Origin of the sequence: Jiella mangrovi, from assembly GCF_017815135.1 — a bacterium.
Lineage (GTDB): Bacteria > Pseudomonadota > Alphaproteobacteria > Rhizobiales > Rhizobiaceae > Jiella > Jiella mangrovi.
The window spans coordinates 57,672-114,740 of record NZ_JAGJCF010000009.1; the positions used below are offsets into that span (position 1 = coordinate 57,672).

General features: G+C 64.1%; 52 protein-coding genes (2 of these 52 running past the window's edge). 33 read left to right on the top strand and 19 right to left on the bottom strand.

What is annotated here, in order from left to right; translation table 11 throughout:
- Window positions 1–103, top strand: the 3' end of a protein-coding gene (locus J6595_RS13245) for a DUF3429 domain-containing protein (protein ID WP_209595045.1). It extends 404 nt beyond the left edge of the window; the window shows 103 of its 507 coding nt (coding positions 405–507); the start codon falls outside the window, past its left edge; it ends in the stop codon at window positions 101–103.
- A 39-nt stretch (window positions 104–142) separates the two neighbouring features.
- On the opposite strand, the gene J6595_RS13250 is transcribed toward J6595_RS13245, so the two are convergent.
- Window positions 143–643, bottom strand: coding sequence for a lysozyme inhibitor LprI family protein (locus J6595_RS13250; RefSeq protein WP_209595046.1), 501 nt, complete (start codon window positions 641–643; stop codon window positions 143–145).
- Between the two features lie 82 nt (window positions 644–725).
- On the opposite strand from J6595_RS13250, the gene J6595_RS13255 reads away from it, so the two are divergent.
- Both J6595_RS13255 and J6595_RS13260 read left to right on the top strand, forming a co-directional pair.
- A complete protein-coding gene (locus J6595_RS13255; protein ID WP_245198281.1) occupies window positions 726–1,211 on the top strand; it encodes a TspO/MBR family protein in 486 nt (161 codons plus the stop codon).
- 69 nt (window positions 1,212–1,280) lie between these two features.
- On the top strand, window positions 1,281–2,045 hold the full coding sequence (locus J6595_RS13260) for an SDR family NAD(P)-dependent oxidoreductase (protein WP_209595047.1): 765 nt from the start codon (window positions 1,281–1,283) through the stop codon (window positions 2,043–2,045).
- A gap of 209 nt (window positions 2,046–2,254) precedes the next feature.
- Here J6595_RS13260 and J6595_RS13265 read toward each other — a convergent pair whose 3' ends face one another.
- A complete protein-coding gene (locus J6595_RS13265; RefSeq protein WP_209595048.1) occupies window positions 2,255–2,719 on the bottom strand; it encodes a MarR family winged helix-turn-helix transcriptional regulator in 465 nt (154 codons plus the stop codon).
- 85 nt (window positions 2,720–2,804) lie between these two features.
- Here J6595_RS13265 and J6595_RS13270 point away from each other — a divergent pair, with 85 nt between their 5' ends.
- The 10 genes from J6595_RS13270 to J6595_RS13315 all read left to right on the top strand — a co-directional run bounded on the left by J6595_RS13270 (window position 2,805) and on the right by J6595_RS13315 (window position 15,704).
- Window positions 2,805–3,896 (top strand): efflux RND transporter periplasmic adaptor subunit, encoded by a 1,092-nt coding sequence (locus J6595_RS13270; protein ID WP_209595049.1) that lies wholly within the window; start codon window positions 2,805–2,807, stop codon window positions 3,894–3,896.
- Window positions 3,896–4,975 (top strand): efflux RND transporter periplasmic adaptor subunit, encoded by a 1,080-nt coding sequence (locus J6595_RS13275; RefSeq protein WP_209595050.1) that lies wholly within the window; start codon window positions 3,896–3,898, stop codon window positions 4,973–4,975. Before J6595_RS13270 ends, J6595_RS13275 begins: the two co-directional genes overlap by 1 nt.
- Window positions 4,972–8,136 (top strand): efflux RND transporter permease subunit, encoded by a 3,165-nt coding sequence (locus J6595_RS13280; protein WP_342453184.1) that lies wholly within the window; start codon window positions 4,972–4,974, stop codon window positions 8,134–8,136. The genes J6595_RS13275 and J6595_RS13280 overlap by 4 nt, the downstream gene beginning before the upstream one ends.
- A 171-nt stretch (window positions 8,137–8,307) precedes the next feature.
- A complete protein-coding gene (locus tag J6595_RS13285; protein WP_245198283.1) occupies window positions 8,308–9,144 on the top strand; it encodes a FadR/GntR family transcriptional regulator in 837 nt (278 codons plus the stop codon).
- 79 nt (window positions 9,145–9,223) lie between these two features.
- Window positions 9,224–10,270, top strand: coding sequence for a multiple monosaccharide ABC transporter substrate-binding protein (chvE, locus tag J6595_RS13290; RefSeq protein WP_280891010.1), 1,047 nt, complete (start codon window positions 9,224–9,226; stop codon window positions 10,268–10,270).
- Between the two features lie 165 nt (window positions 10,271–10,435).
- The gene (gene mmsA, locus J6595_RS13295; RefSeq protein ID WP_209595051.1) at window positions 10,436–11,968 is read left to right on the top strand and encodes a multiple monosaccharide ABC transporter ATP-binding protein; all 1,533 of its coding nucleotides are present in this window, start codon (window positions 10,436–10,438) and stop codon (window positions 11,966–11,968) included.
- A gap of 10 nt (window positions 11,969–11,978) precedes the next feature.
- Complete coding sequence (mmsB, locus tag J6595_RS13300) at window positions 11,979–13,196, top strand: multiple monosaccharide ABC transporter permease (protein WP_209595052.1); 1,218 nt, start codon at window positions 11,979–11,981, stop codon at window positions 13,194–13,196.
- 5 nt (window positions 13,197–13,201) lie between these two features.
- Complete coding sequence (locus J6595_RS13305) at window positions 13,202–14,146, top strand: Gfo/Idh/MocA family protein (protein ID WP_209595165.1); 945 nt, start codon at window positions 13,202–13,204, stop codon at window positions 14,144–14,146.
- Entirely contained in the window at window positions 14,143–15,072 is a 930-nt protein-coding gene (locus J6595_RS13310; protein WP_209595053.1) for a 2-dehydro-3-deoxygalactonokinase, read from the top strand. Before J6595_RS13305 ends, J6595_RS13310 begins: the two co-directional genes overlap by 4 nt.
- The gene (locus J6595_RS13315) at window positions 15,069–15,704 is read left to right on the top strand and encodes a 2-dehydro-3-deoxy-6-phosphogalactonate aldolase (RefSeq protein ID WP_209595054.1); all 636 of its coding nucleotides are present in this window, start codon (window positions 15,069–15,071) and stop codon (window positions 15,702–15,704) included. Before J6595_RS13310 ends, J6595_RS13315 begins: the two co-directional genes overlap by 4 nt.
- Before the next feature lie 7 nt (window positions 15,705–15,711).
- On the opposite strand, the gene J6595_RS13320 is transcribed toward J6595_RS13315, so the two are convergent.
- Entirely contained in the window at window positions 15,712–16,566 is an 855-nt protein-coding gene (locus J6595_RS13320) for a D-amino-acid transaminase (protein WP_209595055.1), read from the bottom strand.
- A 169-nt stretch (window positions 16,567–16,735) separates the two neighbouring features.
- Here J6595_RS13320 and J6595_RS13325 point away from each other — a divergent pair, with 169 nt between their 5' ends.
- The 11 genes from J6595_RS13325 (at window position 16,736) to J6595_RS13375 (ending at window position 30,683) form a co-directional block, all read left to right on the top strand.
- Window positions 16,736–17,332 carry a hypothetical protein gene (locus J6595_RS13325; protein WP_209595056.1) on the top strand — a complete coding sequence of 199 codons (597 nt, stop codon included), beginning with the start codon at window positions 16,736–16,738 and terminating at the stop codon, window positions 17,330–17,332.
- A 282-nt stretch (window positions 17,333–17,614) separates the two neighbouring features.
- Window positions 17,615–18,466 carry an urease accessory protein UreD gene (locus J6595_RS13330; RefSeq protein ID WP_209595057.1) on the top strand — a complete coding sequence of 284 codons (852 nt, stop codon included), beginning with the start codon at window positions 17,615–17,617 and terminating at the stop codon, window positions 18,464–18,466.
- 27 nt (window positions 18,467–18,493) lie between these two features.
- On the top strand, window positions 18,494–18,796 hold the full coding sequence (locus tag J6595_RS13335) for an urease subunit gamma (RefSeq protein WP_209595058.1): 303 nt from the start codon (window positions 18,494–18,496) through the stop codon (window positions 18,794–18,796).
- A gap of 75 nt (window positions 18,797–18,871) precedes the next feature.
- Window positions 18,872–19,747 (top strand): bifunctional helix-turn-helix transcriptional regulator/GNAT family N-acetyltransferase, encoded by an 876-nt coding sequence (locus J6595_RS13340; RefSeq protein WP_209595059.1) that lies wholly within the window; start codon window positions 18,872–18,874, stop codon window positions 19,745–19,747.
- A 144-nt stretch (window positions 19,748–19,891) separates the two neighbouring features.
- Window positions 19,892–20,299: a DUF1810 domain-containing protein gene (locus J6595_RS13345; protein ID WP_209595060.1), complete on the top strand. Its 408-nt coding sequence runs from the start codon at window positions 19,892–19,894 to the stop codon at window positions 20,297–20,299.
- 337 nt (window positions 20,300–20,636) lie between these two features.
- Complete coding sequence (locus J6595_RS13350) at window positions 20,637–20,864, top strand: hypothetical protein (RefSeq protein WP_209595061.1); 228 nt, start codon at window positions 20,637–20,639, stop codon at window positions 20,862–20,864.
- 116 nt (window positions 20,865–20,980) lie between these two features.
- Window positions 20,981–24,613, top strand: a complete 3,633-nt coding sequence (locus J6595_RS13355; protein ID WP_209595062.1) for a S8 family serine peptidase — start codon at window positions 20,981–20,983, stop codon at window positions 24,611–24,613.
- Between the two features lie 263 nt (window positions 24,614–24,876).
- Window positions 24,877–25,335 carry a hypothetical protein gene (locus tag J6595_RS13360; protein ID WP_209595063.1) on the top strand — a complete coding sequence of 153 codons (459 nt, stop codon included), beginning with the start codon at window positions 24,877–24,879 and terminating at the stop codon, window positions 25,333–25,335.
- A 100-nt stretch (window positions 25,336–25,435) separates the two neighbouring features.
- On the top strand, window positions 25,436–29,233 hold the full coding sequence (metH, locus tag J6595_RS13365) for a methionine synthase (protein WP_209595064.1): 3,798 nt from the start codon (window positions 25,436–25,438) through the stop codon (window positions 29,231–29,233).
- 120 nt (window positions 29,234–29,353) lie between these two features.
- The gene (locus tag J6595_RS13370) at window positions 29,354–29,668 is read left to right on the top strand and encodes a PepSY domain-containing protein (RefSeq protein ID WP_209595065.1); all 315 of its coding nucleotides are present in this window, start codon (window positions 29,354–29,356) and stop codon (window positions 29,666–29,668) included.
- A 190-nt stretch (window positions 29,669–29,858) separates the two neighbouring features.
- Window positions 29,859–30,683, top strand: a complete 825-nt coding sequence (locus J6595_RS13375; RefSeq protein WP_209595066.1) for a ferredoxin--NADP reductase — start codon at window positions 29,859–29,861, stop codon at window positions 30,681–30,683.
- Window positions 30,684–30,717: 34 nt separating this feature from the next.
- Here the strand turns inward: J6595_RS13375 and J6595_RS13380 are convergent, their stop codons facing one another.
- The 8 genes from J6595_RS13380 to J6595_RS13415 form a co-directional block, all read right to left on the bottom strand.
- Window positions 30,718–32,754 (bottom strand): alpha-glucosidase, encoded by a 2,037-nt coding sequence (locus J6595_RS13380; RefSeq protein WP_209595067.1) that lies wholly within the window; start codon window positions 32,752–32,754, stop codon window positions 30,718–30,720.
- A gap of 27 nt (window positions 32,755–32,781) precedes the next feature.
- Entirely contained in the window at window positions 32,782–33,561 is a 780-nt protein-coding gene (locus tag J6595_RS13385) for an SDR family NAD(P)-dependent oxidoreductase (RefSeq protein WP_209595068.1), read from the bottom strand.
- An 8-nt stretch (window positions 33,562–33,569) separates the two neighbouring features.
- Window positions 33,570–34,457, bottom strand: a complete 888-nt coding sequence (locus J6595_RS13390) for an SMP-30/gluconolactonase/LRE family protein (RefSeq protein WP_209595069.1) — start codon at window positions 34,455–34,457, stop codon at window positions 33,570–33,572.
- Window positions 34,458–34,584: 127 nt separating this feature from the next.
- Window positions 34,585–36,936, bottom strand: a complete 2,352-nt coding sequence (locus tag J6595_RS13395; protein WP_209595070.1) for a glycoside hydrolase family 31 protein — start codon at window positions 36,934–36,936, stop codon at window positions 34,585–34,587.
- Window positions 36,937–37,057: 121 nt separating this feature from the next.
- On the bottom strand, window positions 37,058–38,158 hold the full coding sequence (locus J6595_RS13400) for an ABC transporter ATP-binding protein (RefSeq protein WP_209595071.1): 1,101 nt from the start codon (window positions 38,156–38,158) through the stop codon (window positions 37,058–37,060).
- Between the two features lie 10 nt (window positions 38,159–38,168).
- Window positions 38,169–39,215, bottom strand: coding sequence for a carbohydrate ABC transporter permease (locus tag J6595_RS13405; RefSeq protein ID WP_209595072.1), 1,047 nt, complete (start codon window positions 39,213–39,215; stop codon window positions 38,169–38,171).
- Window positions 39,216–39,219: 4 nt separating this feature from the next.
- Entirely contained in the window at window positions 39,220–40,143 is a 924-nt protein-coding gene (locus J6595_RS13410; protein ID WP_209595166.1) for a carbohydrate ABC transporter permease, read from the bottom strand.
- 229 nt (window positions 40,144–40,372) lie between these two features.
- A complete protein-coding gene (locus J6595_RS13415; RefSeq protein WP_209595073.1) occupies window positions 40,373–41,659 on the bottom strand; it encodes an ABC transporter substrate-binding protein in 1,287 nt (428 codons plus the stop codon).
- Between the two features lie 192 nt (window positions 41,660–41,851).
- Here J6595_RS13415 and J6595_RS13420 point away from each other — a divergent pair, with 192 nt between their 5' ends.
- Entirely contained in the window at window positions 41,852–42,607 is a 756-nt protein-coding gene (locus J6595_RS13420; protein ID WP_209595074.1) for a sulfite exporter TauE/SafE family protein, read from the top strand.
- A gap of 432 nt (window positions 42,608–43,039) precedes the next feature.
- Complete coding sequence (locus tag J6595_RS13425) at window positions 43,040–43,354, top strand: hypothetical protein (RefSeq protein WP_209595075.1); 315 nt, start codon at window positions 43,040–43,042, stop codon at window positions 43,352–43,354.
- Here the strand turns inward: J6595_RS13425 and J6595_RS13430 are convergent.
- The 4 genes from J6595_RS13430 to ruvC form a co-directional block, all read right to left on the bottom strand.
- Entirely contained in the window at window positions 43,351–43,548 is a 198-nt protein-coding gene (locus J6595_RS13430; protein WP_203561218.1) for a DUF2283 domain-containing protein, read from the bottom strand. The genes J6595_RS13425 and J6595_RS13430 overlap by 4 nt on opposite strands.
- Window positions 43,545–43,808 (bottom strand): DUF4258 domain-containing protein, encoded by a 264-nt coding sequence (locus tag J6595_RS13435; protein WP_342453185.1) that lies wholly within the window; start codon window positions 43,806–43,808, stop codon window positions 43,545–43,547. The genes J6595_RS13430 and J6595_RS13435 overlap by 4 nt, the downstream gene beginning before the upstream one ends.
- Window positions 43,809–43,823: 15 nt before the next feature.
- Complete coding sequence (gene lepA / locus J6595_RS13440; protein ID WP_425342155.1) at window positions 43,824–45,635, bottom strand: translation elongation factor 4; 1,812 nt, start codon at window positions 45,633–45,635, stop codon at window positions 43,824–43,826.
- A gap of 158 nt (window positions 45,636–45,793) precedes the next feature.
- Window positions 45,794–46,306 carry a crossover junction endodeoxyribonuclease RuvC gene (gene ruvC / locus J6595_RS13445; protein ID WP_209595168.1) on the bottom strand — a complete coding sequence of 171 codons (513 nt, stop codon included), beginning with the start codon at window positions 46,304–46,306 and terminating at the stop codon, window positions 45,794–45,796.
- 180 nt (window positions 46,307–46,486) lie between these two features.
- Here ruvC and J6595_RS13450 point away from each other — a divergent pair, with 180 nt between their 5' ends.
- The 5 genes from J6595_RS13450 to J6595_RS13470 all read left to right on the top strand — a co-directional run bounded on the left by J6595_RS13450 (window position 46,487) and on the right by J6595_RS13470 (window position 51,387).
- Window positions 46,487–47,590: a serine hydrolase domain-containing protein gene (locus J6595_RS13450; RefSeq protein WP_209595077.1), complete on the top strand. Its 1,104-nt coding sequence runs from the start codon at window positions 46,487–46,489 to the stop codon at window positions 47,588–47,590.
- 96 nt (window positions 47,591–47,686) lie between these two features.
- On the top strand, window positions 47,687–48,268 hold the full coding sequence (locus J6595_RS13455; RefSeq protein ID WP_342453186.1) for a Uma2 family endonuclease: 582 nt from the start codon (window positions 47,687–47,689) through the stop codon (window positions 48,266–48,268).
- 258 nt (window positions 48,269–48,526) lie between these two features.
- Window positions 48,527–49,417 (top strand): sce7726 family protein, encoded by an 891-nt coding sequence (locus J6595_RS13460; protein WP_209595078.1) that lies wholly within the window; start codon window positions 48,527–48,529, stop codon window positions 49,415–49,417.
- Between the two features lie 7 nt (window positions 49,418–49,424).
- Window positions 49,425–50,360 carry a sce7725 family protein gene (locus J6595_RS13465; protein ID WP_209595079.1) on the top strand — a complete coding sequence of 312 codons (936 nt, stop codon included), beginning with the start codon at window positions 49,425–49,427 and terminating at the stop codon, window positions 50,358–50,360.
- A 4-nt stretch (window positions 50,361–50,364) separates the two neighbouring features.
- Window positions 50,365–51,387 carry an RES family NAD+ phosphorylase gene (locus J6595_RS13470; RefSeq protein ID WP_209595080.1) on the top strand — a complete coding sequence of 341 codons (1,023 nt, stop codon included), beginning with the start codon at window positions 50,365–50,367 and terminating at the stop codon, window positions 51,385–51,387.
- Window positions 51,388–51,544: 157 nt separating this feature from the next.
- Here J6595_RS13470 and J6595_RS13475 read toward each other — a convergent pair whose 3' ends face one another.
- Both J6595_RS13475 and J6595_RS13480 read right to left on the bottom strand, forming a co-directional pair.
- A complete protein-coding gene (locus tag J6595_RS13475) occupies window positions 51,545–52,825 on the bottom strand; it encodes an L-tyrosine/L-tryptophan isonitrile synthase family protein (RefSeq protein ID WP_209595081.1) in 1,281 nt (426 codons plus the stop codon).
- A 232-nt stretch (window positions 52,826–53,057) separates the two neighbouring features.
- A complete protein-coding gene (locus J6595_RS13480; RefSeq protein WP_209595082.1) occupies window positions 53,058–53,960 on the bottom strand; it encodes a LysR family transcriptional regulator in 903 nt (300 codons plus the stop codon).
- A 97-nt stretch (window positions 53,961–54,057) separates the two neighbouring features.
- On the opposite strand from J6595_RS13480, the gene J6595_RS13485 reads away from it, so the two are divergent.
- Window positions 54,058–54,933 carry an aldo/keto reductase family oxidoreductase gene (locus J6595_RS13485; protein ID WP_209595083.1) on the top strand — a complete coding sequence of 292 codons (876 nt, stop codon included), beginning with the start codon at window positions 54,058–54,060 and terminating at the stop codon, window positions 54,931–54,933.
- Between the two features lie 47 nt (window positions 54,934–54,980).
- Here the strand turns inward: J6595_RS13485 and J6595_RS13490 are convergent, their stop codons facing one another.
- Window positions 54,981–56,048, bottom strand: coding sequence for an SDR family oxidoreductase (locus tag J6595_RS13490; protein ID WP_209595084.1), 1,068 nt, complete (start codon window positions 56,046–56,048; stop codon window positions 54,981–54,983).
- A gap of 108 nt (window positions 56,049–56,156) precedes the next feature.
- Here J6595_RS13490 and J6595_RS13495 point away from each other — a divergent pair, with 108 nt between their 5' ends.
- Window positions 56,157–56,540 carry a winged helix-turn-helix transcriptional regulator gene (locus J6595_RS13495; protein ID WP_209595085.1) on the top strand — a complete coding sequence of 128 codons (384 nt, stop codon included), beginning with the start codon at window positions 56,157–56,159 and terminating at the stop codon, window positions 56,538–56,540.
- A gap of 72 nt (window positions 56,541–56,612) precedes the next feature.
- Here the strand turns inward: J6595_RS13495 and J6595_RS13500 are convergent, their stop codons facing one another.
- A protein-coding gene (locus tag J6595_RS13500; RefSeq protein ID WP_209595086.1) for an AAA family ATPase crosses the window boundary here: on the bottom strand, window positions 56,613–57,069 show its final stretch. The gene runs 695 nt beyond the window's last position; 457 of the gene's 1,152 nt are visible here — the last part of the coding sequence; its start codon lies beyond the right edge, outside the window — the gene reads right to left on this strand; it ends in the stop codon at window positions 56,613–56,615.

Consider the following 57,069-nt stretch of genomic DNA (forward strand, 5'->3'; position numbering starts at 1 on the left):
ACCCCTGTTCTTCGCGTCACTCAGGCCGATCCAGATGGGCATACCGATCGTCGCGCTCATCGCGCTGGGGGCCTATGTCTGGCAAAGCCCGCTGTTTGGATGACGGCCCGCCTCGCGCCGAGGCCGAGCCGCCACCCGCCGCTCATTCGGGCGCGTCGGACTGGCCGAGTTCGATGGCGCGCTCGGCCGTCATGCGGTTCTGGCAGGCGGCATAGACGGTGAAGCGGATGGTGCCGTCCATGCTCCGGGCATAGAGCCGGTCGCATTCGGCGTCGCGGAAGGCGATCCAGGCACGCTGGGCCTTCTTGAGGTTCGCCGCCGCCTCCGGATCGCCGCCGTTCTCCTTGGCGTCGGCGTCGTAGGTCTCGGCGTCCTTCACGGCGGTCTTGTAGTTCGCGTTGAGGAGCAGGTCCCAGGCCGCCGATTCCCGGTCGTAACAGCCGTTGACGCCCTCCTCGTTCTCGGCGGGCAAAGCCTCGGAGCAGGGCGTTGCGATCGTCTCGATGCAACGTTTCGGGTCGTCCTGGGATTTCGTCACGCAGGCCTCAAGCGAGGCTTTGTCGGAAGCGAGGTTCTTGTCGGCCGCCGCTGCAGGGTGGGCGAGAAGACAGATTGGGACTAGGATGGATGCGAGGCTTTTCATCTGAAGGGCACCCTCGGGCAATCGAAGCGTCGATATTGATCGCTTTTTCCCTTGGGGCAACTGAAATTTCATGGGAATTGCGATGAGTTCGATCCTGAGCCTGCTGGTCTTCGTGGCCATCGTTCTCGCCGTCGCGATGAGCGGGGCTTTGTTCAAGCCGGGGCCGTGGTACGAGACGCTTGAAAAGCCGAGCTGGAACCCGCCCAACTGGGCGTTCCCCGTTGTCTGGTCGGCGCTTTACGTGATGATCGCGGTTGCCGGCTGGCGGGTCTACGAGGCGGCGGGACTCGTCACGCTGCCGTTCCTTGCCTATGGGGTGCAGCTGATCCTGAACGCCGCCTGGTCGGCCCTGTTCTTCGGCATGCGACGGCCGGGCCTTGCCTTCGCCGATGTGCTGGCGCTGTGGATCGCGGTGGCGGTGAACGCGCTGCTGTTCTATCCGATCGACGCTGTCACAGGTCTTCTCCTGGTTCCGTATCTCCTCTGGGTGACGGCTGCCTCCTGCCTCAATTTTTCGGTCTGGCGCAGAAATCCGGGGGCGTTTCGCGCAGCCGCCGTGAACGGTTGACCGAGGCTGTCGGCTCGGCGCAATAACGGCGCCGGGCCATTTTCGGCCGCGATCATGGAGCATGCCCCGATGCCAGCCTTCGCCACCTATCCGAGTCTTGCCGGCAAGAGCGTCGTCGTGACGGGCGGTGCCTCGGGCATCGGCGCCGAGATGGTCCGCGCCTTTTCGGCCCAGGGCTCCAGGGTGGGATTTCTCGACTTCGACGAGGCCCGCTCCGAGGCGCTGGCGCAGGAGCTCAGGGCGGAAGGTGCCACCGTTTCCTTCGAACATTGTGATCTGCGCGACATCGAGGCGACGACGGCGGCAATCGACAGCCTCGCAGGCCGGCACGGCCCGGCGACCGTCCTCGTCAACAACGCCGCGCGCGACGATCGCCATGGCTGGGAGAGCGTCACGCCCGACTATTTCGACGAGCGGATCGCCACCAATCTCAAGCACATGTTCTTCGCCATCAAGGCCGCCGCGCCCGGCATGATCGCCGCCGGTCGCGGCGCCATCGTCAATATGGGGTCGAACTCCTGGTGGGAGGCCGGCGGCGGCATGCCGGTCTACACCACAGCGAAGGCCGCCGTGCATGGCATGACCCGCTCCTTCGCCCGCGATCTCGGGCCGCACGGGATCCGTGTGAACACCGTCGTGCCCGGCTGGATCATGACCGAGCGCCAGAAGGAGCTCTGGGTCACCGAGGCGGCCATCGAAAAGCACCGCGACCGCCAGTGCCTGAAGGAGCTGATCGATCCGGTCTATGTCGCCCGAATGGTTCTCTTCCTGTCATCCGACGATGCCGCGATGTGCACGGCCAACAACTATATGGTCGAAGCCGGCTCGATCTGAGGCTGACGGCGAGGACATCGAGGCGTGCGCCCGTGAGGCGATGCGGGGCGATTTCCGGCGAGAGGTGCGACGACGATCGGGATGCGGCATTGAGGGATTCCAGACCCATCCCTCCGGCACTGCCCATCCCTGGCAGTCGGGGTGGCCGCTCAATCGCCGCGCAGGCTCCATACCAGCGTCCCGGGTGTCATTCTTCCGGGCAGCTCAAATCAGTCGTCGGCGAGCAGATTCTGCATAAAGCGCGTGACCGCAAGGACCTCGTCCTGCGAAAGCCCGTCATGGGCGCGCTTGAGCCGGTAGCGCAGCTTTTCGAAATTGGCGAGCAGCGGGTTCACCCGGTCCTCTACGAGCACGATGATCACGCTGCGACGATCGGCGGGGTTCGGCCGCCGTACGACGAAGCCTTCTCGCTCGAGCCGGTCGATCAGCGCCGTCGTCGCGCCTGTCGAGAGATTGACGTGCTCGGCCAGCATCTTCGCGTTCACCGGGGCATCGGTATCGGCAAGGAAGGTGATGCACACCATGTCGGTCAGTGCGAGACCGAACTTGCCGGCGAGTTCCTTGTCGATCGTCACGGCCTCGTGAATCATCTGCTTGAACAAATGGGAAAACTGCCGGAAACCGACGTCTTTACCCTGTTCCTGGGTAGGCGGAGGCAGCTGACCGCAGGGCATTGACCATTCCTCTTTCGCAATATATCACGATCATAAAGCAATTTGATCGGCAAGCAAGATGGATATTTTGTCGAAGGTATCAGGCGTGCGAAACGACCGGCCCACGGCGCTCGCCGCGGCACTCGCGGCACTCCTGGCGATCTCCGGCTGCACCGACGAGAAGACGCCCACGGAAACGCCCGTGCCGGTCCACTTCGTCGAGGCAAAAGCCAAGACCTTCGAGAAGACGGTGTCGCTGACCGGCACGATCGTGGCGCGCAATACCTCGACCTATTCCTTCGAGACAGGCGGGCGGGTCACCGATGTCTTCGTCGACGTCGGCGATCAGGTCGAGCCGGGTACGGTTCTGGCAAAGATCGAACCGACGCAGCAGCAGGCGGACGTGGCCTCGGCAAAGGCCAAGGTCGATTCGGCCGAGGCCTCGCTCGCGCAGGCAACGGCCGCATTCGAGCGCCAGCGCCAGCTGCTCGCCAAGGGTTTCACCACCCGTTCGGACTATGACACGGCCGAACAGACCCTTGCCTCCGCGCAGAGCACGCTCAATACGGCCAAGTCCGATCTGGTTACCGCCAACAAAAGCCTCAGCGACACGGTTTTGCGGTCGGATGCCAAAGGCGTCATCACCAGCCGCAGCGTCGATCCGGGGCAGGTCGTCACGGCGGCCCAGTCGGCATTCGGCTTCGCCAAGAGCGGGGCGCTCGATGCCGTGTTCAAGATTCAGGAACAGCTCCTGATTTCGGAACGCAAGCCGTCTGCGATCGAGGTGGCGCTGGTCGAGGATCCGTCGGTGAAGGCGATCGGCCGGATCCGCGAGGTTTCGCCGCTGATCGACAGCAGCACCGGCACCGTTCAGGTCAAGCTCGGTCTCGAAAATCCGCCGCAAAAGATGACCCTCGGCTCCGCCGTGGTCGGGCGGGAAACCGGCGACGCGCCGGAAAAGGCGATCAGCCTGCCATGGTCTTCGCTGATCGAGAAGGACGGCAAGCCCGCGGTCTGGGTCGTCCAGGACGGCGACAAGGCCAAGCTGACCGAGATCGCGATCGCCGCCTATCGCACCGATGACATCCTCGTCGCCAGTGGCATCGAAGAGGGGGCGCGGGTCGTCACCGATGGCTCGCAGCTCGTCCTGCCCGGCGCCCGGCTCGACCCGGTGGCGGAAACGAGCGAGGCGAAGTGATGATGAGAACGATCCTGTCCGCACTCGCCGGACTGATGCTTCTGGCCGGTTGCAGCGGCTCGGAGGAAGAGCAGGCACCGGCCGCGCCGCGTCCGGTCCTGACGACCGTTCTGGCAAAGAGCGACCCGCAGATCCTCGGATATAGCGGCACTGTCGAGCCACGCTTCGAGACGCAGCTGGCCTTTCGCGTTCTCGGCCGGATCGTCTCGCGTTCGGTCAATGTCGGCGACGAGGTGACGAAGGGCGAGCCCGTCGCGGCGGTAAACGCCGAGACACTCAATGCCGATCTGCGCTCGGCGGCCGCCCAGCTCGAAAGCGCGGAGATCGAGGCCAAGACGGCGCGCGCCTCTTTCGAGAGAACCCAGCAGCTGTTCAAGGACAAGGCCGTCGCACAGTCAGACGTCGATACTTCCCGCCAGAGCCTCAGCTCGGCCGAGGCCAATCTCGTCAGTGCCAAGGCCGAACTCTCCAAGGCGAAGAACTCGCTCTCCTATGCCGAGCTCACCGCGCCGTTCGATGGCGTCATCACGGCGCGGGAGGCCGATGTCGGCCAGGTCGTGTCGGCCGGCGAAGAGGTGATGACCCTGGCACGCACCGACCAGCGCGAGGCTGTGATCGACGTCCCGGTGGAGCTTGCCGGAAAGATCACGCTCGGCAGCAAATTCGAGGTGGTTCTGCAGATCGCCGCATCGAAGAAGGTGACGGGCACCGTGCGCGAAATGGCCCCGCAGGCGGATACGGCGACGCGGACGATCCGCGTCAGGATCCACCTCGACAATCCGCCGGCGGCGTTCCGGCTCGGCTCGCTGATCACCGCGATACCCGCCGAGCGCGCGGACAAGCCGATCATCCTGCTTCCGCCGGGTGCGGTGCTGGAGGAGGACGGCAAGACGATGCTCTGGATCGTCGATACCAAGGCCAAGACCGTCCACAAACAGCCGGTCGTCGTCGAAAGAGACGGTGGCGGCCAGATACTCCTCGTCTCCGGCGCCGAGCCGGGCACCGTCATCGTCATCGCCGGTGTCCATAGTCTGAAGGAAGGACAAGCGGTTTCGCTGTCAAAGGGGCTCCAATCGTGAAGTCTTTCAATCTCTCGGACTGGGCGCTCCACCATCGCTCCATGATCTGGTTCTTCATGCTGGTGGCGTGTGTCGCCGGCATGTTTTCCTACCTCAATCTCGGCCGTGAGGAAGATCCCAACTTCACCATCAAGACCATGGTCGTTTCCGCCTCGATGCCCGGCGCGACCGTCAAGGAGATGGCCGAGCAGGTCACCGACCGGATCGAAAAGAAGCTGCAGGAGCTCGACAGCCTCGATTACACCCGCTCGATCACGACGCCCGGCCAGACCGTCGTCTTCGTCAATCTTCTCCCCACGACAAAGGCGAAGGTCGTCCCCGACGTGTGGAAGAAGGTCCGCGACAAGATGTCGGACATCAAGGGCGATTTTCCCTCCGAGTTCCAGGGCTTCGGCTTCAACGACGAATTCGGCGACGTGTTCGGCAACATCTATGCCTTCACCGCCGACGGCATCAGCGAGCGTCAGCTGCGCGACTATGTCGAGGCAGTCCGCACGCAGGTGATCCAGCTTCCCGAAGCCGGCAAGGTCGAACTCGTCGGCGAACAGGACGAGGCGATCTATCTGGAATTCTCCCTGCGGCGGATCGCGGGGCTCGGCCTCGATCAGAGCGCGGTCATCAATACGCTGGAGGCGCAGAACGCCATCGCGCCTTCCGGGGTCATCCAGTCGGGGCCCGAACGCATCCTCGTGCGGGTCTCGGGGCAGTACACATCGGAAGCCAGCCTCGAGGACATCAATCTGAGGGTCAACGACCGCTTCTTCCGCCTTTCCGACGTCGCCACGATCCGGCGCGGATACGAAGATCCGCCGACTTCGCTGTTCCGTTATGACGGGAAGCCGGCGATCGGCCTTGCGATCGGCATGCGCGCCGGCGGCAACATCGTCGATTTCGGTTCTGCGCTGAAGAAGGACATGGCGCGGATCGTCGGCGAACTGCCGATCGGCGTCGGCGTCCATCAGGTGGCCGACCAGTCGGCCGTGGTGGAAGAATCCGTCGGTGGCTTCACCCGGGCACTGTTCGAGGCCGTGGCGATCGTTCTCGTCGTCAGCTTCGTCAGCCTCGGCTTCCGGGCCGGCCTCGTCGTGACGCTCTCGATTCCGCTGGTCCTTGCGATGACATTCGTCGGCATGGAGATCGCCGGGGTCACGCTGCAGCGCATTTCGCTCGGCGCGCTGATCATCGCTCTCGGTCTCCTCGTCGACGACGCCATGATCGCCATCGAGACGATGGTCTCGCGGCTCGAGATCGGCGAAAGTCGCGAGAAGGCCGCGAGCTTCGCCTGGACGTCGATCGCTTTTCCGATGCTGTCGGGAACGCTGGTGACGGTCGCCGGCTTCCTGCCGATCGGTTTCAACAATTCCAATGCCGGCGAATATACGTTCTCGCTGTTCATCGTCATCGCGCTGGCGCTGCTCCTGTCATGGATCGTCGCGGTCCTGTTCACGCCGTTGATCGGCGTGATGATCCTGCCGAAGACGATGCACCGACACGACGCCAAGCCGGGGCGGGTGAAACGCGCCTTCACGGCGGTGCTGCGAGCGGCGATGCGCTGGCGCTGGCTGACGATCATCATCACCGTCGCCCTGTTCGCGACCTCGATCTACGGGATGAAATTCGTCCAGCAGCAGTTCTTCCCGACCTCGGACCGGCCGGAACTCATCGTCGATTTCACCCTCCGTCACAACGCCGCCATCGCCGACACCAGGGCACAGATGGACAAGCTCGAGGCGACGTTCGCCAAGGACGACGACATCGATCACTGGACGTCCTATGTCGGACGCTCGGCCGAGCGCTTTCTCCTCTCCTACGACGTTCAGCCGGACAATCCGTTCTTCGGTCAGATCGTGATCGTTCCCAAGAATCTGGAAGCGCGCGAGCGGGTGAAGGCGCGGGTGAAGGAGTTTGCCAGCAAGAACCTCATCGGCACCGATGTCTTCGTCAAATATCTGGAGCTCGGACCGCCCGTGGGGCGCCCGGTCCAGTACCGGCTGGGCGGCCCGAATATCGATGTCGTTCGCGACCAGGCCCGTCGTCTCGCCGGCGTGATCGCCGAGGACCCCCGCCTGACATCGATCGTCATGGACTGGAACGAGCCGGCCCGGGTGCTGAAGGTCGAAATTCTTCAGGACAAGGCCCGCGCCCTCGGCATCACCTCGCAGGAAATCGCCAACAACCTCAACTCGGTGCTCGACGGCACCACGGTGACGAACGTGCGGGAGGGCATCTATCTCGTGCCGATCATCGCCCGCGGCGTGAAATCGGACCGTGATTCCATCGAGGCGATCGAAAACCTCCAGCTGACGGACTCCGACGGCAACGCCATCCCGCTCGCCAGCCTCGTCAGCTTCGACTACACGATCGAGGATCCGATCCTGTATTCCCGCTCGCGCATCCCGACGATCACGGTCAGCGCCGCGATCAAGGGGTCGGCTCAGCCGGCGACGATCGTCACGGCGCTCGCCCCCAAGATCGCCGCCTTCGAGAAGCAGCTGCCGACCGACTACACCGTCGCGATCGGCGGAGCGGTGGAGTCCAGCGCCGAAAGCCAGGGCCCGATTGCCGCCGTCGTTCCGGTGATGCTGATTGCCATGCTGACGCTGATCATGCTGCAGATGCAGAGCTTCAGGGCGCTGTTCGTGGTCCTGTGCGCTGCCCCGCTCGGCCTCATCGGTGTCGTCGCGGCGCTCGTTCCCTCTGGTGCGCCGCTGGGTTTCGTGGCGATCCTCGGCGTCCTCGCCCTGGTCGGCATCCTGATCCGCAACTCGATCATCCTCGTTCATCAGATCGACGTGTTGCGCGAGGAGGGCATGCATCCCTGGCTGGCGGTGTTCGAGGCGAGCGAGATGCGCGCGCGACCGATCGTCCTGACGGCGGCGGCGGCCAGTCTCGCCCTCATCCCGATCTCGCGCGAGATCTTCTGGGGGCCGATGGCCTATGCGATGATGGGCGGCATCATCGCGGGGACGCTCATCACGCTGCTGTTCATCCCGGCTCTGTATCTCGTGGTGTTCCGCATCCGGCAGCCCAAGGACGGCGATCTGCCTTCGACGGATCACGTGATCGCGCCACACGGCAGCGGCGGCGGTTCGTCGGAAGCCGGCCCGCAGACTACTGCTGGCCAATCGGAGGAGCCGGGCGGAAAGCCAGCGCCGGCCTGACGCTTCGGCCTGGGACGTCGCCCGACCGATCTTGATCTGACCTGCCCCGGCTTCGGCCGGGGCATTTTTTTGTCTGTCAGGCGAATATTCTCCCGCGACAGACGAGCAATGATACGACCTTGGTCGTAGATCTCCCTCCACGGGGCTTGCGTTGGCGGCAAATGACGCGCAATGGTACGATCATTGCGGATGGGAGGTCCGAACAGCTTCATGGGGTACGAGCGTTCCACGATCGATGGAGAGCGGTCGAGTCGCACCGTTGCGCTCGCCGCCGAGTTCGGCCGCATGATCACCGCAGGCAATCTCGTCATCGGCGAGGCCCTGCCGATCGAGAAGGAAATCCAGGTCAGTCGCGGCGTCTCGCGCACGGTGGTGCGGGAGGCAATCCGCCATCTCGCCGCCAAGGGCCTCGTCAGCGTCGGTCCCAAGGTCGGCACCAAGGTGCGGCCGCGCAACGACTGGAACATGCTCGACGCCGACGTCATGGCCTGGCATCTGACGCCGCCGGTGCGCCGCCCCTTCATCGAAGCCCTCTACGAAATGCGGCTGATCAACGAGCCGAACGCCGCACGGCTTGCGGCAAGCCGGATCGACGGGGCGCAGGGCGAGCGCCTCGAGGATGCTCTGAGAGGCATGCGTGACAACCCGCGCGGCTCGCCGGAGCTGATCGCGGCCGATCTCGATTTTCACCGCATCATCCTGGAGGCGACGGGCAATCCTCTCCTCAATTCGCTCGGTGCCTTGATCGAGCGCAGCCTGTCGATCTCGTTTTCGCTGTCCTGGCGGCAGAACCCCCAGGACGAGACGGTGCGCCAGCACGAGCGGGTGATGCAGGCGATCCTTTCGGGCGACGGCGATGCGGCAGAATTGTTCATGCGACGGCTCATCGAGAGCGCATTCAACGACGTGATTCATGCCCTTTACGCCAACGGCGAAGGGGAAGCGGAGGCCGCAGGCATGCGTGCAGGCGGAAGACAGTTCGAGCAGCGCCGATCGGGCGGGGCTTGAGGTGAAAGGGACGCCGCGTGGCGTCTGCAACGGTCAGGGAGGTGACGTGACCATGATGATGAGGACAATTCTAACCGGTATGGCCGCCGCGGTCGTGGCTCTGGCAAGCCCGCTCGGCGCCAGCGCCCAGGACAAGGGCACGATCGGCATCGCCATGCCGACCAAGTCTTCGGCCCGCTGGATCGCCGATGGCGACAACATGGTCAAGCAGTTCAAGGAAGCCGGTTACGACGCCAACCTGCAATATGCCGAGGACGACATCCCGAACCAGGTGAACCAGGTCGAGAACATGATCACCACGGGCGTCAAGGCGCTGGTGATCGCGGCGATCGATGGTACCACCCTGTCGAACACGCTCGCCAACGCCGCCGCGTCCGGCATTCCGGTGATCGCCTATGACCGCCTGATCCGCGATACGCCGGATGTCGACTATTACGCGACCTTCGACAATTTCCAGGTCGGCGTTCTCCAGGCGCAGTCGCTGGTCGACGGCCTGAAGCAGCGCTTTCCCGATCAGGACAGCTGGAACGTCGAGCTCTTCGGCGGGTCGCCCGACGACAACAACGCCTACTTCTTCTACAACGGCGCGATGAGCGTGCTGCAGCCGATGATCGACGAGGGCAAGATCAAGATCCCCTCCGGCCAGATGGGCATGGACAAGGTCGGCACGCTGCGCTGGGATGGCTCGGTCGCCCAGGCGCGCATGGATAACCTTCTGTCGGCCAACTACACCGGCGACCAGAAGGTCAACGGCGTGCTGTCGCCTTATGACGGCCTCTCCATCGGCATCATCTCCTCGCTGAAGGGCGTCGGCTACGGCTCCGGCGACCTCGAAATGCCGATCATCACCGGCCAGGACGCCGAAGTCCCGTCCGTCAAGGCGATCCTTCGCGGCGACCAGTATTCGACGATCTTCAAGGACACCCGCGAACTCGCCAAGGTGACCGTTCAGATGGTCAACGCGGTGCTGACCGACGGCAAGCCGGAGGTCAACGACACCAAGACCTACGACAACGGCGTCAAGGTCGTGCCGTCCTACCTGTTGAAGCCGGTACTCGTGACCAAGGACAACTGGGAAAAGGTGCTGGTCGACAGCGGCTACTACACCGAAGACCAGATCAAGTGATCCGGCCGCGCGGGCAAGACGTCCGCGCGATCATCCTTGCGGCGCGGCGACGAGGGTCGACGCGTCGCCTCGGTCGGTCTTTTCTCCGGCCTGACCACAATCCAGCATCATGCCGTTCGCAGGGCGCGACGAGATCGCGGCGCGGGCGCTTCGAGACGGACCGCCATGGGCACCATTTTGCAGATGCGCGAGATCACCAAGACCTTTCCGGGGGTGATCGCGCTCGACAATGTCAATCTCAGCGTCGAGGAGGGCGAGATCCATGCTCTCGTCGGCGAGAATGGCGCCGGAAAATCGACCCTGATGAAGGTTTTGTCCGGTGTCTATCCGCACGGCTCCTATGACGGGATCATCGAGTTCAAGGGCGAGGAATGCCGCTTTTCCGGCATCGCCGATTCGGAAAAGCGCGGCATCATCATCATCCACCAGGAGCTGGCGCTCGTGCCGCTGCTGTCGATCGCCGAGAACATCTTTCTGGGCAACGAGCGGGCGAATGGCGGGGTGATCGACTGGTCGCAGACGTTCGGCCGCACCCGCGAGCTTCTCGCCAAGGTGGGGCTGAAGGAATCGCCCCAGACCCGCGTCACCGATCTCGGCCTCGGCAAGCAGCAACTCGTCGAGATCGCCAAGGCGCTGTCCAAGGAGGTGAAGCTCCTGATCCTCGACGAGCCGACCTCGAGCCTCAACGAGACCGACTCGGAGGCGCTTCTGAAGCTGCTTCTGGAGTTCAAGGCGGCGGGCATCTCCTCGATCCTGATTTCCCACAAGCTGAACGAGATCTCCAAGGTCGCCGACACCATCACCGTCCTGCGCGACGGTTCGGCCGTCTCGACCCTCGATGCCGATGGCGGCAACGTCTCGGAGGCCGACATCATCCGCGACATGGTCGGCCGCAGCCTCAACGACCGCTACCCGCCGCGTGAGCCGAAGATCGGCGAGACGATCTTCGAGGTGAAGAACTGGACGGCCCATCACCCGCAGCATTCCGAGCGCAAGGTCTGCGACGACGTCAGTTTTCACGTGAAAGCCGGCGAGGTCGTCGGCATCGCCGGGCTGATGGGGGCAGGGCGGACCGAACTTGCCATGAGCCTATTCGGCAAATCCTACGGCGTCGACATCTCCGGCGAAGTGAGGATGCACGGGAAGGCGGTCGACGTCTCGACCGTCAATCGGGCGATCAATGCCGGCATCTGCTATGCCACCGAGGATCGCAAGACCTACGGCCTCGTCCTAGACGACACCATCCGCCGCAACATTCCGCTCGCCAATCTCGATGGTATCGCCAACGGCATCGTCGTCGACGAGAACCGCGAGCTCGCCGTCGCCGGCGACTATCGCCAGCGCATCCGGATCAAGTGTTCTTCGACGGCGCAGGAGGTGATCAATCTTTCCGGAGGCAACCAGCAGAAGGTGGTGCTGGCAAAATGGCTCTTCGCCGGGCCGGAAGTGCTGATCCTCGACGAGCCGACCCGGGGCATCGATGTCGGGGCGAAATACGAGATCTACGCGATCATCGCCGAGCTGGCCAAGACCGGCAAGGCGATCGTCGTCATCTCCTCGGAGATGCCGGAACTCCTCGGCGTCACCGACCGCATCTACGTCATGAACGAGGGCCGCTTCGTCGGCGAATTGCCGACGAAGGACGCGTCGCAGGAGAAGATCATGTCGCTGATCATCCGCTCCGGCCACAGGAACTGAGGAAACCCGAATGTCGCAAGATGTCATTCACCAGTCGAGCGCTGCGAAGCCGGCGCCGAGCGGAACGGCCGGCGCATCGGCGAGCTTCATCCGCAAGCACATGCGCGAATACGGCATTCTGCTCGCGCTGATCGCCATCATGGCCTTCTTCCAGATCGTCACCGACGGCATTCTTCTCAAGCCGATCAACCTGACCAATCTGATCCTGCAGAACTCCTATGTGATCATCATGGCGCTGGGGATGCTGCTCGTCATCGTCTCCGGCCATATCGATCTGTCGGTCGGCTCCGTTCTCGGCTTCGTCGGGGCGCTGGCGGCGGTGATGATTGTCCAGTGGGACATGAACTACATCCTTGCCGGGGTCATCTGCCTCGCCATCGGGGCGCTGATCGGCGCTCTTCAGGGCTACTGGATCGCCTATTGGAAGATCCCGTCCTTCATCGTCACCCTCGCCGGCATGCTCGTCTTCAAGGGGCTGACGCTCTGGGTGCTGGCCGGCCAATCGGTCGGCCCGTTCCCGCGCGGCTTCCAGCTGATCTCCTCGGGCTTTCTGCCGGATGTCTTCGGCATCAAGGGGTTCAATCTCCTGTCGATGCTGCTGGGTCTCGCCGTCGTCGCGGTGATGCTGGTCTTCGCCTTGCGCTCGCGCTTTCGCAATCGCGGCTCCAGCCATGACGATGAGCCGGCGCTGTTCTTCTTCGGCCGCAACTTCATCCTCGCCGCGGCGATCGTCTACATCACCTGGGCGCTCTCGACCTTTCGCGGCTTTCCCAACGTCCTCGTGGTCATGGCGCTTTTGATCGCCGTCTACTCCTTCATCACCACCCGCACGACCATCGGCCGGCGCATCTATGCCGTCGGCGGTAACGAAAAGGCGACGCGGCTTTCGGGCATCAACACCGAGCGGCTGGTCTTCCTGACCTTCGCCAATATGGGCATGCTCGCGGCGCTGGCCGGCCTCGTCTTCGCCGCCCGGCTCAACACCGCGACGCCCAAGGCCGGCCTCGGCTTCGAGCTCGACGTCATCGCCGCCGTCTTCATCGGCGGCGCCTCCATGGCCGGCGGCGTTGGCACGATCATCGGCGCGGTGATCGGCGCCTTCATCATGGGCGTGATGAACAACGGCATGTCGATCATGGGCATCGGCATCGACTACCAGCAGGTGATCAAGGGCCTCGTCCTGCTCCTCGCCGTCATCTTCGACGTCTACAACAAGAACCGGGCGTGACGACCATGGCGCCCGTCAAGCTCGGCCTCGTCGGCATCGGCAAGATCGCCCGCGACCAGCATCTGCCGTCCTTGTCGCGAAGTGACGATTTCGACCTCGTCGCGGCGGCGAGCCGCAATGCCGGCGTCGAGGGCGTCGCCAACTTCACCTCGACCGGCGAGATGCTGGAGGCGATGCCCGACATCGCCGCAGTCTCTCTATGCATGCCGCCCCAGGCGCGGCACCAAGTGGCGGCCGAGGCGCTGGCGATGGGCAAGCATGTGATGCTCGAAAAGCCCCCGGGCGCCACCCTGTCCGAGGTCGAGCATCTGGCCGGGCTGGCGGCCTCCCACGGCGTTTCGCTCTTCGCCAGCTGGCATTCGCGCGAGGCGCCGGGCGTCGGGCCGGCGCGGGACTGGCTGAAGGGCCAGCGCATCCTTAAGGTCACCGTCACCTGGAAGGAGGACGTGCGCCACTGGCATCCCGGCCAGGACTGGATCTTCGAGGCCGGCGGTCTCGGCGTCTTTGACCCTGGCATCAACGCCTTGTCGATCGTTACGAAGATCCTGCCCTTCCCGATCTGGCTGAATGAGGCCGGGCTCACCTTTCCGCAAAACCGCCAGGCGCCGATCGCCGCCGATCTTGGCTTCGCGGGTCCCAATGGAGAAACGGTCAAAGCCGAGTTCGATTTCCGCCAGACCGGCCCCCAGACCTGGGACATCGTCGTCGAGACCGACGGCGGAACACTGACACTGTCGATGGGCGGGGCGAAGCTTGCGATCGACGGCGAAGACCGCCCCCTGCCGCCGGAGGCCGAATATGACGGGCTTTACGCCCGCTTCGCCGCCCTGATCGCGGCGGGCGATTCGGAAGTCGATCTTTCGCCGCTCCACCATGTCGCCGACGCCTTCCTGCTCGGGCGGCGCGAATTCACCGAAGCGTTCCATTTCGATCCGCCGGCCGGATCATGACCGGCTTTGTAGCGCTTGCGGACTGGGGCACCACCTCGCTCCGGCTCTGGCTGATCGACGATGAGGGCGCCGTCCTCGCCGAACGCCGCAGCACAGAGGGCATGGCGACGGCGACGCGGGAGCCCGGCGGCTTTGCAGGCGTGCTGGATCGCCATCTCGCCGCCCTCGACGCGCCCGCGGATCTGCCGGTCGTCGCCTGCGGCATGGTCGGGGCGAAGCAGGGCTGGGCCGAGGCGGCCTATGTCGAGACACCGGCCGATCCCTCGACGCTCGCTGCCGGCGCGATCAGGGTGCCCGAGGCCGCGCGGCCGGTCTTCATTCTGCCCGGCGTCTGCCAGCGCGCGGAGGGACGCTCCGACGTCATGCGCGGCGAGGAGACGCAGATCCTCGGTCTCGATTTCGGTGACGATCCCATGAGAGCGGAACGGCAGCTCGTCTGCCTGCCCGGCACCCATTCGAAATGGGTGACGGTGGCAAGGGGGCGGATCACGGGGTTTTCGACATTCGTGACCGGTGATCTCTTCGCCGCGATCTCCGGCCACACGATCCTCAGCCACTCCATGCCGACCGGCGACAAGACCTTCGACGAGGCGGCCTTTGTGGCGGCGGCACGGGCCGGCTACGAGCATCCCACGGAAATTTCCAACCGCCTGTTTGCCATCCGGGCCGGCGGGTTGCTGGAGCCGGCGAGCGCGCCGCATGCAGCCTCGACCCTGTCCGGACTGCTCGTCGCGCTCGAAATCGCGGGCGCGGGCTCACTCTTCGGCCGGCTGGACGGGCAGGCCATCCGGCTCGTTGCGGCGGGCGCGCTCGCCGCGCGTTATGCGGCGGCCTTTCGCGCTCTCGGCCTCGGCGTTATCGAGGAAGATGGCGAGGCCGCCGTGCGGCGCGGCCTTTTCGCTGCGGCAAGAAAGATCCTGGCATGACGAGACGCATTCCCTGGCCGAAGATGAAGCGCGATCTCGTCGCGATCCTGCGCGGGCTTTCGCCGGCCGATTGCGACGCCGTCGTCTCCGGTCTGATCGAAGCCGGCTTCGAGGCGATCGAGATCCCGCTGAACTCGCCCGATCCGTTCCGTTCGATCGAGATGGCGGCAAAACGTGCGCCGCAAACGGTCCTCATCGGCGCCGGCACGGTGCTCGACGTTGCCGCCGTCGACCGTCTTGCCGATTGCGGCGGGCGGCTTCTGGTCAGCCCGAATGTCGACGGCAGCGTTTTGTCCCGGGCCAACGAGCGGGGCCTCGTGACGATGCCCGGCGTCTTCACCGCGACGGAAGCGCTTGCCGCGGCGAGCCTCGGCGCGACGGCGCTGAAGTTCTTTCCCGCAAGCGTGCTCGGGCCTTCGGGGATCAGGGCGATCCGCGCGGTGCTGCCGGCTGATCTTCCCGTCGGCGCCGTCGGCGGTGTCTCGGAAACGGATTTCGAAGCTTATGCCGCGGTCGGCATCCGCCATTTCGGCCTCGGTTCCTCGCTCTACAAGCCGGGCGACGACGCGGCGGCGGTGAGAGAGCGAGCGGAAGTGGCTGTCACGGCCTACGACGCGGTGTTCGGGCCGTAGACTTGCCTCAGACGGCCGTCTTCAACGCCTCATCGATGTAGATTTCGCGCAGCCGCGTGGCGATTTCGCCCGGCCGGCCGTCGCCGATCGTGGTTCCGTCGATCTCGACCACCGGCAGGACGAAGCTCGAGGCCGAGGTGATGAAGGCCTCGCGGGCGACTTTCGCCTCCTCGACCGTGAACGGCCGTTCTTCCACGGCAAGGCCGCTCTCCGCCGCAAGCCGCAGGACGGCCTTGCGCGTGATGCCGTGCAGGATCGCATGGTTCAGCGGGCGGGTGATCAGCGTGCCGCCCGCATCGACGATATAGGCGTTGTTGGAGGAGCCTTCGGTCACGCAGCCATCCTCGACCATCCAGGCGTCGTCGACGCCGCGCCGCTTGGCTTCCATCTTCGCCATCGAGGGATAGAGGAGCTGCACGGTCTTGATGTCCCGGCGGGCCCAGCGAAGGTCCGGCACCGTGACGACGCGCAGGCCGGTCTTGGCCGCGGGCTTGTCGCGGAGGGAGGCAGACTGGGTGAAGAGGACCAGCGAAGGCTTCGTGTCGTCTGCCGGGAAGAGAAAATCGCGATCGGCGGCGCCGCGTGTCACCTGCATGTAGATCATGCCTTCGACGAGGTCGTTCTTCTCGACGAGCTGCCGATGGATCGACAGGAGCTTGTCCTCCTGCGCCGGCTCGCGCAGCTCGAGCTCCGCGAGCGAGCGCCGCAACCGCGCCATGTGGCCGGAAAAGTCGATCAGCTTGCCGTCGAGAACGCCCGTCACCTCGTAGACACCGTCGGCAAACAGGAAGCCGCGATCGAAGATCGACACGACGGCTTCGGTTTCCGGGCAGAAGACACCGTTCACATAGACCGTCCGCATCCGAAAAATCCCGCTTTGGCTTCGAGCCGTTCGATTTTTTTGGCGCGTTATAGATCGGGGCCTTCGCCATGACTATCAGCCGGCCAGAAAAATCCAGTTTTACGAAAGCTTCAGGAGATCGCCCCATTCTGGGCCGATTGCCACCGCGTATCGGGAAGCGCCGCGTATCATGGTCGACCAGTCGTTCGAGACGATCCTTGAGGGGGTCGCCGCCAGGCACGAAGACAAGAGCTGGCGTTCGGTGCTGAACAGGGCGTCGAACGGCATGATGTCGGTCATCGGCATGCGAAAGGGCCCGAAGATCGCCGAAACCGTCTCGCGGACGGCAACCGCCCGTGCCGCCTATGAGGAGGATTTCGACGACGAGGAAGATTTCTCCGAGTTCGATCCGCCCAAGCCCGAGGCCGCGCAAGCCCGCGACACGCGACAAGAGACGGAGCCGCCGAAGGCTGCGCATTCGGCCGAACCGGGGAAGGGCCGGCAGGGCTCTGCTGCCCAGGCCGAAGCCGCATACGCCAAAGCCGTGGAAGATGCGCCGGCGCCCGGCGCGCCGACCACCGACCCTTACGAGATCGCCAGGGAGCTCAACATCCTCACCGCAAGCTCGGTGAAGGATCTCCTCGACGCACGGCGCAATTTTGCCCGCAAGAACCACCCGGACCGTATGCCGATCCTCTATCGCCCCCAGGCGAACACCCGCATGCAGATCGCCAACCGGCTCATCGACGACGCCATCGCGAAGATGAGCGGGCAGGGCCGTCGCTGAAACGCCATCTGCCGGCCGCCGCTGGCTCCAACAGTCCAGTCGTGCCGAGGCCGCGTCAGCTTTGAAAGCCGGCGGGCAATGGCTTGCGCCGTCGCGGGCCTCCTTGGTAATGCCGATGGACAGTGATTGGCCGCCAGCGGGCGGGCTCATTTTGTTCCATGCGTCGAGGCGTCGTCCTTCGACGATTTCTTTCGAGAGGGTCCGGTTCGAATCACGGGGTGAATTCTTCCCGTGCTCCCACCGGTGCCGGTGGCATCCAACCGAGGCAGGACCGCCCCGTTCATGACCGACCGCCGAGCGTTTCGTCCTCCGATCCAAGCCGCAGACGCGGCGCCTGCCCCGAACCTTCAGCGCGCCCGCGGCAAACTCGAACTCAGGGTCAAGCGTCTGGACGGCCGGACACGGCTCGACGATCTGCATCAGGCCGGATGTCTGAAGCTGAGATTTCCGAAGGTTGCCGGAGCGACCAGCGAGGCCGTGCTGATCAACACCTCGGGCGGTCTGACCGGCGGCGACCGGCTCGATCAGAGTTTTGCGGTCGGGGCGGGGGCGAGCCTTTCCATCACCACCCAGGCCTGCGAGCGCATCTATCGGGCAAGTTCCGGCCGCGCCGAGGTGACGACGCGCATCAGTCTCGGCGAGGACGGTTTCCTCGCCTTTCTGCCGCAGGAGACGATCCTCTTCGACGAGGGCGCGCTCGCCCGCCGGCTGGAGCTGGACGCGCCTGAAAGTGCCGGTTTCGTCCTGTGCGAAAGCGTCATTCTCGGCCGCGAGATGATGGGGGAGACCGTTACGGGCGGTTCGTTCCGCGAAAGCTGGCGCGTGCGGGTCGGTGGCAGGCTGGTCTTTGCCGACGAGACGCGTCTCTCCGGCGCCATCGCCGAAGAGACGGGATCGGCCGCTTCGCTTTCCGGCAACCGGGCTTTTGCCACCCTCCTTTGCCGCAACGAGGCGCCCGAAACCCTGATCGAGGGTCTGCGCGAGACGCTCGGCGAGAATGGCGGGGCGAGCCTCGTCGACGGCCTGATCGTCGCACGTCTCGTCGCCCCCTCGGGCTATCTTCTCAGAAAGCGTCTCGTTCCCGCTCTCGCGGCACTGGCAAAGACCGCCGTGCCCCGGATATGGTCGCTCTGACCTTTCGATCATCCTGAGGAAAACCCGATGCAGCTGACACCCCGCGAAAAGGACAAGCTCCTCGTCTCCATGGCGGCCGTCGTCGCCCGCAAGAGGCTCGAACGCGGCGTCAAGCTGAACCATCCCGAGGCCATCGCTCTCATTACCGACTTCGTCGTCGAGGGCGCGCGCGACGGGCGGTCCGTCGCCGACCTGATGGAGGCGGGCGCCAAGGTGATCACGCGCGATCAGGTGATGGACGGGATCGCGGAAATGATCCATGACGTGCAGATCGAGGCGACCTTTCCGGACGGAACCAAGCTCGTGACGGTGCACGAGCCGATTCGCTGAAACAGCCCGGTCGCTGAAAGAGCCGCTCGACGATTCTGCTTGCCGGCGAAATTTCTCTGACTTAAGTCAGAGATCATGTTTCACGACCCCGTCTCCCGCTTCCGTCGTTTCGCCCGCGCCGTCACCGCCGAGGTCGGCGCGCTGGACAGCTCGTTTCTCGGGCGCGGCAGGCCGCTCGGCGCCGCCCGTGTCCTGAATGCGATCGGCCATGGCAAGCGCGAGGTCGGGGAGATCCGCTCCTATCTCGGGCTCGATTCCGGCCTGGTCAGCCGGCTTCTGCGCGGCCTCGGGGATGAGGGTCTCGTTGCGACGAGCCCGGATCGAAGCGACGGCCGCAAACGGATCGCCACTCTGACGGCGGCCGGCGAGGCGGAGTTCGCCGCCTACGAGGCCCTGGCCAACGAGCGGGCCGAGGCTGCGCTCTCCCGCCATGCCGATACCGAGGCACTTCTCGCCGCCATGGATCTCGTCGCCTCGGCCTTTGGCCGCGACCGGATCGAGTTTCGCGAGATGGATCCGCGATCGGAGGTCGCGCGCCATTGCCTCGGGGAATATTACGCCGAACTCGCAAGGCGGATCGAAGGCGGCTTCGACGTGAAGCTTTCCGCCGATCCCGAAGCGGAGACGATGGTGAGGCCGCGCGGCGCCTTCCTCGTCGCCTTTTCCGACGACATGCCGGTTGGCTGTGTCGGACTGAAGGGGACCTGCAGCGACTATTGCGAGGTGAAGCGGCTGTGGGTCGAGCCTGCGGCGCGTGGTCTCGGCCTTGCCCGCCGCTTCATGGCGCGGGTTGAGGAGATCGCACGGGACCTTGGCGTGCCGGCGCTGCGGCTCGACACCAATAAAGCGTTGCCGGAGGCGATCGCCATGTATCGCAAAACCGGCTGGACCGAGATCGAGCGCTTCAACGACGATCCCTATCCGGATCATTTTTTCGAGAAAAAGTTGTAAAAAGACGAGTGCTCGTGCTCCTGTGAGGTCGTCGGGTCATGTCGCAGCCAGACCGCCGCGACGGCCCGGCTCGTTTTATTGCCCTGCCGCAGGAGCACAATTCGTTTCTGCCGCACGGATGAACCGCCGCAGGAGACGAATGCCATGTCGCTCAACCGTTTCGTCGAAGCCCAGGCACCGGTTTACCGCCGGGCTCTCGCCGAGCTTCAGGCCGGACGGAAGGAGAGCCACTGGATGTGGTTCGTCTTTCCGCAGATCGCCGGGCTGGGATCCTCGCCCATGGCGCAGCGTTATGCGATCGCGTCGCTCGACGAGGCGAAGGACTATCTGGCCGACGATCTCCTCGGGACGCGGTTGCGGGAGTGCACCGGGGCCGTGCTCGCCCACTCGGACAAGACGGCTCACGCAATTTTCGGCTCGCCCGACGACATGAAGTTTCATTCTTCCATGACGCTGTTTCACCGTGCCGATCCACGGATCGACAGTTTCAGGCAGGCGCTCGACGTTTTTTTCGGCGGCACCGAGGATGACGGGACCATCGCCCGGATCTGATCGATTGCAGCCTTCGCGTGCATCGACTTTGCAGCCGCTGATGGAATCGCTGCGTCCGCTCTCCCGCGAGCAAAATCAATGACATTCGTCTGATACTCGTCCGCCGCGACGGGCGGCGAAGCGAACGCAGGGTCAGGCTTAGGATCGTCTCCGGGGATCGATAAGTTTTAAGAAAGAGTGGCAAGTGAGGCAAATAAAATTCAAAAACTGCACTGGAACGCGTTGAAATTTCACAAAAAATGATAATACACTACCCTTGGGGCATGAGGAGGCGAGGGCAGGGATGGGTTGGATCGCATCGGCGCTCCCCGCCGTCTTGCTGGTTGCAGGGGTAGGCATGATTTCTGGTGATGGCGTTCTGATCGAGGGGGTCGAGTGCCCTCGGGTCAGGCTGAGCGACGGGCGGGTGTTCTCTTTGGTGGGAGGCGACGCCCGGACGATGCGCTCGTCGATCGGGAGGGCCGTCCGCGTGAGCGGCGAGATCGTCCCGGTCTCGACCTGCATGCAAGGCCTGACCATCCGCCTGGAGACCCTTGACTATCTCAAGGACGGAAACGCCGGCTAAACCCCTGATTATTTGAAATACATGGTGCTTTTGAGAGCCGTTGCCGCCGAGGCGTGACGGTATGTGAAAATCGCGGTGCCGCATCGAAAACGCGGCGTCATCGGAAGGGTAGGACGATGGTGGATATTGCAGCCGACAGCTCGACGACGGCCTCGATGGCAGTCGGAGGAACCTTCACCGACCTTCTGGAGGTGCAGGGCGATCACGACTGGATCGCAATTTCGCTGACGGCGGGCCAGAGCTATGCCATCGCGATGGATGGAACCGGCTCAGAGCCACTCTATGATCCGCTCGTCAGTCTTTACGACGCAAGCGGCTCGCAAGTTGCAGTTGAAACCGATGATGGCGCGAACTATCATTCGGAACTGGTCTACACCGCCAGTGTCTCGGGGACGTTTTACATCGATGCCGGGGCCTGGTTCGACGGACAGAGCGGCGAGTACACCATTTCGGTCGAACTCGAGGAAGGCATTACCGAGGACGACCAGTGGCATCTGGGCTATCTCGGTGATCTCGAAGCCATCTGGGCGGACTATACAGGCGCCGGGGTGAATGTCGGCGTCTATGATGACGGCGTCCAATACACTCATCACGACCTCGACGGAAACTACGATCCGAGCCTGCACGTCGTGGTCGATGGCGAGGTGCTCGATCCGACGCCGGCTTCGTCGTCCGATGCGCACGGAACCGCCGTCGCCGGTCTGATCGCGGCGGAAAACGACGGTACGGGAACCGTCGGTGTCGCCTATGGCGCGACCCTGACCGGTGTGAACATCTTCTCCGGCCCGGCCGACATCAACAACAACCTGGATGGCTTCCTGCAGGCGGTCGATCAGTCGGAGAATTTCGACGTCATCAACCATAGCTGGGGCCACTACCCGCTCTTTTATCTTGTCAACGGCGATCAGGAGACGGTCACCGAATGGTTCGAGGCGGCGGCAGGCGGCCGCGACGGTCTCGGCACCATCCAGATGAAGGCCGCCGGCAACGATAATGCCAATTCCAACGGCGAGCTTTCGGCGTCGAGCCGGGTGACCGTATCCGTCGGCGCCTATGACGACACGGGCGATGCGTCCTGGTATTCCAGCTACGGCGCCAACCTTTTGATTTCATCTCCCTCCAATGGCGGTGTCGAGGGTCTGGCGACCACCGATCTCATCGGTTCGGACGGCTACGATCCCTCCGACTATACCGACAGCTTCGGCGGCACCTCCGGCGCGACACCCATCGCGACCGGTGTCGTTGCCCTGATGCTGGAGGCCAATGACGGCCTCGGCTGGCGCGACGTCCAGAACATTCTCGCCTACTCCGCCCGAAGTGTCGGCTCGGGCGTCGGCGGCGCGCCGACCGGCGACGAAGAGCACGAGTGGTTCTACAACAATGCCGAGAACTGGAACGGCGGCGGGCTGCACTTTTCCGAGGATTACGGCTTCGGGGCCATCGACGCCTACAACGCCGTGCGCATGTCCGAGGTGTGGAGCCTCTTCGGGGAGGCGAAGACGAGCGTCAACGAGGGTGAGTATTCGAGCGGGACCACGACCGGGCAGGCTCTGACCGACAATGGCGTCAAGGAGATCGACATCACCTTCTCGCCGCCGCCCTTCTCCGTCGAATATGTCGACCTGACCGTCGACGTGACCCACGACAATCTGTCCGAGCTCCTGATCGAGCTCGTATCGGCGGAAGGAACGTCGGTCGAGCTGTTCAATGGAGCCCTTGGCGACGCCACCTACCTTTCGGGGCAGCTCAGCTGGACCTTCGGCGCCAATGCCTTCCGCGGGGAGGACGGCATCGGAACCTGGACCGTCAGGATTACCGACGGTGCGGCCGGCAATACCGGAACCCTGAATTCCTACACCCTGACCCTCTACGGCATCGACGAGACTCTGACTGCGGGCGCAACGTTCGCCGACGTCTATCATTATACGAACGAGTATTCAGATGTCGCCGGTGTCGGCGGCCATGCCACCACGGTGACCGACACCGACGGCGGTGCGGACTGGGTCGATGCCGCGGCGGTTTCGAGCGACACCATCATCCAGCTTCGCTCGGCCTATGATTCCTTCATCAATGGCGTCGCGACGGTTTTCTCCAACATCGAGAACGCCGTGACCGGTGATGGCGACGATACGCTCGTCGGCAGCAATGGCGACAACGTACTCGTCGGAATGCGCGGCAAGGACGTGCTGGTCGGGCTCGGCGGCAATGACCGGCTGGATGGCGGCGCGGGCGCCGACGAGATGCGCGGCAACACCGGCGACGACACCTATGTCGTCGACAACTACGGTGACACGATCACGGAAAACGCCAATGAGGGCATCGATACGGTCGAGAGCGCGCGATCGATCGTGCTCTATTCCTTCGGCGGCAATCTCGAGAACCTCACCCTGACCGGCGCCGCCGCCGTCAACGGCACCGGCAATGCTCTCGCCAACACCATTCTCGGCAACAGCGCCGCGAATGTCCTGATGGGGCTTGCCGGGGCGGATATCATGAAGGGGTTCAATGGCGCTGATACGCTGGATGGCGGCAGCGGCGCCGACGCCATGTATGGCGGCCGCGGCAGCGACAGCTACTATGTCGACAATGCCGGCGACACCATCACCGAGCTCGAAGGCGAGGGCGCGCTGGACCGCGTGTTCTCCTCGATCTCCTTCAAGCTCTATACCCAAAGTCAGTATCTCGAGGCGCTGACGCTGACCGGCACCGCCGACATCGACGGCACCGGCAACGCCCGCAACAACACGATCGTCGGCAATTCCGGCGCCAACGTCCTGAATGGCGGCAACGGCAACGACATTCTGATCGGCAATGCGGGCGACGACATCTTCAACGATCTGTCCGGCGCCGACGCCATGTATGGCGGCCGCGGCAGCGACACCTATTATGTCGATAATGTCGGCGACACCATCACCGAGCTCAAAGGCGAGGGCGCCCTCGACCAGGTGTTCTCCTCGATCTCCTTCAAACTCTATACGCAAAGCCAGTACCTGGAGACGCTGACGCTGACCGGCACCGCCGATATCGACGGGATGGGCAACGCCCGCAACAACACGATCACCGGTAACTCCGGCGCCAATGTGCTGAATGGCGGCAGCGGCAACGACCTCCTGATCGGCAATGGCGGCAACGACATCTTCGACGACACTTCCGGCGCCGACGACATGCGCGGCGGGACCGGCAACGACACCTATTTCGTCGACGATGCCGGCGACACCATCACCGAGAATGCCGGCGAAGGGACGGATACGGTCAAGAGCGCCATGTCGACCGTGCTCTATTCCTTCGGCGGCAGTCTGGAAAACCTGACGCTGATCGGCACGGGCAACGTCGATGCCACGGGCAATGGCGCAAACAACGTGATCATCGGCAATTCCGGCAACAACATCCTCCTCGGCCTCAACGGCGCCGACAGGCTGACCGGCGGCGGCGGCGCGGACATCTTCGACTTCAACACGATCGGGCAAAGCGGCATGTCGGCCGCAACGCGCGATACGATCACCGACTTCCAGCAGGGCGTCGATCTGATCGATCTGTCAGGGATCGACGCGCTGTCGACGACCGCCGCCGACGATGCCTTCACCTTCATCGGCATGGCCCCGCACAGCGGCGCCGGCGCGACCCTGCGCTATGCCCAGACCGGCGGCAACACGATCATCTACGGCGACGTCGATGCCAATGGCGGCGGCGACTTCTCGCTCCTGCTCGAAGGTCTCTACACCCTGACGCAGGACGACTTCGTGCTTTGAGGCGACAAACGCCCGCCACACGAAGGCGGGCGTCTGGCCATCGGCGGTCGGCGCGTCTTTCCCGTCTCAGCTACGGCTCCCTGGACGGCGCTCCGGCAAAGACCCCCGCGTGCTCTGTCGCGTGGCCATCGAGCCTTGCGGCCGTATCGGCATGCCGCCTGCGGGACGTGCTCGGGGTGCCGGTGCATCGGCCTGCGCCTTCATGGTTGCTTCTTCCGGCAAGGTCGGTTTAGAACATTAAGTGAACAATGGGGCGCGGTATCATGGATGATTTGGGTGGTTACGAAGCGAAGTCGGGAAGACTGGTGCCGGTTTTCACCGTCGAGGTGCAGACATTGCCCGAAGATACCGATCGCATTCTCGACGAAGTGATGAAGGTCCATCCTTTGGGTTTCGGTCGCTATCAAAGAAATGCGAGCATATCAGCGGTTGGCAAAGAGACAGCCCAACCCGAGCCGGGTTCGACGACGACAACCCATGTCGAAGGTTTTGAACCAGGTTCGACGGAAACCTACCCGATGGTCGAACTGAAAATCTCGATAGACCGCGATATCTCGCAACTCGCGAAGGTGATGGACGCCATTATCTACGCACATCACTACGAAGAACCCGTGATCGTCGTTCGGGAAGACTGGGCAAGCAGAGCGGCCTACGATCCGCAGAGCGACAACCCGAACCGATGGTGGAACAACGGGCGAGGATTACCAGATCGGATCGATTGATTGAAGGCATCGGCTTGCCGCAGCGGTCCGGAAACTCCATTTGTTGACATAACAATATCTTTATGTGATTGGGAAGCCGATCCAGAAGGACGAGCGACCCATGACCTCCACGACCGAACAGCTCTTCGGGCCGATGACCGACGGTCGCAATCCGGCCGAGGCGTTCGCCGCGCTCAAGCAGGCTGCCAGCGAGCGCATTCTCATCCTCGACGGCGCCATGGGCACCGAGATCCAGCTGCTCGGCCTCGGCGAGGACGATTTCCGCGGCCACCGCTTCGGCGCCTGCGAGTGCCATCTGCAGGGCAACAATGATCTCCTCAACCTGACCCAGCCCAAGGCGATCGAGGACATCCACTACGCCTATGCCATGGCCGGTGCGGACATTCTGGAGACCAACACCTTCTCCTCGACGACGATCGCTCAGGCCGACTACCAGATGGAAGATCAGGTCTACGAGCTGAACCGCGACGGATCGCGGCTCGCCCGCAGAGCCGCGATCCGGGCCGAACAGGCGGACGGCAGGCGCCGTTTTGTCGCCGGCGCGCTCGGTCCGACGAACCGCACCGCCTCGATCTCGCCCGACGTCAACGATCCGGGCTTTCGCGCCGTCACCTTCGACGATCTGCGCATCGCATACGGCGAGCAGCTGCGCGGCCTGATCGACGGCGGAGCCGACATCGTGCTCATCGAAACGATCTTCGACACGCTGAACGCCAAGGCGGCAATCTTCGCCTGCGAGGAGATCTTCGAGGAAAAGGCCGTGCGCCTGCCGGTGATGATCTCCGGCACGATCACCGATCTCTCCGGCCGCACGCTCTCCGGCCAGACGCCGACGGCCTTCTGGCACGCGGTGCGACACGCCAAGCCATTCACCATCGGCCTCAACTGCGCCCTCGGCGCGGCGGCGATGCGCGACCATCTGGCGGAGATCTCGTCCGCCGCCGACACCTTCGTCTGCGCCTATCCGAATGCCGGCCTGCCGAACGAGTTCGGCGAATACGACCAGAGCCCGGAAGCCATGGCGAAAGAGGTCGAGGCTTTCGCCAAGGACGGCCTCGTCAACATCGTCGGCGGTTGCTGTGGCTCGACGCCCGATCACATCAAGGCCGTCGCCGAGATGCTGAAGGCCTACAAGCCGCGTGAAATTCCGACCGTCGAGCGGCGGATGAAGCTGTCGGGGCTCGAGCCCTTCACGCTGACCAAGGACATCCCCTTCGTCAATGTCGGCGAGCGCACCAACGTGACGGGCTCGGCCCGCTTCCGCAAGCTGATCAAGGAGAGCGACTATCCGGCCGCCTTGGAGGTCGCGCGGCAGCAAGTAGAGAACGGCGCCCAGGTCATCGACGTCAACATGGACGAGGGCCTGATCGATTCTCGCCAAGCGATGGTCGACTACCTCAACCTCGTCGCCGCCGAGCCGGACATCGCCAAGGTGCCGGTGATGATCGATAGCTCCAAATTCGAGGTGATCGAGGCGGGCCTGAAATGCGTTCAGGGCAAGGCGCTGGTCAATTCAATCTCGATGAAGGAGGGCGAGGAAAATTTCGTCGCGCAGGCCAAGCTGATCCAGCGCTACGGCGCGGCGGTCGTCGTCATGGCCTTCGACGATCAGGGCCAGGCCGATACTTACGAGCGCAAGGTCGAGATCTGCACCAGGGCCTATGAGCTTCTCACCGAGGAAGCAGGCTTTGCTCCCGAGGACATCGTCTTCGACCCGAACATCTTCGCCATAGCCACCGGCATCGAGGAGCACAACGGCTATGGCGTCGCCTTCATCGAGGCCACGCGCACGATCCGCGAGACGCTGCCGCACGCCCATATCTCCGGCGGCGTGTCGAACCTCTCCTTCTCCTTCCGCGGCAACGAGGCCGTGCGCGAGGCGATGCATGCGGTGTTTCTCTACCATGCCATCCAGGCGGGCATGGACATGGGCATCGTCAATGCCGGCCAGCTCGCTGTCTATGACTCGATCGATCCCGAGCTGCGCGAGGCCTGCGAGGACGTGATCCTCAACCGCTCGCCGAAGGACGGCGGCGACCCGACCGAGCGGATGCTGGAGCTTGCCGAGCGCTACAAGGGGCAGGGCGGCGGCAAGGCCAAGGAGAAGGACCTTTCCTGGCGCGAAAAGCCGGTGAACGAGCGCCTCTCCCATGCTCTCGTCAACGGCATCACCGAATTCATCGAGGAAGACACCGAGGAGGCCCGGGCGGCGGCCGAGCGTCCGCTGCACGTCATCGAAGGCCCGCTGATGGACGGCATGAACATCGTCGGCGACCTGTTCGGCTCCGGCAAGATGTTCCTGCCGCAGGTGGTGAAATCCGCTCGCGTGATGAAGCAGGCCGTCGCCTATCTCCTGCCTTACATGGAGGAGGAGAAGCGTCTTCTCGGCGGCGAACAGCGCAAGAATGCCGGCAAGGTGCTGATGGCGACCGTCAAGGGCGACGTCCACGACATCGGCAAGAACATCGTCGGCGTCGTTCTTGCCTGCAACAATTACGAGGTCATCGACATCGGCGTCATGGTGCCGGCGGCCAAGATCCTGGAAACGGCAAGGAAGGAACAGGTCGACATCATCGGCCTCTCCGGCCTGATCACCCCGTCCCTCGACGAGATGGTGCATGTGGCGTCCGAGATGGAGCGCGAAGGCTTCGACATCCCGCTCCTGATCGGCGGCGCGACGACCAGCCGCGTCCACACGGCGGTGAAGATCCACCCGCAATACGAGCGCGGCCAGACGGTCTACGTCACCGACGCGTCGCGCGCCGTCGGTGTCGTCTCCAACCTTCTGTCGCCGGAAAACCGCGACAGGACGATCGAAGCCGTCCGGGCGGAATACAGGAAGGTCGCCGACGCCCATCACCGCTCCGAGCGCGACAAGAAGCGCATGAGTTTGGCAGCTGCCCGCGCCAATGCCTTCAAGATCGACTGGTCGGGCTATCACGCCAAGACGCCGTCCTTCCTGGGCACCAGGGTATTCCAGAGCTTCGATCTTGCCGAGCTCGCCGAGCATATCGACTGGACGCCGTTCTTCCAGACCTGGGAGATGAAGGGCCGCTATCCGACGATCCTCGACGACGAGCGCCAGGGCGAAGCGGCGCGGTCGCTGTTCGCCGATGCCAAGGCGATGCTGAAGCAGATCGTCGACGAGACCTGGTTCGTGCCCAAGGCCGTCGTCGGCTTCTGGCCGGCCAACGCCGTGGGTGACGACATCCGCCTCTTCACCGACGAGACGAGACGCGAAGAGCGCGCCACCTTCTTCACCCTGCGCCAGCAGCTCTCCAAGCGCGGCGACCGGGCCAATCTCGCGCTGGCGGACTTCGTCGCGCCGCAGGACTCCGGCCGGCCGGACTATGTCGGCGGTTTCGTCGTCACCGCGGGCATCGAGGAGGAGGCGATCGCCAACCGCTTCGCCAAGGCCAATGACGACTACGCCTCGATCATGGTCAAGGCGCTGGCCGACCGTTTCGCCGAAGCTCTCGCCGAGCACATGCACGCCATGGTTCGCCGCGAGCTGTGGGGCTATGCGCCGGACGAGACCTATACGCCCGAAGAGCTGATCGCCGAGCCCTATGCCGGCATCCGCCCGGCGCCCGGCTATCCGGCCCAGCCGGACCACACCGAAAAGTGGACCCTGTTCGAGCTGCTCGACGCGGAAAAGGAGATCGGCGTGACGCTGACCGAGAGCCTTGCCATGTGGCCGGGCTCGTCCGTCTCCGGCCTTTATATCGGACACCCGGATTCGCACTATTTCGGCGTCGCCAAGGTCGAGCACGATCAGGTCGAGGACTATGCGCAGCGCAAGGGCATGTCGGTCGAGGAGGTCGAGCGCTGGCTGGCGCCGGTTCTCAACTACGTGCCGAAGCGCCAGGCGAGCGCGACGGTCGACGAGGCGGCGTGAGCTTAGCGCCCTTGAGCCATTGACCAAATCGGCGGCAATTGACGATTACGGAACTCAGACGCGGCGCAAGTGTTTGAGTGCGGTAGACATCACCACCCCCTCCCATGGAAATCCCCGACAATGCAGATCTATCGCCAACTCGCCGCCGGCATCCTCTTGTCTGGTCTCATGATGGGTTCCGCCATCGCCGCGGCGAGCCAGAACGACAACGACCCGCTGAAGACGTTGCCGCCGAAGGACAGCGTCAAGCTCTCGACGGTGATCGCCACGGCTGAAAAGCGCCCGGGCTTTTACGCCATCAAGAGCATCGACTATTCCGACGGCGACTACCATGTCGTCTACTTCATGAATGACGGCGCCGAAGTGCGGATCGATTACGACGCCAAGACCGGCCAGGGCCATCCGCCGAAGAGCTCTGGACTGTTCGGCGACTGAGGAAGGCGAATTTTTTCCCGAACTTCCGGGCGAATTGGAACGCAGGACGCTGCGCTCGCCACTCTTGGCAACTATGTTGCGGCGCAGAGCAATCCCCTGCAGCCGTGCCGGGACCGTTGAAACATTGACGTCGAGCCAGGCGCCCGGAACTGGGAGGCTTGCTCGACATGCAAGCATGGAAGGACGATCGATGAGTTCTCTTGCCGCCACCGGCGACGCAGTGGAAGCGACCGAATTTCCGATCCCGGCCGGTGTCTTCGCCGAGACGGTGACTTCGGTGAAGCATTATACCGACCGTCTGTTCGCCTTCCGCATGACGCGGCCGGCGAGCTTTCGTTTTCGTTCGGGCGAATTCGTCATGATCGGCCTGCCCAATGCCGCAAAGCCCGTCTACCGCGCCTATTCCATCGCCAGCCCTGCCTGGGACGAGGAACTCGAATTCTTCTCGATCAAGGTGCCGGAAGGCCCGCTGACCGAGCATCTGCAGAAGATCCAGCCCGGCGACACCGTGTTGATGCGCAAGAAGCCGACGGGCACGCTGGTGCACGACGCCCTCATCCCGGGCAAGCGTCTGTTCCTGTTCTCGACCGGCACCGGTATCGCACCCTTCGCCTCGGTGATCCGCGACCCGGAGACCTATGAGAAGTTCGATCAGGTCATCCTCACCCAGACCTGCCGCGAGAATGCCGAGCTGAACTACGGGCGCGAGCTGGTCGAGAACACCAGGACCGACGAGCTGATGAGCGAATTCGTCGGCGACAAGCTGATGTTCCACGCCAGCGCGACGCGCGAGGGCGAGACCCGCGGCGAGCGCGTCACCACCCTGATCGAAAACGGCAAGCTGTTTTCCGACCTCGGCATTCCACCGCTCGATCCCGCCACCGATCGCGGAATGATCTGCGGCTCGATGGCCATGCTGCGGGAGATCGAGGGGCTGCTGCAGGCAAGGGGCTTCGAAGAGGGCGCCAACAACAAGCCCGGCACCTATGTCGTCGAGCGCGCCTTCGTCGACTGAGGGCGGCGTTCGCCCGCCCCGTTTGGCCGGCCGGTCAGGACGGGGAAGGCGCCGACAGCGCGGCCAAGCCCGCAAACAGGGCCTCGAACGACGAGCCTTGCCGGAAGAACACCGGCGGCGTGCCGATCGGCGCTTCGACGCTCGCATCCTCGCCGCCGTCGAATGTCTCTCCGGTCCACAGATGCACCCATTTCTCGCCAGCCGGGAGATAGGTCGTCCGGCCCGTTTCGCCGGCCTGCCAGACGGGGGCGACGAGAAGGTCCCGGCCGAGCAGATAGGCGTCGAAGACACCGTAGCAGAGCGCATCATCTTCGTGGTGGAAGAACAGCGGGCGCTGCAGCGGCCAGCCCCTGTCCGCCGCTTCGTCCCGCAGCGTGGAGAGATACGGCAGCAACGCCTTGTGGATCTGCGTCATCCGGGCGAAATGGGCCAGCACCTCGTCATCGTGATGAATCTGCAGGTTCATCTTCGGCCGGTTGCCCTCATGGCTGCGCATTACCGGCGTGAAGGCTGCCATCTCGCTCCAGCGCATGATGAGTTCGGCGCTGCGGACATTGCCGAAGAGGCTCGTATAGCCGCCGATGTCGGAGTGGTGATAGGCGTTGCCGAGAAGCCCCGAGGACAAAGCGCCGACAATGACGGTGACGAGACCGTCATGGCGGGAGAAGTCGACCGACTGGTCGCCTGCCCATAACAGCGGGCACTCGGCCTGAATGCCCGAGAAGCCTGCCCGCATGAAGTAGACGACGTCGCCGCTTCGGCCCTTCTTGGCGACGGCCCGGGCATTCACCGCACCCCAAAGCACCGGCCAGGCATTGTGCATGAGCTTGGGATCGGCGCCGTCCTTCAGCTGCACGTCGATCGGCAGATATTCGCCGAAATCTGCCATCCAGCCGGAAAGGCCGAGATCGAGCATGTTCTCGCCGATCACCCGATCCTCGAACCACTGAGCGGCTTCGTCGATGGTGAAGTCGACGACGCCGCAGTCGAACTCGCCGAAATCGACGAGATAGGTGTTGCCGGTGTCGTCGGTGGCGAGAAGACCCTTGGCCTCGGCCTCGCTGAATAGCGTGCCGTCATTGCACAGATAAGGGTTCACATAGCCGAGAAAGCGGATGCCGCGCGCCCGCAGTTCATCGATGCGGGACTTCAGCTGAGGATAGCGCTTGTCGCTCGCGACCCAGTCCCAGAACAGGCGGGTACCGAAGGAGGTCTCGCGCACGCCGGACCAGTCCTCGCACCAAAGGGCTGACACCTCGACGCCGGCGGCAAGATAGGTCTCGAGCGTCTCGAAGGAGCCGGCGCCGTGCTTGAGGCCGATGATCGCGCCCTCCATCGCCCAGTCGGGCAAGGGCGGCTGACGGCCGAAGCGGTCCGCCATCGCCGTGACGAGATCGCCGATCGAGCCTTTCGCGAAGACCTCGATCCGTTCGGGCATCGCCCAGACCTCGAGCTCGTGAAAGCCGGCATGGCGAAAGTCGAGGATCGAATAGGCGGTGGTTTCGAGGTGAACCGCCACGCCGCGCGAGGACAGGAAGGTCGGCTGCGGGTAGTTGGTGTTGTAGTAGTCGCCGCCGGCCCTGCCCGTGCGATCGGCCTCGAAGGTGAGGGGGCTGGTCTTGTCACGGCCGACGCCGGGCTCGGAGGTCCACATGGGAAACCGCCGGCCGGCAAGATCGAGATAGGACATCTGTTCGCCGCCGCCGAAGAGATGTTCGCCTTCTTCGGCGACGAGCCGCAGCCAGAAGCGATTGAAGCTCGGGTCCCGGGCCTCGACCGACAGGATCGACCGGCCGCTCTCCTGCGTCAGTTTGAGAGCGAGAAGGGTCGGGTCGCCGGGCCTCGCCGACAGCGCGATGTGCCAGTCGTCGCCCTCCCGCGAAAGCTCGGCATGGGCGAGCGGCAGCCTCGCCGTGACATAGTCCTCGATGTCGAAATTGCCGCGATACATCTCCATGCGCTCTTCGCCACGGCCGAGGAAGAATGAGGGCGTTTCAGGCCGGTGAGCGAGGATCAGGCGGTCGTCGGCAAAAAGGTCGAAGCCGCCTTCGGCAACAGGTTCGCAGCGCATCGAACGGTCCGGTTGTTTTCGTGAAACTCAGTTCTGGGTGAGGCCGGCATCGACGACGAAATTCGCGCCGGTGCAGCCGGCGCTCTCATCGGAGCCGAGAAAAAGCGCCAGCCTCGCGACATGGCCGGCATCGAGGCGAAACTTCAGCGCCTGCAGTCGGATGAACTCCGCGTCGAGTTCGGGCGACAGCCAGAGCGCCTTCTGGCGCTCGGTGAGGATGGCGCCGGGTACGATGCAGTTGACGCGGATGCCGGATGGCCCGAGCTCGCGGGCGAGCGTCTTGGTCAGGCCGTTGATCGCCGCTTTCGAGGTCGTGTAGCCGACCATGCCCGGCCGGCCCCGCATCCAGGAGATCGAGCCGAGCATGACGACCGAGCCGCTGCCCTTTTCCGCCATGCGCTTGGCCACGGCCTGGGTGGCGAAGAAGTGGTGATCGAGATTGAGCGCGAGCATCCGGCGCCAGTAGTCCGGCTCGACCTCGCCCATCTCGTGGCGATCGTCCTTGCCGGCATTGTTGACGAGAACGTCGATACCGTCCGCTTCGCCCTCAAACGCGCCGATGGCCGCGCGCAGGGCGGTGGTGTCGGTGACATCGCATTTGAGGAAGCGGGCGCCGGTCTCCTCGGCAAGACCCGCCCCGGCCGTTTCGTCGACATCGAGAAACGCCACATGCGAGCCCTGCGCGACGAAGGCGCGGACCATGGCCTCGCCGATGCCCGAAGCGCCGCCGGTGATCAGAACGGCGCGGCCGGCGAGGGACTGGTAGCGCACGCTCTCGTAAGGGGCTGAGGTTTCCGTTGTGGTCATGGCCGTCGTCACACCTTTGGATCAAACAGGGGCTCGGCAAGGCCGGGCACGTCGCATCGCATCGAAAAGACACCGCCGGAATGGGGAAGATCGGCAAGCTCTTCCTCCGATCGCCCGTCGCGGGCCGATGTGACGTAGAGCGTCCTCATGTCGTCTCCGCCGAAAGCCACCATCGTCGTGCATCGGGCGGGAACTTCATGTTCGGCGAGAAGCTCGCCTTGCGGGGAATAGCGCTGCACGCGCCCGCCCTCATAGAGCGCCGTCCAGTAGCAGCCTTCGGCGTCGACGGCGCCGCCGTCCGGCCGGCCGCGGTCGTCGCCCCGCGGTTCGAGCCTGACGAAGACCCGGCGGTTGGTCGCCTCGCCGGTTTCGGCGTCGTAGTCATAGGCGTAGATGGTGAAAGCCGGTGTGTCGGAGTGATACATCGTGCGCCCGTCGGGCGAGAAGGCAAGGCCGTTCGACGTCGATAGCCCGCCTTCCACCTTCGCGATGCCGGCTTTGTCGAAGCGATAGAGCGACGCGGTACGGCCGGCCTTCGGTTCGTCGATGGTGCCGAGAAAGAAGCGGCCGCGCGGATCGGTGCGCCCGTCATTGAACCGGTTGGTCGCGGCGGGCTCGGGGTTCGGCGCGAGCATCGCGATCCGCTCGCCCTCTTTCGACAGATGCCAGACGCCCGAGCGCAGGCCTGCAACGAAGCCCCCGTCCTTGCGGATGGCGAAACAGCCGATCTCCTCCGAAAGCCCGATCGTCGAATGGGCCTTTGCCTCCGGCTCGAAGCGGTGCAGCTTCATGCCCTTGATGTCGACGAAGTAAAGAGCCTTTTCGGCCAGCGACCAGACGGGACATTCGCCGAGCGCACATCGGGCATCGAGGGCGAGGGAGAAGGTGGCGGTCATGAAAATCGTCTCCGTTTGCAAATCGGCTCTGCCGGCCCTGTTCGTCAGCAAGGCCTAGCTTAACAAGCTCTGCCTCGCAGAGCATCCAGCGAGCCGGGATTGCCGTCATGCGCCGGCTACCGCCGACCTATGGCAGCTCATGCCCGGCCGCGCGGCTGCCAAGACCACGGACTTCCACGAAGAGCTCCGGCCGGCCGCGCCCCGTCGCTTCCTCGGTGACGGTGACGGCGACTTTCGATCCGTCGCTTGAAAGTTCGCAGGCAAGCAGCGAGGCGTCGCCGTCGCGATAGCGCCAGCTCTCGCCGTCGTCGAAGAAGATCGTCCGCCGGCTCGTCGCCGGGACATCGTGCGGATTGGCGAAGGCCGTCAGGGCGACCGCCCTTGCTTCGTGCGGGCTCGTTGCCGGCCAGTCGAAGGCAATCGGCAGGATGGCTCCGGAACGCACGAAGATGGGCAGGCGATCGAGCGGCGCCGGGACCGTGACGGAGCGGCCGCCTTCGTGGATCGTCTCGCTCCAGTAGTCGTGCCAGCCGCCTTCGACCACCGGCAGGTCGATCGAGACCTCGTCCGCCCCCTCGGTGACGTTCGGCGCGACGAGGACGTCCGGCCCGAGCATGAAGGCGTCGGGGTCGTTGCGGCAGCTGGCGTCGGTGAAGTGGTAGAGCAGCGGCGCGACGATCGGCTCGCCGGTCATGTGGCAGCGCTGGGCGAGGCTGTAGAGCAGCGGCAGAAAGCGATAGCGCAGCTTGAGCGCGTCGCGGACGTGCCCGGTCACCGCCTCGTGCATCCACGGCACGTTGACCGGATCGTCCAGCTGCGGCTTCCAGGAATTCATCACCGCGCGCGGATGCAGCGCCATCAGCTGGACGAAGCGGGTGAACAGCTCCGGCCCGGGCTTCGGGCCGGAAAACCCGCCGATGTCGTGGCCGATGAAGGGCATGCCGGACAGGCTCATCGACAGGCCGTTGCGGATGTTCCACTTCAGCGTATGCCAGCTCGTGAAGTTGTCGCCCGTCCAGGTCTCGCCATAGCGCGAGATGCCGATCGGGCCGGCGCGGCTGATCGTATAGGGACGCTTGTCGGGCGCACGCGCCTTCGTCGCCTCGAAGGTCGCCCGGGTCATCAGCAGCGCCTGCAGCGGCTTTGCGTCGATCGCCGGAAGCCTCCTGCCATGGCCGTCGACGGTTGCCGTCTCGTCCCAGAGCTCGGCCTCGTTGTTGTCGTTCCAGGCGGCGTCGAAGCCTTCGCCGAGGACTTGCGTCCTGATGCCGTCCTGCCACCAGGCGATCGTCTCGGGCTTCGAAAGGTCGAGGCTCGCGCCTTCGCCACCCCAGAACATCTCGACGGCCGGCGCGCCGTCCCGTCGCTGGACGAACAGTCCCTTTGCCGCCGCCTCGTCATAGGCGGGGTGCTCCTTGAGCAGCACCGGCTTCACATTGGCGCAGGTGTGGTAGCCGAGCTCCTTGAGGCGCGCGAAAAAGCCGGCGCGATCGGGAAACTTCGTCTCGTTCCAGGTGAAGACGTAGCGCCGCCCGTCCTCGCGCGTCGTGTAGCCCGAGCCGGAATGAATGGCGCTGATCGGGATCTCGTCGCTGCGGCAGCGTTCGGCAAAAGCCGTCATCACCTCCTGCGCGTTCGGCGCGTCGGCATGGTGCATCGTCGTGAAGGCGAAGCCCATCGACCAGCGCGGCGGCAGATGCGCCCGGCCGGTCAGCGTGGCCAGCCTCGGCACGATGTCGGCCAGCCGCGGGCCCGCGATCACATAAAGGCAGAGGCCCTTTTCGAGAAGCTCGACGTGGCGATAGGGGTCGTAATAGTTCGAATGCTCCGCGCCGAGATCGACGGCGCCTTCCGCCATCGTGTCGTAGAGCAGCCCCGTCGCCGTGCCGTCCGGTGCTTCGACCATGAAGAAGGGGACATGCTTGTAGAGCGGGTCGGTCAGCTCGGCATCGTATCCCATGGAATCGATCTGCAGGCAGCGGAAGCGGCGCCCGGTGCGGTCGAGCGGCCCGGTCTTGTCGCCGAGCCCGTAATGCCGCTCCGCCGGATCGCGGGTCTGGAAATGCCTGAGAACGCCGCGCTTTTCGAGGAAGTCGTAGGCGCTGCGTTCGCGGTCCTTCACGATCGTCCGCCAGGTCTCGCCCTCGCGTTTCTGGATCGTCAGGCGCAGCGGCGCCGGCTCGACGAGAATGCGGGTGTCCCCCGTGGTGACGACATGAGCGCCATCGGCCTCGGTATGGTCCAGCGAGGCGAGGTCGAAGCCGGCCGTCGAGAGCCGGTCCCGTCCCTCCCAGGGAGTGTCGCCGTCGGGTGCGATCATCCAGGTCCGGTCGACGGCAAAGCCGTCTTCGGGGACGATGGCGATGCGGGTCAGCCAGTCCGCGAGGGCTTCGACCTTGAGGGTGAAGCCGAGGTTGAGCGGCAGCTCAAGGCTGTGACGAGAGGTCTGCGCCGCGCCGCTGGTGGAAAGGATAGTCATCGTTCGGGTTCTCTTGCAATTCGAAAGCGCGGTCGGGGATTGGACGACGTGCGCCGGGCCTTGTCGGATGCTGACCCGGTGAAACGTCGCCGCCGTCTCGGCAATCGTTCGGGCTCCGGCCTCAGGCTGCCTCGCCGATGCGCAGCCGCTCGAGAGCCGCGCCGTCTTCCTTGAACACATGGACCGCCTCGGCCGGCAGAAACACCTTGGCCTCCTCGCCGGCCTTGATCCGGGTCTGGCCGGATAAGTGAACGGTGATCGGCCGGCCGCTCTGGTCCTGGCAGTAGAGATAGGATTCGCCGCCCAGCTGCTCGATCGTCTCGACGGTCACCGGGCGCCCGCGCTCGGTGCCGATCTCCAGATGCTCCGGCCGGACACCGACGGTGACGGTGTCTCCGGCCGCGACACCCTCTGGCGAAACCGCCGCCTCGAAGCTGCGCCCCTCGTCGTCTTTCAGCAAGATGGCGTCGTTGCGGATCTCCGCGACGGTCATCTGCATGAAATTCATGCGCGGCGAACCGATGAAGCCGGCGACGAACTGGTTGGCCGGGCGATTGTAGAGATCGAGCGGCGAGCCGACCTGCTGGATCAGCCCGGCCTTCAGGACGACGATCTTGTCGGCCATGGTCATCGCCTCGACCTGATCGTGGGTGACGTAGATCATCGTATTGCCGAGCCGGCGATGGAGCTGCGAGATCTCGCCGCGCATGACGACGCGAAGCTCGGCGTCGAGGTTGGACAGCGGCTCGTCGAAGAGGAACACCTTCGGCTCGCGCACGACCGCCCTGCCGATCGCGACGCGCTGGCGCTGCCCGCCAGAGAGCTGCTTGGGCCGGCGGGTCAGGTGCTCCTCGATCTGCAGCATGCGAGCGGCATCGTCGACGCGCTTCTTGATCTCGTCCTTCGGCGTCTTGATGTTCTCGAGGCCGAAGGCGAGATTTTCGCGCACCGTCATGTGCGGATAGAGCGCGTAGGTCTGGAACACCATCGCGAGCCCGCGCTCGGCTGCGCGCTGCTCGTTGACCCGGGTCCCGTCGATCCTGAGCTCGCCGCCGGTGATGCTTTCAAGCCCGGCGATCATTCGCAGGAGTGTGGACTTGCCGCAGCCCGACGGCCCGACGAAGACGCAGAACTCGCCGTCGTCGATCGTGAGATCCACGCCATGGATGGCGCGGAAACCGGCATAGTCCTTGACGAGGTTTTGGAGTTCGACGACGGCCATTGATATTCCCTTACTTGACGCCGCTCTGGGCAATGCCCGCCGTGATGTTCTTCTGGAGCAGTGCAAAGACGATGGTGATCGGCAGGAGCGTCAGCACCGTCATGGCGAGGATCCCGCTCCACGAGGTCTGGAGATCGCCCTGGAAGGCGTTGAGCGCGAGCTGCAGCGTGAACTCCTCCGAGCGGGTGAGGACGATCAGCGGCCAGAGAAACTCGTTCCAGCGCCACATCACCGAGAAGATGACGAGGACCGCGATGGCGGGGGCGGCGAGCGGCAGGACGATCCGCCAATAGACCCGCCACTCCGACGCATGGTCCATGCGCGCGGCGTCTAGAAGATCGTCTGGAATGGTCAGCATGTACTGACGCAGGAGAAAGACGCCGGTCGGTGTCGCGACCGCGGGCCAGATCACGCCCCAGGGCGTATTCACGAGCCCCAGCTCGTTGACCACCAGATAGATCGGCACGAGGTTGATCGTCGGCGGGATCATCAAGGTGGCGATGATCAGGACGAAGACCGTCGTTCGGCCGCGGAACTTGTATTTCGCCAGGGCGAAAGCCGCCATCGAGTTGAAGATCACCGTGATGATCGTCGCCACGACGGTGATGAAGACGCTGTTCCAGAAATAGCGCATGAAATCGAAGCGCTGGAACAGCTTGGTGTAGTTTCCCCAGGCCATGGCGAATTCGCGCTTGGGGGTGCGGTCGCCGATCTTGACGTTGATCCTCTCGCCGGGATTTTGCGGATCGACCATCTGGGCGTTGAGGCCGATGCGGCGGATCTGTGCCAGAACCTCGCCCTTATGCTCGCCGCCGGTGATCTCGTAGAGCGGCAAAGGCTTGTCGTAGCCCTTGACCATCGCCGTCTGCGGGGCGAGCGGCAGGAAGCTCGGCGGATATTCCGACAGCGCCGCCTCGGTCTTGAAGGAGCTCATCGCGACCCAAAGGACCGGCCCGAACATCAGGGCGATGCCGAAGATCAGATATCCCCAGGTCAGCCAGTCGGTGACGTCGAAGCGATCGCGGCCCCGGGTGCGCGAGATGAAGGACCAGACCATGTTTTCAGCCCTCCGCCTGGCTTCTTGTCGCCCGCAGCTGCAACAGCGTCAGGACGAGCAGCACCACGGCCATCAGGATCGAGGCGGCGGCGGCCAGTCCGAAGAGCTGCGGACGCGAGGCAAAGCCGGTTTCGTAGATATACTGCAGGATCAGCGTGGTCGCCGAGCCGGGGCCGCCGCCGGTGAGGACGAAGATCTCGTCGAAGGCCTGCACCGCACGGATCAGGCTGAGGACGAGGACGACGACCATGGTCGGCATCAAAAGCGGCATGGTGATCTTGGCGAAGACCCGCCAGCGCGAGGCGCCGTCCATCTCCGCCGCCTCGTAGACGTCGGACGGGATCGACTGCAGGCCGGCGAGAAGGATGAGGGTGTAAAAGCCCATATGCGCCCAGATCGACACGAAGATGATCCAGAAGAACGCCCAGTCGGCGTCGGTCAGCCAGTCGACGGAGGCAAAGCCCATGCCTTCGAGCCCGGCATTGAAGACGCCGTAGCGCTGCAGGATCCATTTCCAGATCAGAGCGACGACCACCGGCGAAAGCAGCACCGGATAGAAGAACACGCCGCGAAAGAAGCCCTTGAGCGGAATGTCGCGATTGAGGATCAGCGCGGTGATGAGCGAAAACAGCACCATGAAGCCGACCTGGAGGACGACGAACCAGCCGGTGTTGTAGACGGCGCGCCAGAAGACGTCGCGGCGGCAGCTGTTCGGGTCGAGATAGTCGGTGCAGGACAGGAGCGAGGAAAAGTTCTCGGCGCCGACATAGGGGCGCTGGGACAGGAGGATCGCGTCCGAGCCGGTCGTTGCGTAGAAGACGTTGAGGATGATCGGCAGGAAGGTGAACAGCCCGAAGATCAGGAGGTTGGGCAGCAGGAACAGCCAGGCGACACGGCGGATGCCGACGAGGCGCTGGGCCCTGGCCATCGGCCATTCGAACAGATTGAATACCGTTCGGTAGCCAAGTTGGGCGGCACTGTTGAGTGGTTGGAACATGGATTGGCCGTGGGCTCTCTTGCATGACCGTCGAAACAGCGAGGTTTTCGAACGCGGTCACGCGCCACTTTGAACTGCGGCGTCCGGGGGAGGAAAGCGTTCCTTCGCCCTTGGCCATGCATTGTCGAGCGGGCCGCGCGAGGCGGCCCGCCGATTGATCCTACTTGGTGTCGCTGGAAGCCTGGACGGCCTCGTTGACGTCGGCATTAATACGCTTGAGCGCTTCGTCGAGGGTGGATTCGCCGACGATCGCCTGGGTCAGCCGCGCCACGGTGGCGTTCATGATGGCACGGTTGTTCTTGTAGCCCTGGAAGGCGAAGGCCCGATCCGAAAGCTGCCGGGCCGACTTGGTGAAGACCGCGAGCGCCCGCTTCACGTTTTCGGGTGCGCCGGGATAGTCGACGCCCTTTTCCTGGAGGGTCTTGTTGGCGGGAATGGCCTGCGTCTTGCCGATGAAATCGGCATAAACGTCTTCCTGAGCCATGAAGTCGAGCAGTTTGGCGACGGCTTCAGGGTGCTTGGTGTGCTTGAAGCCGACGATCGAGGCCCCGCCGGGAATGCCGGTGCAGGCCACCGGGCCGCAAGGGGGCGGCACGACTTCCCAGTCGAAGGCGTCGCCGATCTCGTTGCCAAAGCGCGCCACCTGCCAGGAGCCCGACATGTAGAAGACGAGCGTGGCGTTGATGAATTCCTGGGATGCGTCCTGGTATGTGGCGCCGCCCGAGCCGGCCCACACGTCCTTCGCCATGGTGCCGTCCTTGTTCCACTGGACGAATTTCTCGGCGAATGCCCGGAAACCGTCATCGACGGTGATCGGCTTGCCGCTGTCGTCGAAATACATGGCGCCATAGGAGATCGCCGGCCCGGCGAAACGGTGGCCGGAACGGTCCATGGCCATCGGATATGGGGTCCCGGTCTTCTTGGCGACTTCGGTGGAGGCCTTCGCCCAGTCGTCCCAGGTAGCCTTGTCGCCCGGCATCTCGACACCGGCCTGGTCGAACAGCGTCTTGTTCACGAACGGCCCGGTGATCGTCAGCTGGTCCGGCAGGTTGTAGATGCCGTTATCGCCCTCGCCGTTGATGCGGGTCCATTTCAACTCGTCGCCGTAGTTCTTTTCCCAGTAGTCGGCGTCCTTGAGATAGGGGCGAAGATCGAGCATGTAGCGGGCGAGGCCGCCGAGATCGCTGACCCGGGCGATGTCCGGCCCGCTGCCGCCGGCCAGCTGAACCGGCAGGCTCTCGAGGATTGCCTTGTAGGGCACCTCGTCGATGGTCACCTTGATGTCGGGATTTGCCGCCTCGAACTTCTTGATCTCCTCGCCCCAGGTCTGGCACTCGGTGCCGTCCTGATAGCACTGGAATCTGAGTTCGACGGTCTGCGCCAAAGCCGGCGACAGGGTCAGGCAGCTCGCAGCCGCAGTGGCAGCCAGGAAAAGTGATTTGACCATGAATTCCTCCCCGATCTGGTCTCCTGATCTGCCTTAGTACGCCTCACGCACCACCGCAACACGCGCATTAGGAGTGGTCGGAGGAAACAAAGCGCGTGCGGTTGCGATTGGGACGATGCGGGGCCCGGAAGACTTTCCGGCAAATGCGCCTATCTGGGGGAGCGCATCCCAGGCCCAGACCGGTACCCGCCCATGTCCCTCCTCACCATCGCCCTTCTCTTCCTCGCGGGCTTTGCCGCCAGCGCGATCAACGCGGTAGCCGGGGGTGGCACCTTCATTTCCTTCGGCGCGCTGTCGCTCATCGGCGTGCCGCCGATCTCCGCCAACGCCACCGCCTCGATCGCCCAGCTGCCCGGCTATTTCACCTCGACCCTGCCTTATATGAAGGACATCCGGGGGATATGGCGCGAGATCCTCGTCCTTGCCGTGGTTTCCGTCGTCGGCTCGACCCTCGGGGCGCTGATTCTCCTGTGGCTGAACAATGCGCAGTTCGCCGCTGCTGTCCCCTGGCTCCTGCTGGGCGCGACAGGGCTGTTCGCGGCGGGCCCGCTGTTGAAGCCAAAGCCACGCCCGGCGGGCACGACCCCCGGCAAAAGGCGCTTTGCCGCCCCGGTGATGCAATTCGTCACCGCGATCTATGGCGGCTTCTTCGGCGCCGGCATGGGCATCATGATGCTGGCGACGCTGGGGCTGACCGATTCGGGCGACTATCACCGCCTCAACGCCATGAAGAACGTTCTCGCCAACGTCATCGCCGTCGTCGCGATCGTCGTCTTCGTCTCCGGCGGCGTCGTCAACTGGCCGGGCGCTCTCGCCATGATCCCCGGCGTCGCGCTAGGCGGCTATTGCGGCGTGTGGATCGCCAAGCGGGTGCCTCAGATCGCCGTGCGGGCCTTCGTCATCGCCGTCGGGTTGTTTCTGGCGGGGTATTATTTCGTGACGGGGTGAGGGGCGGCGAGCCGCATGCCATCCGATTGACCCGATGGCTTCCGCGCCCCATCCGGGGAATGACGAGTCAATTACTGGTCATTGAGTATCTCGACAAAATCGACAGGCTGCGGAAAATATCATGATCAGTTACCGAGGAGTGCTTTCGAAGCCTTCAAGGACTTTCTGAAACCTTGGTCGCATCCGCTTTGTTGGCAGTTCGCTGCGCAATACGAATTTGCCTTTACGCGGAAGAATGGCATCTGCACGGACGCGATGATCTTCCATTCACTCGGCTTCGTCTTCGGCTATTGGTAGCAAAGGACGCCTACGACGATCTAACGGAAAGATCGCCGAAAAGTTGCATGGCGGCAATCCCCAAGGCAACATCATCTTCGAGAATTCGCAGGCTGCCGTGCTGGCGATCACCGAGGCGCTGAAGGGGGCAAAGCAATGAAAGGGCCGGCGGACTTCGAGAAGGCGATGCACCAGATCTATGTGCGAGCCAAGAAGGAGGCCGGCTACAACGCGACGATCTATCTCAGGATGCTCCACGAGCGTCACGGCCTCGGAACGGCCAAGGCGCTGATCAACGCGCCGAAGGTATCGGAGGGATACACGCATCTCTACGAGCGAGGCCGGCTCGATCTGACGGTGGAGGCATTGATCGTCGAAAATTCCCGTTGGCATCCGCTCTTCACAGATGGCGAGATCGAGAGGGCGAGAAAACGCCTCGCGGACTATGAATATGTATCGAGAGGTGGCTAAGCCGCCTCTGTGAGAAGCTCCGCGGGAAGCTGGGTGCGGGCGTCGAGCAATTCGATGCCGACGATATGGCCCTCCGCGTCATAATCGAGGATCACGTCGGGAGAGACTTCGGCGCTTTCGATGACACGCGATTCCGACAGCCGCATGTAAGCGGCGTTCGCCTCGGCATCGTAGCGAATGCGGATCGGTTTCATGGCGGTCTCCGCGCATCTCGATCGAAGAAGATGGTGATGATACGCCGTTCGCGCTCGTCTTCAAAGCAGACGACGCGCAGGATGCGACCGCCGAATTCGGGGATCGCCTTGTAGTATCGTGTCCGCCCCGGGCGCGGATCGTCTGCAATCCAGTCGGGCGCTTCGACTGTCCGGATGACCCATTCCGGGTCGAGCTTGCGCTCTTCGATCGAGTCGATCGCATGTTGGACGAAGGTCAGGGGTTTCGAGGAGGGCGCCACCGATTCCCCAGTTCCTCAACCGTCCATCTTCAGCGCCGCAATGAACGCTTCCTGCGGAATCTCGACCTTGCCGAACTGGCGCATGCGCTTCTTGCCCTCTTTCTGCTTTTCGAGGAGCTTGCGCTTTCTCGTCGCGTCGCCGCCATAGCACTTGGCGGTGACGTCCTTGCGCAGCGCCGAGATGGTCTCGCGGGCAATCACCTTGCCGCCGATCGCCGCCTGGATCGGGATCTTGAACAGGTGGTGGGGGATCAGCTCCTTCAGCTTCTCGCACATCGCCCGGCCGCGCCGGTCGGCCTGGGTGCGGTGGACAAGCATCGAGAGCGCGTCGACCGGCTCGGCATTGACCAGAACCGAGAGCTTGACGAGATCTCCTTCCCGGTAATCGGTCATCTGGTAGTCGAAGCTGGCATAGCCCTTGGAGATCGATTTCAGACGGTCGTAGAAGTCGAACACCACCTCGTTCAGGGGCAGCTCATAGGCGACGAGGGCGCGCTTGCCGACATAGGAGAGGTCGATCTGGATGCCGCGACGCTCCTGGCACAGCGTCAGGATGTTGCCGAGATAGTCGTCCGGGGTCAGGATCGTCGCCTTGATCCAGGGTTCCTGGATGTGATCGATCCTGACGACGTCGGGCATGTCGGCCGGATTGTGCAGCTCGATCTCCGAGCCATCGGTCATGCGCATCTTGTAGACGACGGAAGGAGCCGTCGCGATCAGATCGAGGTCGAACTCGCGCGACAGCCGCTCCTGGATGATCTCCAGATGCAGCAGGCCGAGAAAGCCGCAGCGGAAACCGAATCCAAGCGCCGCCGAGGATTCCATCTCGAAGGAGAAGCTGGCGTCGTTGAGCCTGAGCTTGCCCATGGCGGCTCTCAGATCGTCGAAATCGGCGGCGTCGACCGGGAAGAGGCCGCAGAAGACGACGGGCTGGGCCGGCTTGAAGCCCGGGAGCATCTCCGTCGTCTGGCGCTTGTCCTCGGTGATGGTGTCGCCGACGCGTGTATCGGCGACTTCCTTGATCGAGGCCGTGATGAAGCCGAGCTCGCCGGGCCCGAGCGCATCCACCTGCACCATTTTCGGGGTGAAGACGCCGACCCGGTCGACCGGATATTTGGCGTCGGTGCCCATCATCCGGATGGTCTGGCCCTTCTTCAACTCGCCGTCGATGATGCGCACGAGGACGATGACGCCGAGATAGGCGTCGTACCAGCTATCCACCAGCATCGCCTTCAGCGGCGCGGTGCGGTCGCCCTCCTTCGGGGCGGGGAGGCGATGGACGATGGCTTCCAGAACGTCCTCGATGCCGAGGCCGGATTTCGCGGAGATCATCACCGCCTCCGAGGCGTCGAGGCCGATCACTTCCTCGATCTGCTCCTTCACCTTGTCGGGCTCGGCGGCGGGGAGATCGATCTTGTTGAGGACCGGGACGATTTCCAGATCGTTGTCGAGGGCGAGATAGACGTTGGCGAGCGTCTGCGCCTCGACGCCCTGCGCCGCGTCCACCACCAGAAGCGCGCCCTCGCAGGCCGACAGCGAGCGCGACACCTCATAGGCGAAGTCGACATGGCCGGGCGTGTCGATAAGGTTGAGGACGTAGGTCTCGCCGTCCTTCGCGGTGTAATGCAGACGCACGGTCTGCGCCTTGATGGTGATGCCGCGCTCGCGCTCGATATCCATCGAATCGAGCACCTGTTCCTTCATCTCACGGGTGTCGAGACCCCCGGTGTTCTGGATCAGACGATCGGCAAGGGTCGACTTCCCGTGGTCGATATGGGCGACGATCGAGAAGTTGCGGATGCGCGAAAGCGGCGTGTCGGCGGGCATGGTGCTCATGCACCGCGATATAAAGACAGTTAACGCGTCTTGGAAGCGTTCGATTGCGCGTTGCGGGAGAGTTTTCGAAGCTCTGCCGCGGCGCCCCGTCGCATGGGCGGACCGCCGCGGCAGGAAGGCTCCGGGGCTGGCTGCGGTGAGAGGCGCGCTCAGCGGCCCGCGAGAGCCGCTCTGGCGGTCGCGGATTGCCGGTGATGGGTGTGGCAGATGGCGATGGCCAGCGCGTCGGCGGCGTCGTCGGTGTCGAAACTCGCCTTCGGCATCAGCACCTTCACCATCATGTGGATCTGCTTCTTCTCGCCATGGCCGACGCCGATCACCGCCTTCTTCACGGCGTTCGGTGCATATTCGGCGACGGGCAGCCCCGCCAGCGCCGGTACCAGCAGCGCGATGCCGCGGGCCTGGCCGAGCTTCAAGGTGGCGACGGCGTCCTTGTTGACGAAGGTCTGCTCGACGGCGGCCTCGTCCGGCCGGTGGGTGTGGACGATCCCCGACAGGCCCTCATGCAGCTGGCAGAGCCGCGAGGCGAGGTCGCATTTGGCATCGGACGTCACCGTGCCGCTCGCCACGAAGCGCAGCGAGTTGCCCAGCGTCTCGACGATGCCCCAGCCGGTGCGGCGCAGGCCGGGATCGATGCCGATGATACGGATGGGGCTCTCCATTAACATTTTGTTCAAACTTTCTCTTATCCGAATCGCTGACGATTGGACAGACGAAACATGAACAAAGATGAAACGAAGCCGGTTTCCGGCGGCAGTGCCGAATCCTGATCACGGACAGGCGGGATCAAAGCCAGGTGAGTGCGCTCCCGCCCGGCAGGCAGGCAACCTACATTTGCTGCCATGACCAAAAAAGCCCTTCGCCGGATCGCTCTTCTCGCGGCAGCGACGCTCGGTGCCGCCACCGCGATCGCCGCCGTCCCGTCCTTCGCCCAGACGCCGATCCCGCGCCAGGCGCCGGAGCGGTCCTCGAACGCCCCGGACGGGCCGGCGAACCCACAGGCCTCCTTCGATGCTGCCGTGGCGCGGGCGGAGGCGCTGGAGCCGCTTCAGACGCTCCTCGTCGCCGTCGACGGTGAGCGTGTGGTGGACGAGGGGTTCGGCGGCCATCGCACCGACCGGGCGACCAACATCAAATCCGCGTCGAAATCGATCGTCTCGGCGCTGGTCGGCATCGCCATCGATCGCGGCATTCTCGAGGGCACCGACCAAAAGATCGCGCCGATCCTGAAGGACAAGTTGCCGACCGATCCCGATCCGCGGCTTGCCGAGATTACCATCGGGAATCTCCTGTCCATGCAGGCGGGGCTGGAGCGCACCTCGGGCGGCAATTACGGCGGCTGGGTCGCCAGCCGCGACTGGGTGGCGAATGCGCTGGCCCGCCCCTTCGTCGCCGATCCCGGCGGGCCGATGCTCTATTCCACCGGCTCGACGCATCTTCTCTCGGCGATCCTGACCAGGGCCAGCGGGCGCTCGACGCTGCAGCTGGCGCGCGACTGGCTGGGGCCGGCGGGCGTGTCGATCACGGCCTGGGAGCGCGATCCGCAGGGGATCTATCTCGGCGGCAACCAGATGGCGATGACCCCGCGCTCGCTTCTGAATTTCGGCGCGCTCTACCGGAATGGCGGCCGCACCGCCAAGGGCGAGCCGATTATCCCCGAAGCCTGGATCAGGCAGTCATGGGAGCCGCGCACCGCTTCGCGCTATTCCGGCGACCTTTACGGCTATGGCTGGTTCGAGCTGCGTCTCGCCGGCCACGACGTCCATTACGGCTGGGGCTATGGCGGGCAGATGCTCTACGTCATCCCCGATCTGAAGACGACGGTGGTGATCACCTCCGATGCCACCTCGCCCTCTGCCCGCAGCGGCTACAAGAGCGATCTCCACGCTCTGGTCGCCGACGAGATCATTCCGGCGGCGGAAGCGCGGCAGGCGGCGGGAGGCTGAGGCGCGAGGGTCAAGGCCTCCACCTCCGCTGCGGGCGGGCCGGCGGTGTGCTATCGTCTGCCGCGCAGGGGAAGCGAGAGTTGCCGGAGATTGCCAGTGGGCGAAGCGCCACCCATCAAGCGCATGACCGCGGATGAGTTCTACGCCTGGCAGCTCGAGCAGGACGAGAACTACGAGCTGGTGGACGGCATTCCGGTGCTGCCGGCGAAGGCGATGACCGGCGCCAGCCGCCGGCACGACATCATCACCGTCAACATTCTCAGCGCCCTTCGTCAAAAGCTGCGCGGCCAGCCCTGCCGGCCCCACACCGACGACATGGCGGTGAAGAACCCCGCCGGCAACATCCGCCGCCCGGACGTCACTGTCGACTGCAAGGGCGGGCCGGCCCGCTCCATGGAAACCGGCGAGCCGCGCGTTCTCGTCGAGGTCCTTTCACCCTCGACCATGGCCTTCGACCGGTTCCGCAAGGTGGAGGAAGTCAAGACCAACGCACACGTCCGCGCCATCCTCCTCGTCGCCTCGGAATCCGCCGAGGTCATCGTCTGGCGCCGGGACCGCGAGGGCGGCTGGCACTCGGAGATCGTCGAGGGTCTCGCCGCGACGATCGCCCTGCCGGAGATCGGCTGTGAGATGGGGTTGGGGGAGGTTTATGAGGAGACGGGGGTGGGTAGTGGCTAGGAGTGGGAGGCGATTGATGGACGTGTTCTCAGGGCCTGCTGGCGATAGCGGCGCTTGGCAGTAAGAATTGCGGCTTTCCCGCGTTCGAGCCGGTAAAGTGGAGTGGCTGCGATGGCAGTGCGCGCGACGCAATAAGGAGCGTGGCTGACGCTCTCACCGCCCTTAATCCGGATCAGGAAAATCTCAATTCCGCTTTCAAGCGTTTTCCGATAGAAGAGGCCCACTCGGCGTGATGCGACATGCTGTTCGTTTAGGGGTATGAACATCTATAGCACAACGCAACTCTCTGCTTTGACGCGGCTGTTTTCAGCGGCAGTTTTCCGTGAGATGGCGAAGAAAGGCCGATCCAGCTTGTTCCGTCGGTTGATCGAGCAGACTAATATGGTTCAGCAATCTGTCCCCTGCGCCACTGTAGGCGATACCTTTGATTCGGCTTTTAAGATTCTGAAGGTCGCGGGGCACCGCGACGAATACATCTATCGCGCGGCAATCACCCACAAGGTACTGATGGGTAAGCACTCGCTTCGCACAGCCTGTATGCTCAATGAGTTTCGTGCCGGCAACTGCAAGGCGGATCTTGTTATTTTGAATGGAACTGCGACCGTCTATGAAATCAAGTCGGAGCGGGACTCGCTTTCGCGGCTGTTGAACCAAGTCGAAAACTATAAGCGCGTATTTGCAAGAGTGAACGTGATCGCGAGCGAATGTCATGTCGATGGCGTGCTGGCAACTGTTCCAAACGACGTCGGGGTGATGTGCCTTTCCAAGCGCTACCGGATCACGACGTTGCGCGAAGCGGAAAACTGCCCGGCGCGCATCTGCCCGGGGACCGTATTGCGGTCCTTGCGTGTGGCGGAAGCCGTCGCAATCCTAAGAGCGATGGGCGTGACTGTGCCGCAGGTTCCGAATACGCTGATGCATACCGCTTTGGGGGACCTTTTCGCTGCGCTTGATCCGATCGCGCTTCATTTTGAGATGGTGCGAACACTTAAACGGACTCGCGATCTCTCACCGCTTGGCGATCTCGTTGATCGCTTGCCAGTATCTCTGCAAGCTGCGGCTCTATCAGTATCAGTGCGCCGCGTTGATCATTCGAGGCTAGTCAACGCTATCGCAACCCCGTTGCACGAAGCCATGGCTTGGAGCTGACCGGCGCATGTACCACCCATACTTTCGCGGAAAGCAATTTGAGCTGATTACGGTCCGCGAACTGGCTGTGCTGCTCGCCGAGAAAAATTTCGTACCGGTGATTGAGCCGGTTCGCGAGGCTCTTGGGGGGCTCAAGAAAGCCTTGAGCGCGGTGTGCGCGGCCGGCGGGCGCGCGATCGTAATCGTCAATCCCTATCATGGCGACCATCAGGAAGACGGCACGAGCATCACAGGCCTTCTTCAAGAAGGCTTCATAGGCACCGATAGCGTCGCCGCCGGCATATTGTTGCGTAGCGACATGACCGTCGACGATGTGCTGGCCTGCTATGAACATCACGCTGATCATCATCCCGTACTCGTGCATGCCGGCTTCACGGCGCCTAAAGCGCTGGCCACCGAGTTGGAAGACGGCATGCTAGGCATCACAAATGTCTTCGTCGAAGATCATGCAAAGCTACTTTACCGAAGACATTTCGATCAAGGCGCGCGCATCCTCGTGCGTGACGGCTTCAAGCGGCAGCGAAATGCCGATTATCCTGCGATGGAGGAGTTCTCCGATCTCCATGTCACCTATGGTGAACTCGGCATGGTCGGGTTTGGCGATTTTCTAATCGTCGGCGATGTCTACAGTGAGGGAGGGGGCCCTGCCTACGCTGTCGCTATCCACCTGACCTTCATCGATCCCGATAAGGACGATGTCATGTATATCTATCACTTCGTCTCGGACACGAAGGACACGCCAACCGATCCGGCCGGCAAGTTCGGGCAAGCGTTGGCCAAATTGATCACAAAATTGGATAGCGGCACCTCCCACATTCTTGAGACCGAAGCGGTCAAGGAGTTCCGTGATCTTCATGCCAAAGGTCATTTCCCAGGCCTCGGCTATGTCAAAAAACTCTCGATGAAACATCACATCGAGACTCTTGCCAGCTATCTTGGCTGAGCGCGTGGCATCGCGTCTCTGCTGCCCCGACTGCTTCGATGATCGCGAGCTCCGCGATCAGCTCTTCCCGTCGCTCAATCCAAGTCAAGGGACGTGCGATTTTTGCGGGACCGTCGATGCCCAGCTTGTTGAGCCGAGCCAGCTTGCCAATTATTTTGAGCTGCTTGTCAATGTCTACGAACATCGGGATGGTGGGAAAACGCTGGTAGAATGGATGAAGGATGATTGGCAGCTGTTTAGTCATCCAAGCATGGACATTGCGCACGCTAAAGAGTTACTCAGCGAGATTCTCGATGATGGTGAAATCGTCCGACGCGGTTTCGCTCCATCGACGAGCTACATCAGTGAAGGTCTCGCGCAGTGGGACAAGCTGCGCGACGAGATGATGTATTCTAACCGCTGGTTTCTGGACGTTGCCATCGATGAAGAACGTCTCGAACAACTGCTCGACATGCTAATAGCTCCACCATTACCCCTGAAATGGTATCGCGCGCGCATTCAGGTTGAGGACGAGATCTTCTCGATTGACAGAATGGGCGCGCCACCGAGGCGGCGCTCGTCCAATGGCCGAGCCAATCCGGCCGGCATTCCCTATCTTTACCTCGGATCGCTTGCAGATACGGCGGTTGCGGAGATAAGGCCTCACACAGGCGAGTTTGCTTGCGTGGCCGACTTTACCATCCCCGAGATCAAGGCGGCGGACCTACGCAACCCGCGCAAACTTGTCTCACCCTTCATCCTGTCCGAGTCCAGCGCGATTGGCCAGCTGCGCGCCGACTTGCCGCTACTCGTGCGCTTGGGTGAGGAATTGACTCGGCCGGTTCAGCCCGCAGGGGCTGCAATCGACTACATTCCGAGCCAGTATCTTTGTGAATTTATTAAAAAGCGAGGCTTCGATGGAGTAGTCTATCGTAGCTCCGTATCTGATGGAATCAATCTCGCGCTATTCGATCCAACCCAGGCGGTCGGCGGTTCGGTGTCACGTTACAACGTGTCCAAGGTATTTGTCGAAGTGGCCATCGCTTGAGAAGAACAAGTCGAACACCATAGCCGTTTCTGATAGCGGCTTTCGGAGGCCGTAAGCGGATTGCAGATGGGCCGCTATGGGCGTTCCGGAACTGGACGGCGGACTCGCTCAGCGGCGGAGGCGAAGGCGAATACGGCTGGCGAGGCCGGATGATCGTTCATCCGGTTTCCCGCCGCGCCTTGGTTTCCTGACAAGCTCCAGCCGCCAGCGAACCTCCCCCTCCGCCAGCAACAGTGCCTCTCCTCACTCCCCCCCCCTCTCCCAGATAGTGCAGCGTCGTGCCCCTCTCGTCCGTGATCCGCGTGAACTCCTCCCGCCCGCAGACGAACATCTCCGGTTCCACGGTCATGTAGTGCAGGCCGTATTTCGGGCCGAAGCGGAGGACGCCGATGCCGTGATAGGGCAGGAGGTTCGCGCGCAGCTTGTATTCGGGGTAGAGGCGCAGGCCGAGGACGGGGACGCCCTTGGTGTGGATCGTGGCGCGGACAGCGTTTGGGAAGAACTGTTCTTCCCATTGGAGGTCCGCGGCGGCGGCCTTCAGGGCGCGGTATTCGGCAAGGCCGGTCTTCGCGCGGTGATAGAGTTCGTCGGTCGTGTGGCCGAGGCCCGAGCCGCCGAACTGCGCGCGCAGCGTGTCGTAGTCGAGCCGGCGCTTGGCGGTGTTGATGCTGGCCGCCATGCTGGCGAGCCAGACGTCGTAGGATTGCGGGCTGAGGCCGTCGGCACAGGGATCGTCGTGGAAGCGGGCGGACCAGTTTTCGTAGCTCTCCTGAAAATCCTCGAAGCGGCCGGACAGGATCTGCGCCATGTCGTGGAGCCTGATGACGTCGCCGCAGCCGATCCTGTCGACCATCGCGCCGAGGAGATCAACGTAGCGCAGCGCCTCGACGGCGTTCACGCCGAAGGGCAGGCCATAAAAGGTGCTGTCGGTGATCAGATGGAAGACGGCGCCGGCCGGATAGATCTCGCGGATCAGGGCGGCGATGTTCGCCATGTGCCGCAGCGAGACCTCCTCGGCGGTTGTCGGCACGGTGAGTTGCAGCCGCTTCACCGGATTGCGGATGACGCAGAAGACCGGCAGCAGGATCGGGACCGGCTCGCCCTTCTCGCAGGCCTGCCTGATCCGGCCCTTCCAGATCTCGCATTCGGCAAAGCGGCTGCGCGAGTTGAACTGGATGGTGCGGTGGTTGATCAGCTCGAAGACCTGCTCGTGGACGGGCCGGCCAGCGACCTTCTGCCGGAAGGCGTCGAAGTCGAGGCGGCGAATCCGCACGCATTCGGCAACCATCCGCGCGTCGTCCGCGCCCGCCAGCCGGGTCTTCTGCGGCTGAAGCCGCGGGTCGGTCTCGGGCCATGCACCCGCAAAGCTCAGCCTTGCGTCGCTGATGGCCTCGCCATTGCGGCCGACGTCGAGATAGGACGGTGCGAGACAGGTCATGGGTCTTGTTCCTCTTCGAAGGATCTGACGACATCTGTTCGGGACGACAGGCTCCCGCGGGATGGCCGAGACACGTCGTGTTTCGGGCGCGCCCAGCGTTTGGAGCCGGTGCCGTGGCACGGGGCTTGGCTTGGTACCCCGCTGACTGCTGCATCAGATCTACGGCCCGCCGTCGCGGCGCGCTGTGTCCTGCGTCACAGGAGAGGATAGGCCGTGACCGCGCGGCCCTTGCTCACCAGCGGAACGCCCTGGCGAAATCGACGAAGGCCCGGAGCGGGGCGGGCAGGTGGCGGCGGCCGGGAAAGTAGAGAAACGGGCCGGAAAAGCTCTGCCACCAGTCGGCAAGCACCGGCTCGAGGCGACCGTCCTTAAGATGCGGCCGCAGCCATTCCTCGAATAGGCCGATGATGCCGGTGCCGTCGAGGGCGGCCTGCAGGGCGAGGTCCATTCCCCCGGCGGTGCTGACGATCAGCGGTCCGGTCGCCTCGACCTTGATGATCTCGCCGTTCTTCTCGAATTCCCAGGGGCTCGTCAGCGCGCCGCCGCGAAACCGGCCGAGAAGGCAGGCATGGGTGAGGAGATCGCGCGGATGGGTCGGGCGCCCGGCCCGGTCGAGATAGGCCGGCGAGGCCGCGGCGGCAAAGCGCTGCTCGCGCGGGCCGATGGGGATGGCGATCATGTCCTGTTCCAGCCGCTCGTCGTAGCGGATGCCGGCGTCGCAACCCTCGGCGAGGACGTCGACGAAACTGTCCTCGGCGATCACCTCGAGGCGGATATCCGGATAGGCCGCCAGAAAGGGCGGCACGATGCGCGGCAGGACGAGACGGGCGGCGGCGACGGGAACGTTGAGGCGCAGCGTCCCTGCCGGCGTGTCGCGCAGGCCGTCGACGACGCCGAGCGCCGCCTCGACCTCGGCGAGAGCCGGCGACAGCCGCTCGATCAGGCGGCGGCCGGCCTCGGTCGGGGCGATGCTGCGGGTGGTGCGGTTGAGGAGCCGGATGCCGAGCCGGGTTTCGAGCCGGCGGACCGCCTCCGACAGACCGGAGGCGCTCTTGCCGGTGAGGCGGGCGGCATCGCGAAAGCCGCCGGCACGCACCACCACCTGGAATTCGGGGAGATCGTCGAGATCGGTCATTGTTCGCCTGTTCGCACGGCCTGTGCAGTTTCATCGGGATTATCGCACGACAAGGCCGTCGCTAGATAGGGCAAGAACCAACGACAGGAGATCGACCATGACGGACCTCAGCCAGGCGGGAACGTTCAAGCTCGGGCAAAGGACGGTGAAGCGCATGGGCTACGGCGCGATGCAGCTCGCCGGGCCGGGTGCCTTCGGCCCGCCGAGGGATCGCGCCGCCGCCGTCGCGGTGCTTCGGGCGGCGGTGGAAGCCGGCGTCGACCACATCGACACCAGCGATTTCTACGGCCCGCACGTGACCAACGAGATCATCCGCGAGGCGCTGCATCCCTATCCGGACGATCTGACGATCGTCACCAAGATCGGCGCCAGGCGCGGGGCGGACGGCTCCTGGAACCCGGCCTTTGCCAAGGGCGAGCTCCGCCGCGCCGTCGAGGACAATCTGAAAAATCTCGGCCTCGAGGCGATGGATGTCGTCAATCTGCGCTTCATGTTCGACGTGCACGGCCCGGCCGAGGGGCCCATCGCGGAGCCGCTGACGGCGGTTGCCGAGCTGCAGCGCGAGGGGCTGGTGCGCCATATCGGCGTCAGCAACGCGACGCCCAGCCAGGTGGCGCAAGCGCGGACGATCGCCGATATCGTCTGCGTGCAGAACCAGTACAATCTCGCCCATCGCGGCGACGACGGGCTGATCGACGATCTGGCGACGTCCGGCATTGCCTATGTGCCGTTCTTCCCGCTGGGCGGTTTTTCACCGCTTCAGTCGGACACGCTCTCGGCGGTTGCCGGGCGCCTCGGCGCGACCCCGATGCAGGTGGCGCTGGCCTGGCTTCTCCAGCGATCGCCGAACATCCTGCTCATTCCCGGCACGTCGTCGGTGGCGCATCTTCAGGAGAATCTTGCGGCAAGCACGCTCGAACTCGGCGCCGATGCCGTCGCTGAACTGGACGGCATCGGCGCGGCGCGGGGCTGAACGCTCCGGCCGGGCCGGCGGGCGTACCGCCTCCGCGCGGCCCGGCGTCAGCGCCCCGGAATGATCCTGTCGGCAGCCAGCCGCTCGAAGAGGTCGAAGAAGGCGTCGTCCGTTGCCTGATAGCCGGTGAAGCCCATCTTGCGGCTCTTCGACATGTCGGTAACCACCTCGATCGGTCGGCCGAGATCGGCGTCGGTGTGCCAGGGGGAGGCGAGGCGGGAAAGATCGGTCTCGGCGAGGCCCTCGCGCTCGGCAATGGTCGTCCAGATCGCGGCGTCGTCCTTCATCTGCTCTTCGAGCGGCCGCTCGGTGCCGTCGAATGCCTCGGCCTCGATCCCGAACCAGCCGGCGAGGCGCGGCCACATCCAGCTCCAGCGGAAAATGTCGCCGTTGACGATGTTGAAGTCCTGGTTGCGGGCATCCGGGGTCTCTGTCGCCCACAGGAGCTGGGCGGCGAGCTGGCGGGCGTCGGTCATATCGGTGAGGCCGTTCCACTGGGCGGCGGAGCCCGGAAAGCGGAGCGGGCGGCCGGTCTCACGGCAGATCGTGGCGTAGACGGCGAGCGTCGTACCCATGTTCATGGCGTTGCCGACGGCCTTGCCGATGACGGTATGCGGCCGGTGGACGCTCCAGGCGAAGCCGTCCTTCTCGGCGGCGGCGTAGAGCTCGTCTTCCTGGGCATAGTAGAAATTGGCGACGTCGAGCCGGCCCTGATCCTCGCGGAACGGCGTCTTGGGCAGGGTGCCTTTGCCATAGGCCTCGAAGGGGCCGAGATAGTGCTTCAGGCCGGTGACGAGGGCGACATGGCGGACGGAACCGCCGGGGCGCAGGGCATCGAGGAGATTGCGCACCATCGCCGCATTGACGCGGATGTTTTCCGCCTCGGTGTCCTGACGCAGCCAGGTGGTGAGGAAGACGGCGTCCGGCTTGATGCCGTCGACGGCGCGTTTGACGGAGGCCGGATCGAGGAGATCGGCTGCGAGTGGCGTCACGCCGGCCTGTTCGCCGGGATTGCGGGCGAGGCCGTGGACGGTCCAGCCTTTCGCGGCCAGAAGTTCGGCCGTGGCGCTTCCCTGAATGCCGGTGACGCCGGCGATGAGGGCGGTCTTGGACATGGCGTTTCTAAGCTTTCGTCTGATGGTCTTTCGACACCACCTAGGCAGGAGCGCGCCCGCCCGCTAGACGGAACCAAAACGGGACATAGACACCAAAGGGTAACCATCATGGATGCGGGCAGCGACGAGAGCGAATGGCGCGAGGACTGCGCGCCGCGCCGGGTGATGGAGATCTTCGCCACCAAATGGACGAGCATGGTGCTGCACACGCTCGATGCCCGCCACGCGGGCCGCGCGCGCACCGGCGTGTTGCTGCGCAGCCTGCCGGGGATTTCCAAGAAGATGCTGACCCAGACCCTGCGCGACATGGAAGCGAGCGGGCTGATCACCCGGCATGTGGAGGGCACCGTGCCGCCGGCGGTGGAATACAGGCTGACCGCACTGGGGCAGCGCTTCGTCGAGCCGGTGGAGATGCTCTATGCCTGGGGCCGCAAGAATGCCGATGCGCTCGACCAGCTGCAGGCACGGCCGACATCTCGGCGGGCGGGGTGACGCTCTTTGCATGTGGGCAGGGCCCGCGCAGAGCGCCGCCGCTTTTGGGCATGCGTCTTCAGGCTCGCTTCGCTAGCGCTTCGGCCACGTCCATCGCGGAGCATCCACATCGGGCGCACCGGTCTCGCCGAAACTCTTCCCCAGACGAATCTCGCTGACCGCGCCCTCGTGGCGGATGGCCTCGATCAGCGCCTGGCTGTGGCTGACGAGCACGATCTGGCATTTGGCGGATGCCAGAACCACGAGCCTTGCCAGCGCCGGCATCAGGGACGGATGAAGGCTTGCCTCGGGTTCGTTCAGGACCATCAGCTCCGGCGGTCGCGGCGACAGGAGGGCCGCGACGAGAAGCAGGTAGCGCAGCGTTCCGTCCGACAGTTCCCCGGCGCCGAGCGGACGCAGCAATCCCGTCTGGCTGAAAAGGATCCCGGCGTGATCGCCGGTACCGGTTTCGAGGGAGGAGCCGGGAAAAGCGTGCTCGATCACCTCGTCCAGCGTCTCCCGGTCGCCGATGGCACGGATCGTCGCGATG

Excerpts from the sequence above, each read along its gene's own strand:
- J6595_RS13250 (WP_209595046.1), bottom strand. The coding sequence starts at position 643 with ATGAAAAGCCTCGCATCCATCCTAGTCCCAATCTGTCTTCTCGCCCAC.
- J6595_RS13255 (WP_245198281.1), top strand. The coding sequence starts at position 726 with ATGAGTTCGATCCTGAGCCTGCTGGTCTTCGTGGCCATCGTTCTCGCC.
- J6595_RS13260 (WP_209595047.1), top strand. The coding sequence starts at position 1,281 with ATGCCAGCCTTCGCCACCTATCCGAGTCTTGCCGGCAAGAGCGTCGTC.
- J6595_RS13265 (WP_209595048.1), bottom strand. The coding sequence starts at position 2,719 with ATGCCCTGCGGTCAGCTGCCTCCGCCTACCCAGGAACAGGGTAAAGAC.
- J6595_RS13275 (WP_209595050.1), top strand. The coding sequence starts at position 3,896 with ATGATGAGAACGATCCTGTCCGCACTCGCCGGACTGATGCTTCTGGCC.
- J6595_RS13285 (WP_245198283.1), top strand. The coding sequence starts at position 8,308 with ATGGTACGATCATTGCGGATGGGAGGTCCGAACAGCTTCATGGGGTAC.
- chvE (WP_280891010.1), top strand. The coding sequence starts at position 9,224 with ATGGCCGCCGCGGTCGTGGCTCTGGCAAGCCCGCTCGGCGCCAGCGCC.
- mmsA (WP_209595051.1), top strand. The coding sequence starts at position 10,436 with ATGGGCACCATTTTGCAGATGCGCGAGATCACCAAGACCTTTCCGGGG.
- mmsB (WP_209595052.1), top strand. The coding sequence starts at position 11,979 with ATGTCGCAAGATGTCATTCACCAGTCGAGCGCTGCGAAGCCGGCGCCG.
- J6595_RS13305 (WP_209595165.1), top strand. The coding sequence starts at position 13,202 with ATGGCGCCCGTCAAGCTCGGCCTCGTCGGCATCGGCAAGATCGCCCGC.
- J6595_RS13310 (WP_209595053.1), top strand. The coding sequence starts at position 14,143 with ATGACCGGCTTTGTAGCGCTTGCGGACTGGGGCACCACCTCGCTCCGG.
- J6595_RS13315 (WP_209595054.1), top strand. The coding sequence starts at position 15,069 with ATGACGAGACGCATTCCCTGGCCGAAGATGAAGCGCGATCTCGTCGCG.
- J6595_RS13320 (WP_209595055.1), bottom strand. The coding sequence starts at position 16,566 with ATGCGGACGGTCTATGTGAACGGTGTCTTCTGCCCGGAAACCGAAGCC.
- J6595_RS13325 (WP_209595056.1), top strand. The coding sequence starts at position 16,736 with ATGGTCGACCAGTCGTTCGAGACGATCCTTGAGGGGGTCGCCGCCAGG.
- J6595_RS13330 (WP_209595057.1), top strand. The coding sequence starts at position 17,615 with ATGACCGACCGCCGAGCGTTTCGTCCTCCGATCCAAGCCGCAGACGCG.
- J6595_RS13335 (WP_209595058.1), top strand. The coding sequence starts at position 18,494 with ATGCAGCTGACACCCCGCGAAAAGGACAAGCTCCTCGTCTCCATGGCG.
- J6595_RS13340 (WP_209595059.1), top strand. The coding sequence starts at position 18,872 with ATGTTTCACGACCCCGTCTCCCGCTTCCGTCGTTTCGCCCGCGCCGTC.
- J6595_RS13345 (WP_209595060.1), top strand. The coding sequence starts at position 19,892 with ATGTCGCTCAACCGTTTCGTCGAAGCCCAGGCACCGGTTTACCGCCGG.
- J6595_RS13350 (WP_209595061.1), top strand. The coding sequence starts at position 20,637 with ATGATTTCTGGTGATGGCGTTCTGATCGAGGGGGTCGAGTGCCCTCGG.
- J6595_RS13355 (WP_209595062.1), top strand. The coding sequence starts at position 20,981 with ATGGTGGATATTGCAGCCGACAGCTCGACGACGGCCTCGATGGCAGTC.
- J6595_RS13360 (WP_209595063.1), top strand. The coding sequence starts at position 24,877 with ATGGATGATTTGGGTGGTTACGAAGCGAAGTCGGGAAGACTGGTGCCG.
- metH (WP_209595064.1), top strand. The coding sequence starts at position 25,436 with ATGACCTCCACGACCGAACAGCTCTTCGGGCCGATGACCGACGGTCGC.
- J6595_RS13370 (WP_209595065.1), top strand. The coding sequence starts at position 29,354 with ATGCAGATCTATCGCCAACTCGCCGCCGGCATCCTCTTGTCTGGTCTC.
- J6595_RS13375 (WP_209595066.1), top strand. The coding sequence starts at position 29,859 with ATGAGTTCTCTTGCCGCCACCGGCGACGCAGTGGAAGCGACCGAATTT.
- J6595_RS13380 (WP_209595067.1), bottom strand. The coding sequence starts at position 32,754 with ATGCGCTGCGAACCTGTTGCCGAAGGCGGCTTCGACCTTTTTGCCGAC.
- J6595_RS13385 (WP_209595068.1), bottom strand. The coding sequence starts at position 33,561 with ATGACCACAACGGAAACCTCAGCCCCTTACGAGAGCGTGCGCTACCAG.
- J6595_RS13390 (WP_209595069.1), bottom strand. The coding sequence starts at position 34,457 with ATGACCGCCACCTTCTCCCTCGCCCTCGATGCCCGATGTGCGCTCGGC.
- J6595_RS13395 (WP_209595070.1), bottom strand. The coding sequence starts at position 36,936 with ATGACTATCCTTTCCACCAGCGGCGCGGCGCAGACCTCTCGTCACAGC.
- J6595_RS13400 (WP_209595071.1), bottom strand. The coding sequence starts at position 38,158 with ATGGCCGTCGTCGAACTCCAAAACCTCGTCAAGGACTATGCCGGTTTC.
- J6595_RS13405 (WP_209595072.1), bottom strand. The coding sequence starts at position 39,215 with ATGGTCTGGTCCTTCATCTCGCGCACCCGGGGCCGCGATCGCTTCGAC.
- J6595_RS13410 (WP_209595166.1), bottom strand. The coding sequence starts at position 40,143 with ATGGCCAGGGCCCAGCGCCTCGTCGGCATCCGCCGTGTCGCCTGGCTG.
- J6595_RS13415 (WP_209595073.1), bottom strand. The coding sequence starts at position 41,659 with ATGGTCAAATCACTTTTCCTGGCTGCCACTGCGGCTGCGAGCTGCCTG.
- J6595_RS13420 (WP_209595074.1), top strand. The coding sequence starts at position 41,852 with ATGTCCCTCCTCACCATCGCCCTTCTCTTCCTCGCGGGCTTTGCCGCC.
- J6595_RS13425 (WP_209595075.1), top strand. The coding sequence starts at position 43,040 with ATGAAAGGGCCGGCGGACTTCGAGAAGGCGATGCACCAGATCTATGTG.
- J6595_RS13430 (WP_203561218.1), bottom strand. The coding sequence starts at position 43,548 with ATGAAACCGATCCGCATTCGCTACGATGCCGAGGCGAACGCCGCTTAC.
- lepA (WP_425342155.1), bottom strand. The coding sequence starts at position 45,635 with ATGCCCGCCGACACGCCGCTTTCGCGCATCCGCAACTTCTCGATCGTC.
- ruvC (WP_209595168.1), bottom strand. The coding sequence starts at position 46,306 with ATGGAGAGCCCCATCCGTATCATCGGCATCGATCCCGGCCTGCGCCGC.
- J6595_RS13450 (WP_209595077.1), top strand. The coding sequence starts at position 46,487 with ATGACCAAAAAAGCCCTTCGCCGGATCGCTCTTCTCGCGGCAGCGACG.
- J6595_RS13460 (WP_209595078.1), top strand. The coding sequence starts at position 48,527 with ATGAACATCTATAGCACAACGCAACTCTCTGCTTTGACGCGGCTGTTT.
- J6595_RS13465 (WP_209595079.1), top strand. The coding sequence starts at position 49,425 with ATGTACCACCCATACTTTCGCGGAAAGCAATTTGAGCTGATTACGGTC.
- J6595_RS13475 (WP_209595081.1), bottom strand. The coding sequence starts at position 52,825 with ATGACCTGTCTCGCACCGTCCTATCTCGACGTCGGCCGCAATGGCGAG.
- J6595_RS13480 (WP_209595082.1), bottom strand. The coding sequence starts at position 53,960 with ATGACCGATCTCGACGATCTCCCCGAATTCCAGGTGGTGGTGCGTGCC.
- J6595_RS13485 (WP_209595083.1), top strand. The coding sequence starts at position 54,058 with ATGACGGACCTCAGCCAGGCGGGAACGTTCAAGCTCGGGCAAAGGACG.
- J6595_RS13490 (WP_209595084.1), bottom strand. The coding sequence starts at position 56,048 with ATGTCCAAGACCGCCCTCATCGCCGGCGTCACCGGCATTCAGGGAAGC.
- J6595_RS13495 (WP_209595085.1), top strand. The coding sequence starts at position 56,157 with ATGGATGCGGGCAGCGACGAGAGCGAATGGCGCGAGGACTGCGCGCCG.